The 55,846-nt window shown below is 70.7% G+C and carries 56 protein-coding genes (1 of these 56 cut by a window edge); 33 read left to right on the top strand and 23 right to left on the bottom strand.

Annotated elements, in window-relative coordinates:
• From FXO23_RS22700 to FXO23_RS22665, 8 genes are all read left to right on the top strand, one after another.
• Positions 1–289: the final stretch of a helix-turn-helix domain-containing protein gene (locus FXO23_RS22700; RefSeq protein ID WP_281356574.1), read on the top strand. Its footprint begins 563 nt before the window's first position; 289 of the gene's 852 nt are visible here — the last part of the coding sequence; its start codon lies off the left edge, out of view; it ends in the stop codon at positions 287–289.
• 11 nt (positions 290–300) lie between these two features.
• A complete protein-coding gene (locus FXO23_RS22695) occupies positions 301–501 on the top strand; it encodes a DUF397 domain-containing protein (RefSeq protein WP_158887414.1) in 201 nt (66 codons plus the stop codon).
• Positions 501–695: a DUF397 domain-containing protein gene (locus FXO23_RS22690; protein ID WP_158887524.1), complete on the top strand. Its 195-nt coding sequence runs from the start codon at positions 501–503 to the stop codon at positions 693–695. The genes FXO23_RS22695 and FXO23_RS22690 overlap by 1 nt, the downstream gene beginning before the upstream one ends.
• A gap of 78 nt (positions 696–773) precedes the next feature.
• Complete coding sequence (locus FXO23_RS22685) at positions 774–1,187, top strand: VOC family protein (RefSeq protein ID WP_158887413.1); 414 nt, start codon at positions 774–776, stop codon at positions 1,185–1,187.
• Between the two features lie 11 nt (positions 1,188–1,198).
• Complete coding sequence (locus FXO23_RS22680) at positions 1,199–2,236, top strand: phosphotransferase enzyme family protein (RefSeq protein WP_158887412.1); 1,038 nt, start codon at positions 1,199–1,201, stop codon at positions 2,234–2,236.
• 10 nt (positions 2,237–2,246) lie between these two features.
• On the top strand, positions 2,247–2,615 hold the full coding sequence (locus FXO23_RS22675) for a YciI family protein (RefSeq protein ID WP_158887411.1): 369 nt from the start codon (positions 2,247–2,249) through the stop codon (positions 2,613–2,615).
• Entirely contained in the window at positions 2,612–3,853 is a 1,242-nt protein-coding gene (locus FXO23_RS22670) for an RNA polymerase sigma factor (RefSeq protein WP_158887410.1), read from the top strand. Before FXO23_RS22675 ends, FXO23_RS22670 begins: the two co-directional genes overlap by 4 nt.
• A gap of 98 nt (positions 3,854–3,951) precedes the next feature.
• The gene (locus FXO23_RS22665) at positions 3,952–4,464 is read left to right on the top strand and encodes a hemerythrin domain-containing protein (RefSeq protein ID WP_246257677.1); all 513 of its coding nucleotides are present in this window, start codon (positions 3,952–3,954) and stop codon (positions 4,462–4,464) included.
• Here FXO23_RS22665 and FXO23_RS22660 read toward each other — a convergent pair whose 3' ends face one another.
• The gene (locus FXO23_RS22660) at positions 4,465–5,274 is read right to left on the bottom strand and encodes a pentapeptide repeat-containing protein (RefSeq protein WP_158887409.1); all 810 of its coding nucleotides are present in this window, start codon (positions 5,272–5,274) and stop codon (positions 4,465–4,467) included.
• 28 nt (positions 5,275–5,302) lie between these two features.
• Entirely contained in the window at positions 5,303–6,544 is a 1,242-nt protein-coding gene (locus tag FXO23_RS22655; RefSeq protein WP_158887408.1) for an RNA polymerase sigma factor, read from the bottom strand.
• Positions 6,545–6,648: 104 nt separating this feature from the next.
• On the opposite strand from FXO23_RS22655, the gene FXO23_RS22650 reads away from it, so the two are divergent.
• Positions 6,649–7,110 carry a YybH family protein gene (locus tag FXO23_RS22650; protein WP_246257676.1) on the top strand — a complete coding sequence of 154 codons (462 nt, stop codon included), beginning with the start codon at positions 6,649–6,651 and terminating at the stop codon, positions 7,108–7,110.
• Between the two features lie 100 nt (positions 7,111–7,210).
• Complete coding sequence (locus FXO23_RS22645; protein ID WP_158887407.1) at positions 7,211–8,095, top strand: SMP-30/gluconolactonase/LRE family protein; 885 nt, start codon at positions 7,211–7,213, stop codon at positions 8,093–8,095.
• On the opposite strand, the gene FXO23_RS22640 is transcribed toward FXO23_RS22645, so the two are convergent.
• Together FXO23_RS22640 and FXO23_RS22635 are read right to left on the bottom strand one after the other, a co-directional pair.
• Positions 8,056–8,757: an alpha/beta fold hydrolase gene (locus FXO23_RS22640; protein ID WP_158887406.1), complete on the bottom strand. Its 702-nt coding sequence runs from the start codon at positions 8,755–8,757 to the stop codon at positions 8,056–8,058. The genes FXO23_RS22645 and FXO23_RS22640 overlap by 40 nt on opposite strands.
• A gap of 11 nt (positions 8,758–8,768) precedes the next feature.
• A complete protein-coding gene (locus tag FXO23_RS22635) occupies positions 8,769–10,142 on the bottom strand; it encodes an FAD-binding oxidoreductase (protein WP_158887405.1) in 1,374 nt (457 codons plus the stop codon).
• A gap of 75 nt (positions 10,143–10,217) precedes the next feature.
• Between FXO23_RS22635 and FXO23_RS22630 the strand changes: the two genes are divergently transcribed.
• Positions 10,218–11,201, top strand: a complete 984-nt coding sequence (locus FXO23_RS22630) for a helix-turn-helix transcriptional regulator (RefSeq protein ID WP_425484892.1) — start codon at positions 10,218–10,220, stop codon at positions 11,199–11,201.
• Between the two features lie 105 nt (positions 11,202–11,306).
• Here FXO23_RS22630 and FXO23_RS22625 read toward each other — a convergent pair whose 3' ends face one another.
• Positions 11,307–11,747 carry a winged helix-turn-helix transcriptional regulator gene (locus FXO23_RS22625; protein WP_158887403.1) on the bottom strand — a complete coding sequence of 147 codons (441 nt, stop codon included), beginning with the start codon at positions 11,745–11,747 and terminating at the stop codon, positions 11,307–11,309.
• 93 nt (positions 11,748–11,840) lie between these two features.
• Here FXO23_RS22625 and FXO23_RS22620 point away from each other — a divergent pair, with 93 nt between their 5' ends.
• The gene (locus tag FXO23_RS22620) at positions 11,841–13,010 is read left to right on the top strand and encodes a thiolase family protein (RefSeq protein ID WP_158887402.1); all 1,170 of its coding nucleotides are present in this window, start codon (positions 11,841–11,843) and stop codon (positions 13,008–13,010) included.
• Positions 13,011–13,143: 133 nt separating this feature from the next.
• Here FXO23_RS22620 and FXO23_RS22615 read toward each other — a convergent pair whose 3' ends face one another.
• Positions 13,144–14,145: an imine reductase family protein gene (locus FXO23_RS22615; RefSeq protein ID WP_158887401.1), complete on the bottom strand. Its 1,002-nt coding sequence runs from the start codon at positions 14,143–14,145 to the stop codon at positions 13,144–13,146.
• A 251-nt stretch (positions 14,146–14,396) separates the two neighbouring features.
• Here FXO23_RS22615 and FXO23_RS22610 point away from each other — a divergent pair, with 251 nt between their 5' ends.
• Positions 14,397–18,119: an nSTAND1 domain-containing NTPase gene (locus FXO23_RS22610; RefSeq protein WP_158887400.1), complete on the top strand. Its 3,723-nt coding sequence runs from the start codon at positions 14,397–14,399 to the stop codon at positions 18,117–18,119.
• A 2-nt stretch (positions 18,120–18,121) separates the two neighbouring features.
• On the opposite strand, the gene FXO23_RS22605 is transcribed toward FXO23_RS22610, so the two are convergent.
• Positions 18,122–18,736, bottom strand: a complete 615-nt coding sequence (locus FXO23_RS22605; protein WP_158887399.1) for a hypothetical protein — start codon at positions 18,734–18,736, stop codon at positions 18,122–18,124.
• Positions 18,726–19,307 carry a TetR/AcrR family transcriptional regulator gene (locus FXO23_RS22600; protein ID WP_218952128.1) on the bottom strand — a complete coding sequence of 194 codons (582 nt, stop codon included), beginning with the start codon at positions 19,305–19,307 and terminating at the stop codon, positions 18,726–18,728. Before FXO23_RS22600 ends, FXO23_RS22605 begins: the two co-directional genes overlap by 11 nt.
• Positions 19,308–19,436: 129 nt before the next feature.
• Between FXO23_RS22600 and FXO23_RS22595 the strand changes: the two genes are divergently transcribed.
• Positions 19,437–20,786: a lipase family protein gene (locus tag FXO23_RS22595; protein WP_158887397.1), complete on the top strand. Its 1,350-nt coding sequence runs from the start codon at positions 19,437–19,439 to the stop codon at positions 20,784–20,786.
• Positions 20,787–20,805: 19 nt separating this feature from the next.
• Here FXO23_RS22595 and FXO23_RS22590 read toward each other — a convergent pair whose 3' ends face one another.
• Complete coding sequence (locus FXO23_RS22590; protein ID WP_158887396.1) at positions 20,806–21,924, bottom strand: Gfo/Idh/MocA family protein; 1,119 nt, start codon at positions 21,922–21,924, stop codon at positions 20,806–20,808.
• 91 nt (positions 21,925–22,015) lie between these two features.
• Here FXO23_RS22590 and FXO23_RS22585 point away from each other — a divergent pair, with 91 nt between their 5' ends.
• Positions 22,016–22,615 (top strand): TetR/AcrR family transcriptional regulator, encoded by a 600-nt coding sequence (locus FXO23_RS22585; RefSeq protein ID WP_158887395.1) that lies wholly within the window; start codon positions 22,016–22,018, stop codon positions 22,613–22,615.
• 10 nt (positions 22,616–22,625) lie between these two features.
• On the opposite strand, the gene FXO23_RS22580 is transcribed toward FXO23_RS22585, so the two are convergent.
• Positions 22,626–23,450 (bottom strand): thioesterase family protein, encoded by an 825-nt coding sequence (locus FXO23_RS22580; RefSeq protein ID WP_158887394.1) that lies wholly within the window; start codon positions 23,448–23,450, stop codon positions 22,626–22,628.
• A 61-nt stretch (positions 23,451–23,511) separates the two neighbouring features.
• Between FXO23_RS22580 and FXO23_RS22575 the strand changes: the two genes are divergently transcribed.
• The gene (locus FXO23_RS22575) at positions 23,512–24,204 is read left to right on the top strand and encodes a TetR/AcrR family transcriptional regulator (protein ID WP_158887393.1); all 693 of its coding nucleotides are present in this window, start codon (positions 23,512–23,514) and stop codon (positions 24,202–24,204) included.
• Positions 24,205–24,613: 409 nt separating this feature from the next.
• Entirely contained in the window at positions 24,614–25,585 is a 972-nt protein-coding gene (locus tag FXO23_RS22570; RefSeq protein ID WP_158887392.1) for a chitinase, read from the top strand.
• Between the two features lie 88 nt (positions 25,586–25,673).
• Here the strand turns inward: FXO23_RS22570 and FXO23_RS22565 are convergent, their stop codons facing one another.
• The 5 genes from FXO23_RS22565 to FXO23_RS22545 all read right to left on the bottom strand — a co-directional run bounded on the left by FXO23_RS22565 (position 25,674) and on the right by FXO23_RS22545 (position 30,348).
• Positions 25,674–26,435, bottom strand: coding sequence for an HAD family acid phosphatase (locus FXO23_RS22565; RefSeq protein WP_158887391.1), 762 nt, complete (start codon positions 26,433–26,435; stop codon positions 25,674–25,676).
• 100 nt (positions 26,436–26,535) lie between these two features.
• On the bottom strand, positions 26,536–27,714 hold the full coding sequence (locus FXO23_RS22560) for a class I SAM-dependent methyltransferase (protein ID WP_158887390.1): 1,179 nt from the start codon (positions 27,712–27,714) through the stop codon (positions 26,536–26,538).
• Entirely contained in the window at positions 27,715–28,689 is a 975-nt protein-coding gene (locus FXO23_RS22555) for a class I SAM-dependent methyltransferase (RefSeq protein ID WP_158887389.1), read from the bottom strand.
• 7 nt (positions 28,690–28,696) lie between these two features.
• Positions 28,697–29,476, bottom strand: a complete 780-nt coding sequence (locus tag FXO23_RS22550) for an enoyl-CoA hydratase/isomerase family protein (RefSeq protein WP_158887388.1) — start codon at positions 29,474–29,476, stop codon at positions 28,697–28,699.
• 59 nt (positions 29,477–29,535) lie between these two features.
• Entirely contained in the window at positions 29,536–30,348 is an 813-nt protein-coding gene (locus FXO23_RS22545) for an ABC transporter ATP-binding protein (protein WP_158887387.1), read from the bottom strand.
• 361 nt (positions 30,349–30,709) lie between these two features.
• Between FXO23_RS22545 and FXO23_RS22540 the strand changes: the two genes are divergently transcribed.
• The gene (locus FXO23_RS22540) at positions 30,710–31,255 is read left to right on the top strand and encodes a cysteine dioxygenase (RefSeq protein WP_158887386.1); all 546 of its coding nucleotides are present in this window, start codon (positions 30,710–30,712) and stop codon (positions 31,253–31,255) included.
• Positions 31,252–31,644, top strand: coding sequence for a rhodanese-like domain-containing protein (locus FXO23_RS22535; protein WP_158887385.1), 393 nt, complete (start codon positions 31,252–31,254; stop codon positions 31,642–31,644). Before FXO23_RS22540 ends, FXO23_RS22535 begins: the two co-directional genes overlap by 4 nt.
• A 1-nt stretch (position 31,645) precedes the next feature.
• Here FXO23_RS22535 and glgP read toward each other — a convergent pair whose 3' ends face one another.
• A complete protein-coding gene (gene glgP / locus FXO23_RS22530) occupies positions 31,646–34,216 on the bottom strand; it encodes an alpha-glucan family phosphorylase (protein WP_158887384.1) in 2,571 nt (856 codons plus the stop codon).
• A 101-nt stretch (positions 34,217–34,317) separates the two neighbouring features.
• On the opposite strand from glgP, the gene FXO23_RS22525 reads away from it, so the two are divergent.
• Positions 34,318–35,712: a neutral zinc metallopeptidase gene (locus FXO23_RS22525; protein ID WP_158887383.1), complete on the top strand. Its 1,395-nt coding sequence runs from the start codon at positions 34,318–34,320 to the stop codon at positions 35,710–35,712.
• Positions 35,713–35,812: 100 nt separating this feature from the next.
• Positions 35,813–37,264 (top strand): neutral zinc metallopeptidase, encoded by a 1,452-nt coding sequence (locus tag FXO23_RS22520; RefSeq protein ID WP_158887382.1) that lies wholly within the window; start codon positions 35,813–35,815, stop codon positions 37,262–37,264.
• Positions 37,265–37,341: 77 nt separating this feature from the next.
• On the opposite strand, the gene FXO23_RS22515 is transcribed toward FXO23_RS22520, so the two are convergent.
• The 3 genes from FXO23_RS22515 to FXO23_RS22505 all read right to left on the bottom strand — a co-directional run bounded on the left by FXO23_RS22515 (position 37,342) and on the right by FXO23_RS22505 (position 39,893).
• On the bottom strand, positions 37,342–38,274 hold the full coding sequence (locus FXO23_RS22515; protein ID WP_246257674.1) for a tetratricopeptide repeat protein: 933 nt from the start codon (positions 38,272–38,274) through the stop codon (positions 37,342–37,344).
• Positions 38,275–38,344: 70 nt separating this feature from the next.
• Complete coding sequence (locus tag FXO23_RS22510; protein ID WP_158887380.1) at positions 38,345–39,328, bottom strand: helix-turn-helix domain-containing protein; 984 nt, start codon at positions 39,326–39,328, stop codon at positions 38,345–38,347.
• A 259-nt stretch (positions 39,329–39,587) separates the two neighbouring features.
• Positions 39,588–39,893, bottom strand: a complete 306-nt coding sequence (locus tag FXO23_RS22505) for a thiamine-binding protein (RefSeq protein ID WP_158887379.1) — start codon at positions 39,891–39,893, stop codon at positions 39,588–39,590.
• 75 nt (positions 39,894–39,968) lie between these two features.
• Between FXO23_RS22505 and FXO23_RS22500 the strand changes: the two genes are divergently transcribed.
• Positions 39,969–40,469: a MarR family winged helix-turn-helix transcriptional regulator gene (locus tag FXO23_RS22500; RefSeq protein ID WP_158887378.1), complete on the top strand. Its 501-nt coding sequence runs from the start codon at positions 39,969–39,971 to the stop codon at positions 40,467–40,469.
• A 49-nt stretch (positions 40,470–40,518) separates the two neighbouring features.
• On the opposite strand, the gene FXO23_RS22495 is transcribed toward FXO23_RS22500, so the two are convergent.
• Complete coding sequence (locus tag FXO23_RS22495; protein ID WP_158887377.1) at positions 40,519–40,887, bottom strand: DUF3817 domain-containing protein; 369 nt, start codon at positions 40,885–40,887, stop codon at positions 40,519–40,521.
• Positions 40,888–41,098: 211 nt separating this feature from the next.
• Between FXO23_RS22495 and FXO23_RS22490 the strand changes: the two genes are divergently transcribed.
• Positions 41,099–41,815 carry a hypothetical protein gene (locus FXO23_RS22490; RefSeq protein ID WP_158887376.1) on the top strand — a complete coding sequence of 239 codons (717 nt, stop codon included), beginning with the start codon at positions 41,099–41,101 and terminating at the stop codon, positions 41,813–41,815.
• A gap of 257 nt (positions 41,816–42,072) precedes the next feature.
• Here the strand turns inward: FXO23_RS22490 and FXO23_RS22485 are convergent, their stop codons facing one another.
• Entirely contained in the window at positions 42,073–44,487 is a 2,415-nt protein-coding gene (locus tag FXO23_RS22485) for a GH92 family glycosyl hydrolase (protein ID WP_158887375.1), read from the bottom strand.
• Positions 44,488–44,835: 348 nt separating this feature from the next.
• Between FXO23_RS22485 and FXO23_RS22480 the strand changes: the two genes are divergently transcribed.
• From FXO23_RS22480 to FXO23_RS22460, 5 genes are read left to right on the top strand one after another with little or no spacing between them, the layout of a single operon-like run.
• Entirely contained in the window at positions 44,836–45,822 is a 987-nt protein-coding gene (locus FXO23_RS22480; protein ID WP_158887521.1) for a LacI family DNA-binding transcriptional regulator, read from the top strand.
• Positions 45,819–46,856 (top strand): class I mannose-6-phosphate isomerase, encoded by a 1,038-nt coding sequence (locus FXO23_RS22475; protein ID WP_425484890.1) that lies wholly within the window; start codon positions 45,819–45,821, stop codon positions 46,854–46,856. The genes FXO23_RS22480 and FXO23_RS22475 overlap by 4 nt, the downstream gene beginning before the upstream one ends.
• Positions 46,853–47,620: an ATP-binding cassette domain-containing protein gene (locus FXO23_RS22470; RefSeq protein WP_158887374.1), complete on the top strand. Its 768-nt coding sequence runs from the start codon at positions 46,853–46,855 to the stop codon at positions 47,618–47,620. The genes FXO23_RS22475 and FXO23_RS22470 overlap by 4 nt, the downstream gene beginning before the upstream one ends.
• Before the next feature lie 2 nt (positions 47,621–47,622).
• Positions 47,623–48,678: an ABC transporter permease gene (locus FXO23_RS22465; protein WP_158887519.1), complete on the top strand. Its 1,056-nt coding sequence runs from the start codon at positions 47,623–47,625 to the stop codon at positions 48,676–48,678.
• A 27-nt stretch (positions 48,679–48,705) separates the two neighbouring features.
• On the top strand, positions 48,706–49,701 hold the full coding sequence (locus tag FXO23_RS22460) for an ABC transporter substrate-binding protein (protein ID WP_158887373.1): 996 nt from the start codon (positions 48,706–48,708) through the stop codon (positions 49,699–49,701).
• Between the two features lie 63 nt (positions 49,702–49,764).
• On the opposite strand, the gene FXO23_RS22455 is transcribed toward FXO23_RS22460, so the two are convergent.
• Positions 49,765–50,415 carry a DUF4360 domain-containing protein gene (locus FXO23_RS22455; RefSeq protein WP_158887372.1) on the bottom strand — a complete coding sequence of 217 codons (651 nt, stop codon included), beginning with the start codon at positions 50,413–50,415 and terminating at the stop codon, positions 49,765–49,767.
• A 247-nt stretch (positions 50,416–50,662) separates the two neighbouring features.
• Entirely contained in the window at positions 50,663–51,295 is a 633-nt protein-coding gene (locus FXO23_RS22450) for a DUF4360 domain-containing protein (RefSeq protein WP_158887371.1), read from the bottom strand.
• Between the two features lie 343 nt (positions 51,296–51,638).
• Here FXO23_RS22450 and FXO23_RS22445 point away from each other — a divergent pair, with 343 nt between their 5' ends.
• From FXO23_RS22445 to FXO23_RS22425, 5 genes are all read left to right on the top strand, one after another.
• Positions 51,639–52,724 carry a sensor histidine kinase gene (locus FXO23_RS22445; RefSeq protein WP_158887370.1) on the top strand — a complete coding sequence of 362 codons (1,086 nt, stop codon included), beginning with the start codon at positions 51,639–51,641 and terminating at the stop codon, positions 52,722–52,724.
• Complete coding sequence (locus FXO23_RS22440; RefSeq protein ID WP_158887369.1) at positions 52,721–53,491, top strand: LytR/AlgR family response regulator transcription factor; 771 nt, start codon at positions 52,721–52,723, stop codon at positions 53,489–53,491. The genes FXO23_RS22445 and FXO23_RS22440 overlap by 4 nt, the downstream gene beginning before the upstream one ends.
• On the top strand, positions 53,488–53,835 hold the full coding sequence (locus FXO23_RS22435) for a hypothetical protein (RefSeq protein WP_158887518.1): 348 nt from the start codon (positions 53,488–53,490) through the stop codon (positions 53,833–53,835). The genes FXO23_RS22440 and FXO23_RS22435 overlap by 4 nt, the downstream gene beginning before the upstream one ends.
• A complete protein-coding gene (locus FXO23_RS22430; protein WP_158887368.1) occupies positions 53,835–55,589 on the top strand; it encodes a sodium/solute symporter in 1,755 nt (584 codons plus the stop codon). Before FXO23_RS22435 ends, FXO23_RS22430 begins: the two co-directional genes overlap by 1 nt.
• Before the next feature lie 72 nt (positions 55,590–55,661).
• Positions 55,662–55,846: DUF485 domain-containing protein (locus tag FXO23_RS22425; protein ID WP_158887367.1), on the top strand; the 185-nt coding region annotated here is incomplete at its 3' end.

The raw sequence follows: 55,846 nt of genomic DNA, 5'->3' as shown, positions 1-55,846 counted from the left end.
GCATCTGATCGAGATGGCCAACCTGCCGACCGTGACGCTCCAGATACTTCCGGCCCGCGTCGGGGCGCATGCCTCGATGGATGGCGCCTTCACCGTGCTGAGCTTCCCCGAACCCGACGAGCCCGATGTGCAGTACGTGGACCATCAGGGCGGCACAGTGCGCATCGACAAACCCGATCGGGTGAAAAAGACTAAGGTGGTCTTCGAACGCCTGAGCGCGATGGCCTTGCCACCAGCCGAGTCGATCCGGCCGGTCGAGGAGGTGATCGCCGAACTCTACGGCCCGTGAAGGGAGCGGCGATGCCAGCAGCCGCCGATCTGACCACCGCGGTGTGGCGCAAGAGCAGCCGATCCAGTCCCACTAACGATCAGAGTGCCTGTGTCGAGGTGGCCTTCGTCGAACCCGCCGTCGCCGTGCGAGATTCCAAACGACCCGAGGGCGGCGCGCTCGTCCTCCCGGCCACCGCATGGCGGCACTTCCTGCACACCGTGCGGCCGTGATGCTCGCCGAGCTGACCACCGCGGTATGGCACAAGAGCAGCCGATCCAGCACCACCTCCGATCAGAGCGCCTGCGTCGAGGTGGCCTTCGTCGAACCCGCCGTCGCCGTGCGGGACTCCAAGCAGCCCGAAGGCGGCGCGCTCGTCCTCCCGGCCACCGCATGGCGGCACTTCCTGCACACCGTGCGGCCGTAAGGCTTGGGCCGGTCGGGCGTTTTGTCGGGTCCGCGCTGACCTGCGAGGATGACCTCCCCCACGATCAAGGAGGATCTCATGGCATCTCGGCTCAACCCGTATCTCCGCTTCGCCGACAACGCACGGCAGGCCATGGAGTTCTACCGGGAAGTCTTCGGCGGCGACCTGTCCCTGAACACCTTCGGCGACGCCGGTATGGCCGACTCCCCGGACGCCGCCAAGATCATGCACGCCATGCTGGAGACCCCCAGCGGATACACCCTCATGGCCTCCGACACGCCGCAGGGGATGGAGCACCAGCCGGGCAACAACATCACGGTGAGCCTGAGCGGCGACGATTCCGGCGAACTGCGCGGCTACTGGGAGAAGCTGTCCGAGGGCGGCGCCGTCTCGGTGCCCCTGGAGAAGCAGATGTGGGGTGACGAGTTCGGGATGTGCGTGGACCGCTTCGGCATCCCGTGGATGGTCAACATCACCCAGCCGCAGGGCTGACGCGCGGCGGCATGGGCGAAGACCGCTTGCGCGCGTGGATCCGCGAGGACTTCGGCGTCGAACTCACCGCGCTCGACCGGGTGGACCACGGTTTGGACACGGCCGCGGCGGTCTGGTGCGGAACCGGGTCCGGTGGTGATCGGTACGCGGTCAAGTGGAGCGGCGGCGGGAGCACGGCCGGGCTGCTCGTCCCGGCGCGGCTCGCCGCGCTCGGCGTGCCGGGGATCGCGGCGCCCTTGACCGCTCGTTCGGGGAAACCCTGGAGCGAACGGGAAGGCCGCCGGTTGTCCCTGGTGCCGTGGGTGTCGGACGAGGGCGCGCTCGGCCGGATGACCGAGCGGCACTGGCAGTCCTTCGGCGCGTTGCTGGCGCGGGTGCACGCCGCCCCGGCCGGGATGGCGGACCTCCTGCCCCGGGAGCGGCGCGACCACGAGCGGTGGGCGGCCGAGGTGCGGTCCCTCGACGAGCGGCTGCGCGCGCCCTCCGGGGATCACCTGGTCCGCGCCCTGGCGGCGGACTGGCGCACCGCGTCCGGCCGCATCGGGGACCTCCTCGAGCAGGCCGGAGACCTGGCGGGGCGGCTGCCCGACCGGCCGGGGGTCGTCTGCCACGGCGACCCGCACCTGGGCAACGTGCTGGTCCGGGGCGACGAGCGGGTGTGGCTGATCGACTGGGACGACGCCGTGCTCGCCCCACCGGAACTCGACCTGATGTTCGTGCTCGGCGGGGTGCTCTACTTCGCGCCGGTCGGCCCGCGCGAGCAGGCGTGGTTCTTCGACGGGTACGGGCCGGTGGACCTCGACCCCGCGCTCGTGGCCTACTACCGGTCCATGCGTGCGCTCGAGGACCTCACCGAACTGGCCGCGCAGGTCGGCGACGTCACCGGCTACCCGGAGAGCGAGCGCGCCGAGGCGCTGGCCCACTTCCGCGGGGTGCTCTCGCCGACCGGTCTCGCGGATCTCGCACTTTCTTCGCCAGCGATGTCGAGAAACCCCGAGCGCCTCCGACTGCCTGATGAGAGGGTCCACTCCGGACACCCCGCCGGCTAGAGGAGTTCAGGTGAAGTACCTGCTGATCATGCAAGTCAACCCGGCCATCCTGGAAGCGCTGACCGAGGAGGAGCGCGAGGCGGTGATGAACGGCCACCAGGAATTCATGCGGACCATCGAGGAATCCGGCGAGATGATCAGCACGCACGGGCTCGCCGATCCGGCCAACAGCGCGGTCGTGCGGTCCCAGGGCGGCGTGCCCGCGGTGACCGACGGGCCGTTCCTGGAGGCCAAGGAGTTCATGGGCGGCTACTACCTGGTCGACGTGGAGAGCAAGGAACGCGCCATCGAACTGGCCCGGATGATCCCCGATACGAAGATCGACGGGCTGGCCGTCGAAGTTCGTCCGGTGATGTTCTCGGCCGGGACCGACATGTGAGCGAAGGCCGCTCGATCGAGGACCTGCTGCGCCCGCTGGCGCCGCAGGTCCTCGGCGTGCTCGTCCGGCGGCACGGCCGGTTCGACGCCTGCGAGGACGCGGTGCAGGAGGCCCTGCTGGCCGCGGCCCTGCAGTGGCCCGAGCAGGGCGTGCCCGGGGAGCCGGTGGCCTGGCTGATCACCGTCGCCGGGCGGCGGCTGGCCGATCTCGCGCGCAGCGAGGTGGCGCGGCGGCGGCGCGAGGACACCGTCGCCGCCCGAATCCCGCCGCACGCCCTGTTCGTCGCCGGGCCCGGCGAGGACGGCGGCGGGCAGCACACCGACGACACGCTGACCCTGCTCTTCCTGTGCTGCCACCCCGAACTCTCGCCGCCCTCCCAGCTCGCGCTGACCCTGCGCGCGGTCGGCGGGCTGACCACCGCCGAGATCGCGAGCGCGTTCCTGGTCCCGGAAACCACGATGGCCCAGCGCATCAGCCGCGCGAAACAGCGGATCAAGGCCACCGGCGCCACCTTCCGCATGCCCGGCGAGCCCGAGCGCGCCGAACGGCTGCGCGTGGTGCTGCACGTGCTGTACCTGATCTTCAACGAGGGCTACACCGCCACCTCCGGGCCCGACCTGCACCGGCCGTCCCTGACCGCCGAGGCGATCCGGCTGACCCGGCAGGTGCACCGGCTGCTGCCCGAGGACGGGGAGGTGACCGGGCTGCTGGCCCTGATGCTGCTCACCGAGTCCCGCCGCGACACCCGCACGACCCCGGACGGCGTGATGATCCCGCTCGACGACCAGGACCGCACCCGGTGGGACCGGGACCTGATCGCCGAGGGCACCGCCCTGATCAGCCACGGCCTCGCCCACCACTCGCTCGGCCCGTACCAGCTGCAGGCGGCCATCGCCGCCGTGCACGCCGAAAGCCCGAGCGCCGAGGACACCGACTGGGCCCAGATCCTGATCCTGTACGGGATCCTCGACCGCATCGCGCCGAACCCGGTGGTCACCCTCAACCGCGCGGTCGCCACCGCGATGGTGCGCGGGCCGCGGGCCGGGCTGGACCTGCTCGCCGAACTCGAAACCGATTCCCGGGTGCCGGGGCACCGCCTCGACGCGGTCCGGGCGCATCTGCACGAACGCGCCGGTGATCGCGAAACCGCCCGCGAGTACTACCGGAAGGCCGCCCGCGGCACGCTCAGCCTGCCCGCCCAGCGCTACCTCCAGGCGCAGGCGGCCAAACTCGCTTGACAGTCCCCGCGCCGGATGGTGAAGATCCGAGCCAGCGTCGCGGTGTACCCGGCAAGCAGATCGCCGAGGACATGGAGGCGCCGGATGCTGGGACGATCTTGGAAACACCCACCGAGCCGGACGGCCGCCTCGCGGCCTTCGGCCATCAGCTGATCGAAGTGCACCTCTGGCTCCGCGAGGAGCTGGACCGCCTGCGCGCGGATGTCGATTCCTTTTTGGACGGTCACGGGGAGCGGCCACGCGAACTGCGGGCGCACTGCCTGACCTTCTGCTCGGCGCTGACCCGGCACCACACCGGCGAGGACGCCGGGGCGTTCCCCGCGCTGGCCGAACGGTTCCCGGAACTGCGCCCGGTGCTGGACGAGTTGCGGCGCGATCACCACCTGGTGACCGAGGTCCTGCGCGAACTCGAAGCGCTGCTCGACGGCCTGGCCCCGGGCGCGGGCCCGGGCGAGGCCCGGCGCGTGCGCACCGAACTGGACACCCTGGCCGCCCTGCTGGAAACGCATTTCACCTACGAGGAGAAGCGGATCGTCTCGGCCCTCAACGCGCTGGACGTGCCGGGCTGGGCCGAGCGGGAACCGGATTTCCTGCGCACCGACCGGCGGTGATCACGTCCAGTGCGCGGGGCGGCGCAGCGACGGCGGCAGTTTCGTGCCGTCGTCGCCCTTCGCCGCGTTGACCTGGGCCTGGGTGAGGAAGATGCTCCCGGTGAGATCGGCGCCGCGCAGATCGGCGTCCCGGAAATCGGCGCCGATGAGATCGGTCGTGCGCAGATCCGCGCCCTTGAGGTTCGCCCCGATGAGGTAGGCCCCGCGCAGGGTGGCGCCGCGCAGGTCCGCGCCCTTGAGGTTCGCGCCGATCAGATCGGCTCCCCTGCGGTCCTTCTTCTTCCGCGGCCCGGCTCCGGCGCGCACGAGTTCGCTCGTGCGCAGCAGCAGGACGTTGACGCCTTCCCGGTGCGCCGCCACATCCAGGTCGCGCAGGGTTGCGGGATCGGCTCGCGTGAGGCGTTCGGTCTCCGCGAGCGCGCGGCCGAGTTCGGGGTGCAGCGAGCGAGCCTCGGACAAGGAAAGCGCCTCGGTCAGGTACCAGAGGAGTTCGTGGAGCTGCCGCATGATCGGGAAGACCTCGAACATCCGCTTCGCCGTGCCCGGCGACTCCCGCCAGCTCCGCCCGCCGAAGGTGACCTGGGAGACCTGCTGCCCCGCGCCGAAGCAGTCGTAGACGGTGCAGCCCGCGAACCCCTCCTGCCGGAGGCGGGCGTGGATGCCGCAGCGGTAGTCCTCCCGCAGGTTCCGGCACGGGTCCCCGGCGGGCTTGTCGATCGGGAAGTCCGCCGACGGCGAGAAGGCCAGTGCGACGCAGCACAGGCCGAAGCAGTTCGCGCAATCGGCGCGCAGGCGGGTTTGGTCGGACAACGTGCGAAAACTCCAGGTGTTCGGTGGTTCAGCCCGAGGTGGCGAGCTGCGCGGCCCGGGAGGCGAGGTAGCGCTGCTCGGGCACGCTCAGGGTACGGCTCGCGGCCAGTTCGTACTGCTCGCGGGCGGTGTCCCGGTCGCCGGCGAGGTCGAGCAGGTGGGCGCGGACGGCGTGCACCCGGTGGTGCCCGGCGAGCGCGGGGTCGGTCTCCGCCTCGGCGAGCTGCGCCAGCCCGGCCCGCGGCCCCTGGACCATGGCCAGGGCGACGATCCGGTTGAGCGTGACCATCGGGCCGGGCGCGAGGTGGCGCAGCAGTTCGTACAGCCCCAGGATCTGCGGCCAGTCGGTGTCCTGCGCGCTCTTGGCCTCGTCGTGCACCGCGGCGATCGCGGCCTGCAGCTGGTAGGGGCCGATCGGCGCGGTGGCCAGCGTCTCGGTGATCAGGGCGAGCCCCTCGGCGATCGCTTCGGCGTCCCACCGGCCGCGGTCCTGCTCGGCGAGCGGCACCAGGGCGCCGTCCGGCCGGGTCCGCGCCGGGCGGCGGGCGTCGGTGAGCAGCATGAGGGCCAGCAGCCCGGTCACCTCGCCGTCGGCGGGCAGGCGCTCGCGCAGCTGCCGGGTCAGGCGGATCGCCTCGGCGGTCAGCTCGACGCGGTGCAGCGCGGCACCGGAACTGGCGGTGTAGCCCTCGTTGAAGACCAGGTACAGCACGTGCAGCACCGCGGCGATCCGCTCGGCGAGTTCGTCCGGCGGGGGCATCCGGAATTCGGCGCCACCGGCCTTGATCCGCTGTTTCGCCCGGCTGATGCGCTGGGCCACGGTGGATTCCGGGACCAGGAACGCGCGGGCGATCTCCGGGGTGCTCAGCCCGCCGACGGCACGCAGGGTCAGCGCCACCTGGGAGGCCGTGGTGAGGGACGGGTGGCAGCACAGCAACAGCAGGGTCAGCGTGTCGTCGACGGCCGGGACCGGATCGGGGTCCGGCGGCGCCATCGCGGCGACGGTCTCCTCGCGGCAGCGGCGGGCCGACTCGTTGCGCCACAGCTCGATCCGGCGGCGGGACGCGGTCCGGATCAGCCACCCCTTCGGACTGCCCGGCACCCCTTCCTCCGGCCACTGGACCGCGGCCGCGAGCAGGGCCTCCTGCACCGCGTCCTCGCAGGAGTCGAAGTCGCCGTAGCGGCGCACGACCGCGCCGAGCACCTGCGGCGCCAGCTCGCGCAGCAGGGTTTCGATCTCGTCGCTGTTCTTCACCGGCGCCTCCAGCATTCGCCGGAATCTTCTCATCCGGGACGTCGAATCCTCCCCCGGTGGCTTCGACGTCCCGGACGAGAGGCGCCCGACGGGGGCGCCGGAGAGCCTGGGAGGGCATCGTGAACGCACCGGTCGACACCGCGGTGAGCCAGGACGAGGCGCGGATCCGCGAACTGCTGGCCGAACAGGAGTCCGCGATGCGGGCGAAGGACCCCGAGCGGCTCGTGGCCCAGTACGCACCGGAGATCGTCCGGTGCGACCTCGCCCCGCCCCTGCGGACCGCGGGCGCCGAGGTCCTCGACCCGCGTGGCATGCGGGAGTGGTTCGCCACCTTCGACGGGCCGCTCGAGTTCGACATCACCGACCTCTCGGTGGCCGCCGGCGCGGAGGTCGCCTACTGCCACGGCCTCTACCGCCTCTCGGCGAAACCGCAGGGCGAGCCGGAGAAGTTCGAGCTCTGGTTCCGCGGGACGGTGTGCCTGCGCAAGATCGACGGCGCCTGGAAGATCACCCACGAGCACACCTCGACGCCGTTCTACATGGACGGCTCCTTCCGCGCCGCGGTCGACCTCAAGCCGTAGCCCCTCGCCGAGTCACCGGGGTCGTGAGTGTTTGGGCCGGTTGGAACCGGTCGGAACACTCACGACCCCCGAACCCGGCAGGTTCCCGGTAGCGTGCGGTATGCGGATTTTCGTTGTGCTCGCGACGATCCTCGGCCTGACCACGATCCCGGCGCACACCGCCGCCGCGGCCGGGGCGACCGGCTCGTGCCCGGGGAACAAACCGGCCGTCACCACCTTCCACACCGCCACCGACTGGTACGAGAACCTCGAGTTCGACGGCCGCGGCCGGGTGTGGCTGGCGAATCTGACCGGTAACCGGCTGGAGGCCTACGGCCCGGCCGGTGACCTCCGCGCGACGGTTCCGCTGCCCGCGCCCGGCGCGATCCGGCGGGGACCGGGCGGCCAGCTGTACGCCAACTTCGGCAACAACCCGGCAAGCCATGCCGCGCCTTCGGGCGTGGTCCGGTTCGATCCCGATCGCCCGGCCCCCGAGCCCTACGTCACCGGTGACGTCCTGGGTTCGGCCAACGGCGCCGAATTCGACGCGGCGGGGAACCTGTACGTCTCCGATCCGTTCGCCGGGCTGGTCAAGTTCCGCCCCGGTGGCCACGTCGACCCGGACTGGCGGGTCCCGCTCTACGGCGCCAACGGGGTCACCACCCTGGGCGGGCAGGTGTTCACCACGCTGCTCCTGGATCCCCGTTCCCCGATCGTCCGGGTGCCGCGGGCCCGGCCCGGCGAACACGAGAGGCTGGCCGAACTGTCCCCGTCCGGGGAGGGCGAGCTGCTCGACGATCTCGCGGTCGGTCCCGACCACCGGCTCTACGCGACCACCTACGGCAGCGGCGAGCTCTACCGCGTCGATCTGCGCGGCCGGTCCTGCCTCCTGCTGTCCGGTTTGGACCGTCCGACCTCGATCCGGTTCGCCCGCGGCTTCGGGCGGCCCGGGGACGCCTACCTGACTCAGGCCTCCGGTTCGGTGCTGCGCTTGCGGTTCGACTGAGCCGCGGCCAGCAGGATCCGCAGCAGCTCGTCCGGCGCCTCGCCGATGATGTTGTGCCCGTACGGCAGGGAATGCACGTGCCAGGCGGGATCATTCCGGAGCCGCTCGAAGGTCCCGGCGAACGGGGTTTCCTCGAACGCGGCCAAATACACGAAGTCGCGGCGCCGGATCCGGGCCGCCGCCCCGGTGAGGCGAATGCGCTGGAGGGCGGCGGCCAGCGGATGCGGGGTCGTCCGGGGATCCAGGCCGGGGAACGGGTCGAACGTGTAACCGTTCACTCCGGTTCCGGCCAGGTACTGGCGCTGCCAGTACTCCCCGGCCAGGTCCCACATCGAATCCCCGTCCCCCGGCACGAAGGCGTCGACGTGGACGACCGCGTCGATCCGTTCGGGGACGCGGTCGGCGGCCCCGGCGATCACCATGCCGCCCGCGCTGTGCCCGCACAGCACGGCGTCGGTGATGTCCTCGGTCTCCAGCAGGCCCACCACGTCTTGGATGTGCGTGTCCAGGTTCACCGAGGCGCTGATCAGGTGAGCGCGGTCGCCGATCCCGGTCAGGGTCAGCGGATGGGCCGTGTGCCCGAGCTTCCGCAGCTCGCGCACGAGTGGTTCGTACCACCAGCCGCCGTGGAAGGCGCCGGGCACCAGAACGAACGTGGTCATGTGTCTCCCCCTCAGGCCGGGCGGATGTTGTGGTTGCTGCGGAAGGTGTTCGCCGGGTCGTAGACGGCCTTGAGCTCGGCGAGACGCCGGAGGTCGGCGGGCGCGTAGATCTCGGCCGCCTGCTCGGTCGCGGTGCTCTCCCCGAAGACGAAGTTCAGCGACCGGCCGACGGTCTGTTCCCGCGCCGCGTCGAAGAATCGCTTGTGGACGGACCGGATCACGTCCACGTCGAAACCGTCGGTCGGGGACAGCACGCGCAGGATGTACCGGGCTTCCCGGCGCCCGACGGCGTTGGGGACGGCCGGTTCGCGTGAGACCGCGCCGCCGAGGTGCCGCACCTCGACGATGCACGGGACCGGTGCGCTGGGCCCGGAGATGTCCACGATCCGTTGCGGCACCGCGGGATCCAGTTCGGTGAGCAGGGCGCTGTTCCCGAGATAGCCGTGCGGCGTGGTCGGATCGTGGTAGATCGAGGCGGATTCGGTGAACGGCAGTTCCCGCACCGAGTCGACCAGGGCCGGGGCGATCGCGCGCAGCGGCGCCACCAGCCGCTCGCCCTCCGCCGGGTCGCCGGTGTAGACCACCCGGACGGCGACGGCGTACTTGCCGCGCAACGGTTCCGGGGCCCAAGGGGCGTCCGGGAACGGGAGCAGGGACACCGACGTGGTCATCTCGTCGGGCAGCGTGGTGGTCCATTCCCGGTACGCGTTCAGGATCTCCGCGGCATCGGTGGCGCCGTCGAAGGCCACCTCCCCGCCGTAGAGCCGGGTCACCGGGACCAGGCCGACCTCCAGCCCGGTCACCACGCCGAAGTTGTCCCGGCCGCCGCGCAGCGCCCAGAACAGGTCCGGCTCCGCTTCGGCGGTGACCTGCCGGAGTTCGCCGTCCGCGGTCACCACGTCGAGGGCGCGCACGTGGTCGGCGGCGTAGCCGTACTGGCGGGCCATCAGGCCCAGGCCGCCGCTGAGCGTGTAGGACACCACGCCGACGTGCGGGGAGGATCCGCTCAGCGGGGCCAATCCGTGCTTCGCGGCGGCGTCGATCAGCCGTTCCGCGCGCACCCCCGCCTCGACCCACGCGGTCCCCCTGTCCGCGTCGATCCGGACCCCGGTCATCCGGCGCGTGCTGATCAGCACGCCGCCTTCGTTGGCCACGGAGAGCCCGTGCCCGGTCAACTGCACGGCCACCGGCAGGCCGCGCGATCCGGCGTACCGGACCGCGGCCTGGACGTCCGCCGCGTCGAGGGCGCCGACGATCACCGCCGGGCGGTGGCCGAAGGCGGTCTGGAAACCGGCCCGCTCCTCGTCGAAACCGTCGTCACCGGGACGGAAGACGGGACCGCGCACGGCGGTGAGGTCGAAAGTCTGGGATTCGGTGTTGGTCATGGCACCGACCCTAAGGACGCTTTAGGACACCGGGTGTCCTCAATCCGTGGCAAGCTGATTTTTGTGACGACGAACATGCCCGCCCGGATGCTGCGCCTGCTGACGTTGTTGCAGAGCCGTCGCGAATGGACCGGCGCCGAACTCGCCGAGCGGCTCGAGGTCACCGGCCGGACCGTGCGCCGGGACATCGAACGGCTGCGGGAACTGGGGTATCCGGTCGAGGGCACCACCGGGACCTCGGGCGGGTACCGGCTCGCGTCCGGCCGGAACCTGCCGCCGCTGGTGCTGGACGACGACGAGGCCGTCGCGGTGGCCGCCGGGCTGCTCACCGCGGCCGGGGGCAGCGTGTCCGGGATCGAGGAGACTTCGGTGCGCGCGCTGGCCAAACTGGAACAGGTGCTGCCCGCGCGGCTGCGGCAGCAGGTCGCCGCGGTCGCGGGGGCGACCGTGCCGGTGTTCCTCCGCGGCGGGCCGCGGGCCGAACCGGCGACGCTCGCCGTGCTCGCCACCGCGTGCCGCGATCACGAGCTGCTGTCGTTCGAGTACACCGGGCGCGACGGGACCCCGAGCTCGCGGCGGGTCGAACCGCATCACCTGGTCACCGTGTACGGCCGGTGGTACCTGATCGCCTACGACCCCGACCGGGACGGCTGGCGGACCTTCCGCGCGGACCGGCTCGCCCATCCGTCGCCGACCCACCGGCGGTTCACCCCGCGCGAACTGCCCGCCCCGGACGCGGCCACCTACCTGGCCCGCACCCTGACCTCGGCGCCGTACCGGTACACCGCGGAACTCACCGTGCACGCGGCGGCGCCGGTGGTCTCGGGGCGGCTGGGCAAGCTCGTGGCGCAGATCCCCGGGCGGGTGGACGCCGCCGACTCCGGAACCTGCACGGTCCGCCTGGGCGGCGACGACCTCGACCTGGTCGCGCAGCACCTGATGGCCGTGACCGCCCTGGGCCACCCCTTCACCCTCGACCAGGCGACCCCCGAACTCCGCGACCACGTGCACACCCTCACCGGCCGCCTGCACACCGCCACCGCACCTCCGGGATCGTGACCGGGAGCAAGGGACCTTTACTACGGTTCAACCGGAGTAAATCTCCCTTGCTCCCGCGAGACCGGAGCAAAGGTCCCTTCCTGCCGGTTTCTCCGGGAGCAGGGGTCAGCCGGGGAGGCGGGTGGTGCGGACCAGGGTCATATCGGCGAGGCGGACCGGTTCTCCGCAGCACTCGCACACGGTCCGCGGCGTGAAGACCTCGCCGCAGCTGTGCCGCCACACCGTGGGCGCCGGGCCCTCGGTGACGTAGCGGTCGCCCCAGTCCATCAACGCGATCAGCACCGGATGCAGCGCGCGCCCGGGTTCGGTGAGCACGTATTCGTACCGCGGTGGGTGCTGTTCGTACTGCCGCTTCTCCAGCACCCCGGCTTCGACCAGCTTGCGCAGCCGCGCGGTGAGGATGTCCCGGCTCGCGCCGGTGTTCCGCGCGATCTGGTCGAACCGCCGCACCCCGAGGAAGACCTCGCGCAGCGCGAGCAGGCTCCACCGCTCGCCGACGATCGCCAGCGCGTTCGCGATCGAGCACGCCCGGGGCCGGTCTGTCATGTCGCCATCGTCTCAGAGGTCCGTCTTGATTTCCAACTCAGGAGGTGAAACCGTGAGTTGGAGTTTCCAACTCACTAACTTCAGGAGGGCATCATGCGAGACGCGGTCATCGTGGAAGCGGTCCGGACGCCGATCGGCAAGGGGAAGCCCGGCGGCTCGCTGCACCACGTGCATCCGGTGACGCTGCTGGCCGAGACGCTGCGCGCGCTGGTCGAGCGGACCGGGATCGACCCGGAACTGATCGACGACGTGATCGGCGGGACCGTCGACCAGGTCGGCGAGCAGGCGCAGAACACCACCCGCTGGGCGGCCCTCGCGGCCGGGCTGCCGGAAAGCGTCCCCGCCACCACCGTCGACCGGCAGTGCGGCAGCAGCCAGCAGGCCGTGCACTTCGCGGCGCAGGGCGTCCTGGCCGGGGCCTACGACGTGGTGATCGCGTGCGGGGTCGAGTCGATGAGCCGGGTGCCGATGTGGTCGAACGTGCCGCCCGGCACCGACCCGTTCGGCCCGAGCCTGGCCGCCCGGTACCCGGAAGGCCTTGTGCCGCAAGGAATCAGCGCCGAGCTGATCGCGGCGAAGTGGGCGATCAGCCGGGAGGCCATGGATTCCTTCGCGCTCACCTCGCACCAGAAGGCGGCGAAGGCGCACGCCGACGGCCTCTTCGACAGCCAGCTCGTGCCGATCGGCGACGTGGTCACCGACGAATCGGTCCGTCCGGGCACCTCGCTCGAGGCGCTCGCCGGGCTCCCGCCGTCCTTCGTCGATCCCGCGATGGCGCGACGGTTCCCGCAGATCGACTGGTCGGTCACCGCGGGCAACACCAGCCCGATCAACGACGGCGCCTCGGCGGTGCTGATCACCTCCAGCGAGGTCGCCGCGCGGCTCGGCCTGCGCCCGCTGGCGCGCCTGCACAGTTTCGCGGTGACCGGTTCGGACCCGCTGCTCATGCTCACCGGCATCGTCCCGGCCACCGAGAAGGTGCTGCGGCGCGCGGGTCTGCGGCTGTCCGACATCGACCTGTTCGAGGTCAACGAGGCCTTCGCCAGCGTGGTCCTGGCCTGGCAGCAGGAAACCGGCGCCGACCTGGCCAAGGTCAACGTCAACGGCGGCGCGCTCGCGATCGGCCACCCGCTCGGCGCGAGCGGCACCCGGCTGATGGGCACCCTGGTCAATGCGATGCGCCAGCGCGGCGCCCGGTACGGCCTGCAGACCATGTGCGAGGGCGGCGGCCAGGCGAACGCCACCATCCTGGAAGCACTGTGAACCGAGTTGCGCGCCCGGGACCGCCATCGGCCCGCCGCGGCAGGAAGGGACCTTCACTCCGGTAGAACGGGAGCGAGGGACCTTTACTCCGGCCTAACCGGAGTAAAGGTCCCTTGCTCCCGGTGTAGGCGGTTCAGGCCGGGTGGCGGATTCCTTCGTAGATCCGGGTGCTACCGGATTCCCCGTGACCCTCGGCCACCTGCTGGTCGAGCAGCTTCTGGACCACCCCGGGCACGTCGACCGCGATCCCCTGGTCCCGGCTGACCCGCACGATGCTGTCGATCGCCGATTTGGTGAAGTTGACGTTCTGGACCTCGCTCGCGTAGTCGCCGCTGTCGATGACCTTCGCGAACTCGGGCAGGATGGGCGCGAGCGCGGTGAGCCAGCCGACCACCGTCGGCGCGAACTCCGTCGCCTGCACCCCTTCGGTGCCGACCAGCGCGGTGGCGTGCAGGAACCCCGCGAACATCGAGTACATCGCCGAGAGCAGCGCCAGATCGTGCAGCGAGGCCAGCCCGGCGTCCTCGCCGTGGAACCGGCTCTCGCCGAGCAGGTCCAGCAGCGCGCGGTGCTCGTCGAACGCGGTCCGCGAACCGCTGTACAGCAGCAGCGAGCCCGGCTGGGCGATCATGTCCGGGGTGGCCATGATCCCGCCGTCGAGATACGTGATGCCGTGCCGGGCGGCCCATTCGGCGGTTTCGCGGGCCTGCGCCGGGGTGCCGGTGGTGAGGTTCACCACCACGCGGCCGGAAAGGGTTTCCGCGAGCGGGTCGAGCAGTTCGTGCACGGTGGGGTAGTCCAGGACGCAGACGACCACCACCGGGCTGGCCGCGACCGCTTCGCCGACCGTCGCCGCGCGCACGGCTCCCCGCGCGACCAGTTCGTCGGCCTTGGCCGCCGTGCGGTTCCACACGGTCGTGGTGCGGCCGTCGGCGAGGAACGCGCGCGCCAGGGCCCGGCCCATCTCGCCGAGGCCGAGGACGGTCGCGGATGCGGCCGAATTGGTGTCGTTCACTGTGGTTTTCTCCGGTTTCGATTGCTTCTCCGACGTGGCGCGCCGGTGCAATCGTTTCCCGCCACGGTCATGTCGACAAGTACCGACAAATAAGTAGGTGGTTACCCGGAGGTAAGTCATCGGGCTGCTCGGTCCGGGCACCGGGGTACCCGGAACGGAGCAATTCGGTGGGCGGCGAAAAGCTGGAGCGGTTCGGCGCTCCCACCCGTCGAACCGCCCCAGCCTCCCCCTTCTCCCCCAGATCGCGGTGGCACCCCCGGTCTTGACCACCGCTGTGGCCGTGTTTATCGCCTTTCATTTGTTCGGTGTCGGTATCTGGACGCCGAACAACGACTCCCGAACAATGTGTCGCCGGAAAAGGGAGTGATGGGGTGGCTCGTCGAGAGCGTCCACTGGAGGTGGGCGACGGTGTGCTGCTACGGTTCGCCGCGGACCTGCGGAATCTCCGTGAACAGGCCGGTAGCCCGACCTACCGGGAGCTCGGGCAGCGGGCACACTACTCGGCCGGGACGTTGTCCGATGCGGCCGGCGGGCGGAAACTGCCCTCGCTGGGCGTGACGCTGGCCTATGTCCGGGCCTGCGGCGGCGATCCCGTCGAATGGGAACGGCGCTGGCGGACGGTCGCCGCCGAGTTGCAGGCGGAGGAGACCGGGAACGGACCGTCCGAGGACGACGAACGCTCGCCGTATGTCGGGCTGGCCGCCTTCGGCACCGAGGACGCCGACCGGTTCCTCGGCCGCGAGCGGCTGATCGACGAGGTGCTCGCCCGGCTGGCCCGGTACCGGCTGGTGCCGGTGTTCGGCGTGTCCGGCGCCGGCAAGTCCTCACTGCTGCGCGCCGGGGTCCTGCCCCGCCTGCGGGGCGGCGACTCCGACGGGCTCGCGGTCGTGTTCACCCCCGGCGCGCGGCCGCTGGAGGAATGCGCGATCCACCTCGCCCGGCTCACCGGTTCGACCGCCGGCCTGCTGCGCACCGAACTCGCCGCCGATCCGGAGAACCTGCACCGCGCGGTGCGCCAGGCGGTCGTCGACCGGTCACCGTCGGCCGAGCTGGTGCTGGTGGTCGACCAGTTCGAGGAGGTGTTCACGCTCTGCCGGGACGACGAGGAGCGGAGCCGGTTCCTCGACGCGCTGCTGCGGGCGACCGGCGCGGAGAACAGCCGCTGCCGCGTGGTGCTCGGCGTGCGGGCCGACTTCTACGCGCACTGCGCCGCACGTCCCGAGCTCGCGCGGGCGCTCACCGAGACGCACGTGACCGTCGGCCCGATGACCACCGACGAGCTCCGCCGGGCCATCACCGGCCCCGCCGTGCAGGCCGGCTGCGCGGTGGAGGGCGCGCTGCTGGCCCGGATCGTCGCCGACGCGACCGAGCAGGCGGGGGTGCTGCCGCTGATGTCGCACGCCCTGCTGGAAACCTGGCGGAGGCGTCGCGGCAACACCCTCACCCTGGCCGGTTACGAAGCCGCGGGCGGCATCCACGGCGCGGTCACCAAGACCGCCGAAAACGCCTACACCGCGCTGGAACCCGAGCAGCAGCGGCGGGCGCGGCAGATCCTGCTGCGCCTGGTCGCCCTGGGCGAAGGCACCCAGGACACCAAGCGCCGGGTGGCCCGGTCCGAACTGGACGAGGACGCCAACACGGCCGTCGTGCTGGACACCCTCGCCGACGCGCGGCTGGTCACCCTCGGCCAGGACAGCATCGAGATCGCCCACGAGGCCCTCGTCCGGCACTGGCCGCGGCTGCGCGGCTGGCTGGCCGAGGACCGGGACGGCCTGCGCATCCACCGCCAGGTCACCGAGGCCGCGGCGGATTGGGAGGCCGTCGAACGCGATCCCGGGGCGCTCTACCGCGGCGTCCGGCTCAGCCTCGCGCGCGCCTGGGCGGACGAGCACTGCGACAGCCTCACCGACCGGGAGTCGGCTTTCCTGCGCGCGAGCATCACCGCCGACGCGCGGGAACAGGCCGCGACCCAGCACCGGACCCGGCAGCTGCGCGTGCTCGCCGCGACGCTGGCGATCCTGCTGGTGGCCGCGGTCGCGATCTCGGTCGTGGCGATGCGGGCCCGCGACGACGCGGTCGTCCAGGGCAACATCGCGACCTCGCGCCAGCTCGCCGCGGAGGCGCAGACCGCGGCGGGCCGGGACGTCGCCCAGGCGATCCGCGCGGCGCTCGAGGCGTACCAGCGCTACCCCACCCCCGAGGCGCGCAGCGCGGTGCTCAGCCTCGCGTCCCGGCACGACTACGACGCCCAGCTCCCGGCGCCCTACGGGGTGAACGCCGAGGTGGCGTTCAGCTCGACCGGCGGCTGGTTCGCCACCCCCGGGAAGCCGGGGACCATCGAGCTCTGGGACCTCGGCAGCCACACCCGGATCCGGGAACTGAACGGGCAGTTCGGGCAGGTGGTGACGCTGACGTTCAGCGTCGACTCGGAAGGCCGCGAACACCTGGCGGCCGGCACCTCGGACGGGCAGATCGTCCTCTGGGACGTGGGCAGCGGAACCGAACTCAACCCCCGGATCACGGTGGGCGGTGGCGTGCGGCGGATCCGGCTGAGCCCGGACGGACGGACGCTGGCGACCGTCAACACGAGCAACGTCGTCAAGCTCTGGAACGCCACGCACGGCACACCCCTGGCGACGGTGACCGCGCCGGCCGGGCAGTCCGTGGCCGCGGACATCGCGATCCGGCCGGACGGCCGGGAACTGGCCTTCACCGACGCCGACGGGCGGATCGGCCTGTGGGACCTGACCGGTTCCGCGCCGGTCGCCACCCTGCCGGTGGCGCGGTACCCGTGGCACACGCTGGCCTACAGCCCGGACGGGCGGATGCTCGCCGTCGCCGGGCCGGGCACCGAAATCACCTTGTGGGACACCGGAACCCGGCAGCACATCGCGGATCTCCCCGGGCACCAGACCGCGGTCCTGAGCCTGGCCTTCGATCCGACCGGCGGGCGGCTCGTTTCGGTCGACGCGCATTCGAACCTGTTCGCGTGGGACGTGGCGCGCCGCGCGAAGATCGGGCAACTGGTCAAGAGCCGCAACAATTCCATCACCAGCGCCACGTTCAGCCCGGACGGCCGGTTCATCGCGGGCACCGGCAGCGGCGGGAGCACGCTGCTGTGGAGCCGTTCCCAGTTGCCGTTCCTCGGCCACACCGACACCGTCGCCGGAATCGCCTACAGCCCGGACGGGTTCAGCATGGTGAGCCGCAGCATCGACGGGAACCTGATCTTCTGGGACAACCAGCGCCACCTGCGCCGGGTGCTGGCGCCCGGCGGCACTCCGGTGAACCTGCGCAACCTCGGCCCGCCCGCGTACAGCCGCGACGGCCGGCTGCTGGTGACCAGCGAGCCGACCGGCGCGGTGCTCCGCGACACGAACACGTTCGACGTGGTGGACACCGTGTCCGGCCCGGTCACCAAAGCGATCTTCAGCCCGGATTCGCGCACGCTCGCGATCCTCGGCGCGGGCGTGCCGATCCGGCTGTGGGACATCACCGCGCGGCGCGCGGTCGACCGGGTCCTCGACGGCGACGTCCCCGTCGACCTGGCCTACGCCCCGGACGGGCGGCTGCTCGCGGTCGCGACCAGGGGCGGCGTCGTGCAACTGTGGGACACCACCACCTACACCCCGCGGGCGACGCTGAAGGTCACCGACGGACCGGCGCTCGCGGTCACCTTCAGCCCGGACGGCAAACGGCTCGCGGTGACCGGTCCGCGCGGCCCGGAGGGGAAGGTGTCCATCTGGGACACCGAGACCTTCGCCCGGATCGCCGAGCTGACCAGCCAGACCGACCAGATCTCGTCCACCACGTTCAGCCCGGACCAGCGTTTCCTGGCCACCATGGGGACGGACAACACGGTGACCCTGTGGGACGGCGCCACCTACACCGCGTGGGCCACGCTCACCGGGCACACCGCCCCGGTCAGCGCGATCGCGTGGAGCCCGGACGGCACCCTGGCCAGCGGCAGCCGCGACCAGACCATCATCCCGTGGACCACCGACACCCACGACGCGATCCGCCGCCTGTGCACCAGCCTTTCCCACGACTTCCCCAGCCCCGCCGATCCACCGGCGCTCTGCGACGGCCCCTGAGTTCAGGCGTCGGGCGCGCGCCGGGACATCGGCGCCTCCGGAACCAGATGGCACACCAGCAGTTTGAGGTAGAAGAAGGGCACGAACCAGCCGAGCGCGCCCGGCAGCGGGGCCAGGATCTCGTTGAGCGCCACGGCCGCGAGCAGGGTGGCCATCGCGACCGGCCGCTTGACCTCCAGCGGGACGAACTCGACGAGCAGCGCCGAGCCCGCGAGCACCACCGCGTTGAGCAGGAACCACGGCCACGCCCCGGTTCGCAGCACGAAGGCCACCGCGGCGAGGTGCAGCACGTGCACGCCGACGAACAGCAGCCGTTCGCGGGTCATCCCGGGCGCCTGCCGGTGGTACCAGCGCTTCGCCGCGTTGGTCGCGTTGGTGAGCACGCCGCCCACGACGTCGAACGCGATGAGCAGCGCGACCACGATCTGCCCGGCCGACCAGTCCCGGAAACCCCGCGCGGTCCACCACACCAGCAGGGCCAGGCACAGCACGCCGCCGACCGCCTGCACCAGGTATTCGCCGCGTTTCGCGCCCGGCCCGAAAAACCGTTGCAGCGCACCGGTCACACCGCGTGCGAGGGGTGGGATCGTCCAGTCGATCCGCACATCAGTCCGCATCGGTCGCGCTCCACAACCCGGCCAGCAGTCCCCACGCCTGCCGCAACGCGTCCGCCGGGGCGTCCGGCCGGGCCAGCATCCAGTTGTCCAGCACCCGGAACACCGCCGCGGTCGCGGCGAGCAGCAGTTCCCGGTCCACGTCCGCGCGGATCACCCCGAGGGCGCGGCCGTTGTCGATCAGCGCGCCGAGGTAGGCGTCGAACCGGTGGTCCGGCACCCGCGCCAGGGCCACGTCGACGAGCGCGAGGTCGTCCGGCCGCTCGGCGAGATGGCCGTGCAGCCGGGCGAAACCGTCGCGCAGTCCCCGCCAGAACTCAGCGGGCGAGGCAGCCTCCCGCCACGGGCCGAGGCTGCCGTGCAGCCGGGCGAGCAGATCGTCCAGCACGGCCGAAAGCAGGTCCTCGCGACCGTCGAAGTAGTGGTACGCCGCGGTTTTGGAGATCCCGGCCGCGGCGATGATCTTGTTGTAGGAGGCGGTGTCCGGACCGTGCTCGGCGAACATCTCCCGGGCGGTCCGGAGGATCTCCGCGCGCCGATCGCCCGGCAGCCGGGTGAAGCGGGGCAAGGGCATGTACCACAAGTACACCCCGCTGGTGCACACCTCAAGGTTCGAAGCTCGCGCGTAACCCGGATCACGGCCGCTCGTTTTGTGATCAGATGTCTTTTCAGAATTGCCCGACTGTCAGAGAGGACAGTGGAAATGCTCCGAGGTAGGTGGAAACGCCCCGCCGCCGCACTGTTCGGCGCGCTCGTCCTGGCCGGAATGGTCGCCGGGACACCGGCCGCCGCCGCGCCGCTTCCCCCGCAGAGCGATCCCTTCTACCAGCCGCCCGCCGGATTCGAATCGGCCGCGCCCGGCACGATCCTGCGTTCGCGCGAGACCTCGGTCTCCGCCTTCGCGCTGCTGCCGCAGAAGGCTCGGGCCTGGCAGTTGCTGTACCGGACGACCGATACGAAGCACCAGCCGCAGGCCACGGTCACCACCGTCCTGCTGCCGTGGGACGCCAAACCGGACCGGACCCGGCCGCTGGTGTCGTACCAGGTCGCCGAGGACAGCGCCGCCCCGCAGTGCGCCATCTCGTACCAGCTCCGGCAGGGCGCGGGCAACGAGAACATCGTCGCGCAGGCCGAGATCCTGCTCATCGACGCCGCGCTCCAGCAGGGCTGGGCGGTGACCGTGCCGGACTACGAAGGCCCCAAGAGTGCTTATGTGGCGGGAAAACAGGCCGGGCACGCGGTGCTCGACGGCATCCGCGCGACCGAGAACTTCGCCCCGGCGGGCCTGAACGGCGCCCGGACCAGCGTCGGCGTGTGGGGTTACTCCGGCGGTGCGCTGGCCGCGGGCTGGGCGTCCGAACTGCAGCCGTCCTACGCGCCCGAACTGAACATCAAGGGCGTCGCCGAGGGCGGCCTGCCGGTCAACCCGACCAATGTCCTGCGGGGCGCGAACGGCGGCGTGTTCGCCGGAATCGCGATGAGCGGGATCGCCGGGATGAGCGAGGCCTATCCGGAACTGGCCGCGTTCCTCGACACGTACCTGACCGACGAGGGGAAGGCCGCGCTCGCCAGGGCCAAGACCCAGTGCAACTCGTCGAACGTCCAGACCTTCATGTTCAAGGATCTGTACGAGTACTTCACCATTCCCGATCCGCTGAGCCAGCCGGTGCCCCGGCAGGTGCTCGCCGACGTCACCATGGGCCAGCACACCCCGAAGGCGCCGATCTTCGTCTACCACTCGGTGAACGACGAACTCGTGCCGATCGAGGACACCGATGCCGTGGTGCGGAAGTTCTGCGCGGACGGGGCGCGGATCCAGTACCAGCGCGACATCCTCAGCGAGCACATCGCACTGGTCGCCACCGGCGCGCCGGACGCGCTGAACTGGCTGAAGGACCGGCTTTCCGGCAAGCCCGCGGAATCGGGATGCGGCACCAAGACCGTCGCCTCGTCGCTGCTCTCCCCGGGCGCGCTGCCGACGCTCGGCAGCGTCCTGTTCAACGATCTGCTGGCCCTGCTCGGGCGCCCGATCGGGCCCACGGACATGGCGTGAGGGGCGGAAAACCCCGCACTCAACCGGCAAAGCGTTGCCGGGTCCCGGTTTCCGCCGATTCGCGGACCGCGTCGAGCAGCCGGTGCAACCGTGCACCCTCTGCGAAGTCCGGGACGTGCCGCGTCCCGGTGCGGATGTCCTCGGCCAGCCGGGTGTAGAGCCGGGACACGTTACCGGCCGCGACCACCGGAACCCGGGGATCCGGCTGGAAGCGATCCGGCAGCGGAACCTCGCGCCAGGAACCGCCACGCGCCTCCCGCAGCCGGAGTTCGCCGATGGGGAGCTGGACGTCCTCGGGTTTTTCCGCTCCCGTCGAGTAGAGGGCCAGCGTGCCCGCGGTGCCCGCGATCTCGATCCGGGTCCGCGGGTCCCCGGCCTCCGCCTCGTGCAGGTGCGCCGAGACCACCGCACCGCGCCGCAGCGAGGCGGTCAGCAGCACGTGGTCGGGGCTGGTCACCGCTACGGCACGCCCGGTCTCGGCAACCGTGTAGCGCGGATGCTGAACGGACAGGCCCGCCGAGATCTCGGCGATGTCCCCGAGCAGGAACTCCAGCGCGTCGAGGGTGTGCCCGCCGATCACCTCCAGCAGGCCGGCGCCGTTCGCCCGGTCGAAGGTGTAGGCCGCCCAAGCCGGGATCTCGGCCCCGGATCCCTTGCCGCGAGCGGTGAACACGGTGGCCGACGTGATCCGGCCGAGGTGCCCGTCCGCGACCAGTTCCCGGGCATGCGCGATGGCCGGGGCGAACCTCGTCTGCAGGCCGATCGCGTGGTGCACCCCGGCTTCCCGCGCCGCCTTCGCGAGGAGTTCGGCCTCCCCGGTGGTCCTGGCGAGCGGCCACTCGCAGTACACGTGCTTACCGGCGTCGAGCGCGGCGCGCACCAGTTCGGCGTGCGCGGGCACTTTGACGGTGATGGTCACCAAGTCGACTTCGGGATGCTCGGCGAGCTCGCGCGCGTCGGTGAAGGCATGGGCCGCGCCGAACCTGCGCGCCGCCTCGGCCGCGCTCTCCGCCCGGCTGGTGCCCACCGCGGTGAGTTCGTAGTCCGGCAACGCCCGCAAGGCGGGAACGTGCGCCCGGGCCGCCCACCCCCGATCCGGACTGGCCCCCACGATCCCGACCCTGATCTTCTCCGCCACAACCGCCTCCCGAATAAACGGACCTAGTGCGTCCGTTTACACGGTAGCAGCAACCGGACTTACCGAGTCCGCTTGCTGCTACCGTGATCACATGCCCATCACCGCCGTCGAACGCCTGCTCACCGGGGACGCGCGCCCCCGAGCGGACGCCCGGCGCAATGTCGAACGCCTGGTCGCCGCCGCGCGCACCGCTGTCGCCGAGGTCGGCGTGGAGGTGACCGCGCACGAGATCGCCCGGCGAGCCGGGGTCGGCATCGGGACGTTCTACCGGCGCCTGCCCTCGCGCGAGGCCCTCCTCGAAGCGGTTTTGCTGGACACCGTCGACGAGATCATCGCGCTCGCGCACCGGGCCCTGGACGATCCCGATCCCTGGCACGGATTCCGCGAATTTACGTATGCGTACGTCCAGTTGCGCACGGCGAGCTGCGGCATCAACGAGGCACTCGGCGGGGACGGCGGACCGGGCCTGGAACCGGCCCTGGCGAAACTCCGCGACGCGATCCGCCGACTGGTCGAACGCGCGCGGGAAACCGGCGCGCTCCGCGCGGACGTGGCGTGGCAGGACGTTCCGTTCCTGCTCGCCACGGTCATCCCGGGTGCGCGCACAATCGGCCTGCGCGCCGGCGCCGACCAGTGGCGCCGCAACCTCGACGTCATCCTCACCGGGCTGCGGGCATCCCGGGAACGGTGAACTCGGTGGGCTACCGGCGCTCCGGGACGCGGACGGCGGCGAGCTGGGTGGCCTGGGCGACCAGCCGGTCCTTGCTGTCCCAGGCGTAGGCGACCTCGTCCATCCGGTCGCCGCCCACGTCGTTCGCGCGCATCTGGACCCGCACGGGACCGGGGGCGGGCAGGCGGCGGAGGTAGGCCGACAGCTGCACGGTCGGCGCCCAGCCCTGGATGCCGAGGTCGTAGGACACCGGCGGCACCGGGTCGAGGGCCACGAGCAGGCTCAGCGGATCCCAGTCGTCGCCGTTCGCGAGGCGCTGCCACCCGGCGATCTCACCCTTCCCTGCCGGTTTGCCGACCGCGAACCCGAGGTGGCCGGGATCCAGCCGCGTCTCGACGACGTCCATCAGCGGCACCCGGAATCCCGCGCCCGGCGCTTCGGCGGGCGAGCGGAAACATTCCTGCTCGTCCGGGAGCTGGACCGGCTCGAGCCCGGACCACCAGGCGTCGTCGTGGTTCAGCAGGCCCTGGGTGAGCAACGCTTCGGCGCACGACCGGTTCCCCTGAGCCAGCCGTGCGCGCAGCTGCGTCGAACCGCGACCGGCCCGCAGCACCTCCACCGCGATCACGGCGGGCCCGGGTTCCGGTGCCTGCACGAAGGAACCGCTCACCGCGGTGAGGTGCGGATGCCCGGCCCCGGTCACCTGGGCCGCGGCCCGCCCGAGCACCGCCAGCAGGTAGCCGCCGTGCAGTTTCGTCCCGACCGCCCACTGCTCGTCCAACGTGGCGTCGAACTCGTGCAGCCCGGCCGCGCCCCCGCGGGGCACCACCGCGGTGGCCTCCTGGAAAGTCCCCATGCTCGCTCCCTTCGGCAAGGTCAGCTTGACACCGTCAACCTGACGCCGTCAATCTGATCCCATGAGCACCCGACGCGTGCGGGCCCGGCCCGGTGAAGGCAATCGTCTGCGCGAGGAGATCCTGCGCGCGGCGGAGCAACTGCTGATCGAGGCCGGTACCGAGGACGCGCTGACCCTGCGCGCCGTCGCCCGGCAGGCCGGGGTCACCACCCCGTCGGTGTACCTGCACTTCGCCGACAAGGAGGCCCTGGTCGAAGCCGTGTGCCTGCGCGCGTGGGATGAGCTGGGCAACCGCATGCGCGCGGCCGCCGAGGGGGTGGCCGATCCGTTTGCCGCACTGGGCAGGCGGGGCCACGCCTATGTCCGGTTCGCCCTCGATCACCCGGTGCAGTACCGAATACTGATGATGCGGCAAAACGGCTGTGAATCCACTTCACAGGCATCTTCCGCGTGTTTCCAGTACATAGTCGATGCGGTGGCGACCTGTGTTCACGCCGGTGTCCTGCGGGGAACTCCCGAAACACTCGCCCTGGGACTGTGGTCCGCGGTGCACGGCTGCGCTTCGCTGCTCATCGCCCAGCCCGCGTTCCCCTGGCCGGAAGACCTCGACGCGTGGATCTACGACGTCATCGCGATGGCCGGGTACGGCGCCGCCCTGTCTTCACGGGTACCGCGCAAGACCCGGCCTTCGAGTCGTGAACTCACCACAGAGCTGGACAGGTTGAAAACTCGGTTCACAGCCGACCGCGCGTGAACTCGGTCAACCAAGAAGTGGGTGAATCGGCGATTCACCAAGAAGACCGTGGGACCACGGTTCACAGGGAAGATCGCGGATACTCGGTTCACTGCGAAGATCGTGGAATCGCAGTTCACCGGGAGCTGGGGTGTAACGGCGGTTCACAAGGAAGACGCCTGTGAAACCAGGTGATCGGTTCCTCCCACGGCCGCCCGTTCGCCCACCACCAGCCCCGGCTCGGCACGCGGAGCGAACGGGTCGATCTCGCGACATGCCCGGATTTCCCGGCCGCCTGGGGCAACCCCGCTGGTCCCCGGTAGCACGGTGTACCCCGAATGGGCGCTGGTGGTATAGACCAATTGTGGTCTATACCACTGGGAGGGCCGCGTACTCCCTGCCCGCGGCCTTCGCACCCATGGAGGTTCCCATGGCTTTCTCCGCTTTCCGGCGCGTCTTGGCCCTGACCGCCGCAACCCTGGCCGCCGCGACCGGCGCCGCCGCACCCGCCACCGCCGAGGTGGCCACGATCCCTTTAGCACCATATGTCGATATGGGGGCGTGGCCGACCCCGAGCCTGTCCGGCATGGCGAGGTCGGGCAACCTGAAGTCGTTCACCCTCGGCTTCGTCACCTCGTACGGCTGTAAGGCGAGCTGGTTCGCCGCCTACGATCCGCGAACCGGCTGGCAGTCCGACGAAATCGCCAAGATCCGCGCGGGCGGCGGCGATGTGAAGGTCTCCTTCGGCGGCGCCTCGGGCATCGAACTCGCCCAGGCCTGCGGCAGCGCCGCCGCGACCGCCGCCGAATACGAGGCCGTGATCAAGACCTACCAACTGAAGTACATCGACCTCGACATCGAAGGCGCGGCGGTCGCCGATCCGGCCTCGGTCGAACGCCGGTCGCAGGCGCTGGCCATCGTGCAGAAGAACAATCCCGGCGTGAAGATCTCGCTCACCTTGCCGGTGCTCCCGAGCGGCCTCACCGCGGACGGGCTGAACGTCGTGCGCTCGGCCAAGAACGCGGGCGTCGACGTCGACCTGGTCAACGTGATGGCGATGGACTACTACCAGGGCCCGGCCGATCAGGGCGCCAAAGCGATCGAGGCGGCGAAGTCGACCCACGCGCAGATCAAACCGATCTTCGGCCTGTCCGACGCGGCCACCTGGCAGAAGGTCGGCGTGACCCCGATGATCGGCGTGAACGACTCCCGCAACGAGATCTTCTACCAGAAGGACGCCTCGGCCCTGGTCGCCTTCGCCAAGTCCGTGCACCTGGGCATGCTGTCGTACTGGGAAGTCGGCCGCGACGCCAACGCCTGCAACGGCCCGCTGTACCGCTGCACCAACATCTCCCAGAGCCCCTACGAATTCGCCAAGATCTTCGCGGCCTACACCGGCTAGCCCGGCGCACTTTGTCGGCTAAGTGCGATACCACGACGACCGAGGTGGCCCATGCACCGCACTTAGCCGACAAAGTGCGGGCCTTCGGCTAGGGGAGGTAGTACATCGGGTTGGGCAGTTTCACCGGCCGCTCGGCGTAGCCGCCTTCGAGGTCGCTGAACTGGTCCCCGAGGTTGAGGACGATGGCGCTGCCCTGCGCCGCGATGTGCGCCCGCGTTCCGGACTTGTACTGGATCGTGTCGCAGGTCAGCCCGCACGGCAGGTACTCGGGCGCCTTGGTCTCCGGCTTGAAGAACGCTTCGGCCGGGGCCGGGTAGCCCTCGTTCGCCAGGTTCTTCAGCGACGCCGGGCCCTGGTGCTCCTTGCGTCCGGTCAGGAAGTAGACCCGGACCCCCCGCCGCGCCGCCCAGTTCGCCAGTTCCAGGGTCGGCTTGATCGGCTGGAACGTCCCGGCGTTGATCGCCTGCTCCTGCTTGACCGGGTCGAAACCGAAGTCGTTGTCCGCCTCCCACCCGTAGGTGATCTCCGAGGTGTCGTCGATGTCCAGCACGATCGCCGGGTTCTTGACCCCGTCGGCGAGCCGCCGCGCCAGGTACGCCTTCGCACCGGTCACCTGCTTGGCCGTTTCCTTCGCCCACTGGCTCGTCTCGGAGTGGTGGTGCTTACCGGCCGCGTCGAGGTAGTCCCCGTAGTACGCCCGCACGTCGTTCTTGACCTGACCGAGGTTCGCCGGTTCCCGGTGCGCGCGGGCGGCGTCGTCCTGGGTGGCCAGCGCCGTGGCGCCACCGGCGATCGTCGCGCCGACGGCCGCCGCCGCGGCGAGTTTGAGCAGACCGGGAACGCGGAACATGGAATCTCCCCTCAGTGCGTAAACATACCGCGCAGAACCTAGACGGCGACCCCGGCGGACTCCACCCGATCGGTCCGATTTGGACGGTTCGCCCGGAATTCTAGCGGCTGATCACCTCGGCGCGGCAGACATAGGCGGCCGCGCCCCGCCCGACCCGGGCCAGCACCACGGTCGCCTCGCCGTCGCCCTTCGGCTTCAGCCGTTTCCGCAGTGCGTCCGGATCGACGCTCAGGCCCCGCACCAGGATCTCCAGGCGGCCGATCCCCCGCCGCTTCAGCACCGCGCGCAGCGACTTCTCGTGGAAACTCCCGTGCTCCAGCACGCGAAAGGCGCGGATTCCCACCGGCGGCCGGTCCCCGGTCAGGTATGCGATCCGCTCGTCCAGCTGCCACAACCCGTACCGCGCCGCGTAGTGCCGGACCAGCCCGGCCCGCACCACCGCACCGTCCGGATCCACGATCCACTCGCCGACCGGGCCGACGCCCGCGTCATCGGGCTCCGCGTCGGTGATCGTCCACATGCGACTCCCCGTGCGCAGCACGGTCGCCCGCCGCGTCACGGTGGCCAGCCCGCGGCTCCACAGGCACGCCTCGCGCACCTGCCCGTCCCACGACACCAGCTCGATCTCGCCCGCCCACGGCGCCACGGCCGGATCGATCCCCGGCGCGCATTTCACCACCAGGTCCCCGCGCGCGTACACCGCCGCCAGTTCGTCCAGCGACGGCACGAAATCTCCCGGCCGCCACACCCGTTTGCCCGAGGCGTCCCGGCGCGCCGGATCGGCCACCGCCACGGTGTCCACGCTCGTCGGGCGCAGCGCGTCGGCCCGCAGCACCGCGGGTTCCACCCCCGCCCGCGCGCAGTTGTGCCGCGCCATCGCCACCCGCACCGCGTCCACATCGGACCCCACGCACCGCCGGGCGGCCCGCGCCAGCTCGACCAGATCCGCGCCGACCGAGCAGGTCACGTCGTGCACGTCCCGCCCGGCCAGCCGGTCCGCGCGGTGCCGCGCCACCGGGGAGGCACTCGCCTGCTGCAGCGCGTCCCCGGTGAACAGCCAGTCGTCCGCGGCGTCCAGCTTCGCGCGGGCGCGGCGGCGCAGCACCACGGTCTCGATCACCGCGGCCGCGTACCGCTCGCCCACCACCCGCCGCGCGGTCGCGACGTCCCGGACCCGCGTCGACTCGGTGAGGCCCAGCGTGTAGCACTCGTCCAGCGCCCGCCTGCCTTCCGCCGAGCGCAGGAAGGCGACGTCGTCCAGCGAGAACGCGTACGGCAACTACAACTCAACCCTCGCCGGTGGCTTCACGCCGGTGATCATCACGTTGTAGAACAGCTCGCGCGGCAACACCTTCGCCAGCAGCTTCTTGTCCAAAGCGGACAGTCGCAGCCACGCCTTGTAGGCGAACAGCCGCCACGCCACGGTGAGCTTCTCCTGCGGCACCGCGGCCTCGAACGTCCGGATCGGCCAGCCCAGCAGCGCCGCGGAGAACTCCTCGGTGACCGCGCGCACGTCCACCGCGCCCGCGCCCAGCGCCTTGCGCTCCAGATCCGAGGGGTCGAACGTGTGGATGTCGACGACCGCCTCGAGCGCCGCCGCGCGCGAGGACTCGTCGAGCTCCTCCTGCGGGCGGCGCCAGCCCCGCAAGGCGGGCAGTTTGGTGAGGTTCGTGGTCAGCCACCAGGTCAGCTGCCCGAGCCGCCGCGCGTAGAAGTCGCCGATCTTCGTAGGCTCGCCCGCGAAGACGAATCGCCCGCCGGGCTTGAGCACCCGCAGCACCTCGCGGAACGCCGCCGGGACGTCCGGGATGTGGTGCAGCACGGCATGCCCGACGACCAGGTCGAAAGTGTTGTCGTCGTAGGGAATCCGCTCGGCGTCCGCGACGCGGCCGTCCACGTCCAGGCCGAGCTTCTCGGCGTTGCGCAGGGCGACCTCGACCATGCCCGGCGAGAGGTCGGTGACCGAACCCTTCTTGATCACCCCGCCCTGCATCAGGTTCAGCAGGAAGAACCCGGTGCCGCTGCCCAGTTCCATCGCGGTCGGGTAGGGCTGCCCGTCCTCGCCCGCGACCGCGTTGAACACGTCCGTGGCATACGAGATGCAGCGCTCGTCGTAGGAGATCGACCACTTCTCGTCGTAGGTGCCGGCCTCCCAGTCGTGGTAGAGCACGTTGGCCAGCTTCGGGTCGCGGTAGGCGGCCTCCACCTCCTCGGCGGTGGCGTGCGGGTGCGGAGCCGGATTCACCTCGGTCATCGCGCCCTCACTTCCCTTCGAAGGTGGCCTTGCCCGGCCCGTTGTCGATGAACGACTGCATGCCGTTCGCCTGGTCCTCGGTCGCCCAGAGCGCGGTGAACAGCTGGGTCTCCAGCTTCAGCCCGTTGGCCAGGTCCACGTCGAGGCCGCCGTCGATCGCCGCCTTCGCGGCCGCGAGCGCGACCGCCGGGCCCTCCGCGAACTGCGCGGCCCACTTGTGCGCGGCGGAGTACACGTCGTCCGGCGCCACCACCTGGTCGACGATGCCGAGGGCGAGCGCCTCCTCGGCCTTCACGAACCGGCCGGTGTAGACCAGGTCCTTGGCCTTGCTCGGCCCGATCAGCCGGGCCAGCCGCTGCGTGCCGCCGGCGCCCGGGATGATGCCGAGCTGGATCTCCGGCTGGCCGACCTTGACGTTGTCCCCGGCCACCCGGTAGTCGGCGGTGAGCGCGAGCTCGAGCCCGCCGCCGAGCGCGTACCCGGTGATCGCGGCGACGGTCGGCTTGGGGATCGCGGCCAACCGGCTCAGCGAAGCCGACAGCGCCGCGCCGAAGGTGCGCATCTCGACGTAGGACCGCGCGGCCATCTCCTTGATGTCGGCGCCGCCCGCGAACGTCTTCTCGCCGCCATAGAGGATCACCGCGCGCACGTCGGCGCGCTCGGTCGCCTCCTTCGCGGCCTCGGCGAGTTCGGCCTGCACCTGGTTGTTCAGGGCGTTGACCGGCGGGCGGTCCAGCCGGATCGTGCCGACCCCGGCCTCGACCTCAAGGGTTACGAACTCTCCCACGCTCAGTCCTCCTTTGACCGCGCCGATGCTCATCGAAGGTTACCGCTCGGTAGAACACGTTACCGGCGGCGGGCGAAGTAACGATCACCCGAACGCTCGAGCAGGAGGTCCTGGTCGAACGTCTTGGACAGGTTCTCGCTGGTCAGCACGTCGTCGACGAGTCCGGCGACGACCACCTGCCCCTCGCGCAGCAACAGCGCGTGGGTGAACCCCGGCGGGATCTCCTCGACGTGGTGGGTCACCAGCACCATGGCCGGGGCGTCGGGATCCAGCGCCAAGGCGGACAGGCGCGCGACGAGGTCCTCGCGGCCGCCGAGGTCCAACCCGGCGGCGGGCTCGTCGAGCAGCAGCATCTCCGGATCGGTCATCAGCGAGCGGGCGATCAGCGTGCGCTTGCGCTCCCCCTCGGACAGGGTGCCGAAGGTCCGCTCGGCCAGGTGCTGGACGCCGAGCGCGCCGAGCAGCTCCTCCGCCCGGTCGAGGTCGACGTGGTCGTAGGACTCGCGCCACCGGCCGAGCACCGCGTACCCGGCGCTGACCACGACATCGCGGACGAGCTCCTCACCGGGGACACGACCGGCCAGGGCCGCCGAGGTGAAGCCGATCCGCGGACGCAGCTCGAAGATGTCCACCCGGCCCAGCTGCTCGCCGAGCAGGTGCACGGTGCCGGTGGTCGGATGCAGCTCGGCGGCGGCCAGCCGGAGCAGGGTGGTCTTGCCGGCGCCGTTCGGGCCCAGCACCACCCACCGCTCGTCCAGCTCCACCGCCCAGTCGAGTCCGGCGAGGAGGTGGTTGTTCCCCCGGCGGACTCCGACACCGGCCATCCGCACCACGAGATCGTCAAGGTCGTTTGGCTGCGTCAGCTCGCTCACGGCCCCATTGTGTCGAGTGGCTCCGGCCCTGTCGCGACGGCACCCCGTCCAGCGGGGATCGGGGCTGGTCGCACGGGCGTACCAGTGCGTGGGATCACGCCCGCGCGGGCGCGCGGTTGTGGCAGTATCCGAAGCGTGACCAGGTCAGCGAGCACCGCTCAGCCCGCGTCGGCGGGCCGGTTCTGGCGTGACCGCACCATCGATCTGCTCCTGGTCGCGTCGTGCGGGTGTATCCCGACGCGACACGGCAGTTGAGCACGTCCGCTCGTTCACCCGCGTAGCCGCACCGGCGCTGGAGGGTGTTCGTCGTGTCGCGTCGCGTAGCCGGATCTTCCGTTCGCGTCGCGTGTCAGGAGCACTCATGACCCAGTCGATCACCCGCCCGGACTTCGAAATCCACCCGCAGCTCGCCGATCCCCTGCTGCCCGACCTGCTGCACCCCGAGCGTCTACTGTGGACGCCCCGGGAGCTGGCCTCGCTGACCGGCACGGTGGCCGCCGAGCTCACCGGGGCCCTGCGCGAGCTGCTCCACTTCGACGAGGAGCAGCGCTGGTGGGCCCGGCTCGCGCTGACCGACGGCGTCGAGCTGTGGCTGCTGTCCTGGCTCCCCGGCCAGCACACGAAGCCGCACGACCACGGCGGCGCGGCCGGCTCGTTCACGGTGCTGCAGGGCGAGCTGACCGAGGAGTACCGGTACCCGGGCGGGCCGATCCGGCGGCGGCAGCACTTCGCGGGCGACGGGATCGGGTTCGGCGCGGGCCGAGCGCACCAGGTGATCGGCGCCGCCGGGACGCGTTCGGCGAGCGTGCACGCGTACTCGCCGCCGCTCGTGCCGACCCGCGAGTACACGACCCTGCACGACGTTCCCGCCGAGATCCCGCCGCTCCCCGCCCTGGCCCACCAGTGAGCATCGAGGACGTCCTCGCCGCCGCTCGGTCCACTTTGGACCGAGCGGATCCGGCGCGGGCGCGGGAACTCCAGGCCGCGGGCGGGCTGATCGTGGACATCCGCCCGCACGCGAACCGGGCGGCCGAGGGCGAGATCCCGGGCGCGGTGCCGGTGGAGCGCATCCACCTGGAGTGGCGGCTCGACCCGGCGAGCGAGCACCGGTTGCCCGAGGTGCGGGCGGACCTGGCGGTCGTCGTGGTGTGCAACGAGGGCTACGCCTCCAGCCTCGCCGCCGCCAACCTGAAACGCCTCGGCCTGGCCCGGGCGACCGACCTGATCGGCGGCTACCGCGCCTGGCGCGCCGCCGGGCTCCCCACCCGACCCGGCGGCACCCCGGCGGTTCCCTGACCTAGCTTCCGGCGAGGATGACCTTGCCCAACTCGGCGGGGGTGGCGAGGAGGGGGTGCTTGGGCAGCACCCGGACCGTGTAGCCGAGCGACCCCGCGTGCGGCAGCTTCAGGGAAGCGCTGAACTCGCCGATCCCGGTCCGCACCATCGGCACGGTCACCGGCTCGTGCAGGTCATCGGTGTCCCCGACCCGGCCCACCACGGCCTGAACGTCCACATCGGACGGTTCCAGTCCGGCCAGGTCGACCCGGGCCCGCACCCGCACCTCGTTGCCGACGACCAGCGACTCCGGCGCCTCCACGGTCAACTCGGTGTCGAAGATCCGCAGCCGGTTCCACGCGATGTCGACCCGCCGCCGGTACTCCGAAAGCGACCGCGCACCCGCGTAACCATCGCCGGTCGCGGCCGCCACCAGGGTGGCCGCGGGCCCGTAGTGCGACTCCACGTACTCCCGCACCATCCGCGACGCCTGCACGCGCGGGCCGAGCGTGTTCAGCGTGTGCCAGACCATGGACATCCAGCCCTCGGGCACATCGGAGCCGTTGCGGTCGTAGAACAGCGGCGCCACCTGCTGGCCGAGCAGGTCGTACAGCGCGGCGGCCTCCAGATCGTCCCGGCGCAGCGGATCGGTGATGCCGTCCGCGGTCGGGATGGCCCAGCCGTTGCTGCCGTCGTAGTACTCGTCCCACCAGCCGTCGCGGATCGACAGGTTCAGCCCGCCGTTCAGCGCGGACTTCATTCCGGAAGTTCCACAGGCCTCAAGTGGTCTTGTGGGATTGTTCAACCAGACGTCGCAGCCCCGGTACAGGTACCGCGCCATCGACATGTCGTAGTCGGGCAGGAAGACGATCCGGTGCCGGACCTCCGGATCGTCGACGAACCGGACGATCTGCTGGATCAGCGCCTTGCCGCCCTCGTCGGCCGGATGCGATTTGCCCGCGACCACGACCTGGATCGGCCGCTTGGGGTCCAGCAGCAGCGCGCGCAGCCGCTCGGGATCCCGCAGCATCAGGGTGAGCCGCTTGTACGTGGGCACCCGCCGCGCGAAGCCGACGGTCAGCACGTCCGGATCGAACACCGAGTCGGTCCAGCCGAGCTCGAGCGCGGACGCGCCCCGCTGCAGCCAGGCCGCGCGGACCCGCCGCCGCACCTCGCTCACCAGTTTCTGCCGCAGATCCCGGCGCAGCGCCCACAACTGCTCGTCGCTCACCTGCGCGCGGACGCGGCCCAGCCCGTCACCGTCGTCGTCGCCCCATTCGGCCTCGGCGCCGCCGAGCAGCGCCCGCATCTCGCGCGCCACCCAGGTCGGCCCGTGCACCCCGTTGGTGACCGCGGAAACCGGCACCTCGTCGTGGTCGAAACCGGGCCACAGCCGCGCGAACATCCGCCGCGAGACCCGGCCGTGCAGCGCGGACACGCCGTTCGCCCGCTGCGCGAGCCGCAGCCCCATGTGCGCCATGTTGAACATGCCGGGGTTGTCCTCGGCGCCCAGCGCGAGCACCCGGCGCACGTCGATGTCCGGCAGCAGCCGACCGTCGCCGAAGTACCGCTGGACCAGATCGACGGGGAACCGGTCGATCCCGGCGGGGACCGGGGTGTGCGTGGTGAACACCGTGCCCGCGCGCACCGCGGACAGCACCTCGTCGAAGCCCAGCCCGTTCGCCTGGATGATCTCGCGGGCGCGCTCCAGCCCGAGGAAACCGGCGTGGCCCTCGTTGGTGTGGAACACCTCCGGCTGCGGATGCCCGGTCAGCTCGCAGTACCGCCGGACCGCGCGCATCCCGCCGATCCCGGCCAGGATCTCCTGCCGGATCCGGTGGTCCGCGTCGCCGCCGTAGAGCCGGTCGGTGACCCCGCGCAGGTCCTCGTCGTTGTCGTCGATGTCGGTGTCCAGCAGCAGCAACGGAATCCGGCCGACCCGGGCCTGCCACACCTGCGCGCGCAGTTCCCGGCCGCCGGGCATCGCGACCCGCACGAGCACCGGTTCGCCGCCCGGTTCGGTCAGCGGTTCCAGCGGCAGCCCGCTCGGATCGATCACCGGGTAGTGCTCGACCTGCCAGCCGTCGAGCGAGAGCGACTGCCGGAAGTACCCGGCCCGGTACAGCGGCCCGACGCCGATCATCGGCGCGCCGAGGTCGGAGGCGGCCTTGAGGTGGTCCCCGGCGAGCACGCCGAGCCCGCCCGAGTAGTTCGGCAGCGCCTCGTGGACCCCGAACTCCATGCAGAAGTAGGCGATCGCCGACGGCAGGCGGCTGTCGTGGCCCTCGAGTTCGGCGGCGCGCCGCTGGTACCACCGCGGCTCGGTCAGGTAGCGGTCCAGATCGTCGGTGACCGCCCGGGCCCGGGCCAGGAAGTCCTCGTCCGCGGCGAGCCGTTCCAGCCGCGCCGCGGGCACCGCGGTCAGCATGCGCAGCGGGTCGCGGATGCTCCGGAACAGCTCGTCGTCCATCGACGCGAACAGGTCACGGGTCGGCGGATGCCACGTCCAGCGCAGGTTGGTCGCCAGGGCGGTGAGCCCCTTGAGCGGCTCCGGCAGGCTCGGACGCACGGTGAACCGGCGGATTGCTCTCATTCAAGCGACCATAGCGTCCTGATCCACTCAGCGCGTTCTCCCTGCCTGCGTGACGCGACGAACACCCACCGGCCGTGGCGCAAACCCGGCACAATGGCCCGGTGTGCAGACGGCCCCCGGTTCCCCTGCTCGTGTTGCTGGCACTCGCGCTGACCGCGTGCGGCGCGCCGGTGCCCGGCCGCGCGGGGCCCAGTTCGACGATCGTGGGCGACGCCATCCGGCTGAGCACCTCGTCCCTGGTGGATTCCGGGTTCGTGCACGGCGGCGACGGCGGCGAGATCGACAAACTGGCCGCCACCGCGATCACCGACATCCAGGCCTACTGGACGCAGGCGTTCCCGCGGACCTTCGGCGCGCCGTGGCAGGAGCTGCGCGGCGGGTTCTTCTCCGCCGACACCGCGGACGCGGGCGGCCAGCCGCCGCCGTGCAGCAAATCGACGGCCGCGATCGCGGGCAACGCCTACTACTGCCCGAGCGGCGATCTGATCGTCTGGGACCGCGCGGCGCTGATCCCGGTGCTCACCGAACGGTTCGGCGCGGGGGCCGTGATGCTCGTGCTGGCACACGAAACCGGGCACGCCGTGCAGCAGCGCACCGGGGTGACCGGGGGCGGCGAGCGGCGGCGGCCGGACCTCTACCCCGGGGTGGTCATCGAATCGATGGCCGACTGCTACGCGGGCTCGTTCATCCGCTGGGTCGTGGACGGCCACGCCGAGCACCTGAAACTCCAGCGTGGCGAACTCGATTCGGCGCTGCGCGCGCTCATCACGTTCCGGGATCCGGTGGGCACCCCGAACACCGACAACCGCGCCCACGGTGACGCGTTCGACCGGGTCTCCGCCTTCCAGGACGGCTATGACCAGGGCCCCGAACTGTGCTCCAAGATCACCGCGGAGAACCGCGAGTTCACCCAGCGCGCGTTCGGCGACGCCGAGGACGAGGCCCGGGGCGGGAACCTGCCGCTGCCCGATCTGATCTCCGCGATGTCCGGGGACCTCGCGGAGCACTTCACGCTCGAGCTCAGCAATCTGGGCAAGCAGTGGACGCCGCCGCGGATCGAGGCCGCCGTGCCCGATCCGCTGTGCACGTCCGGAAAGCAGGGCGCGGCGAGTTACTGCCCGGTGGCCAACGCCGTGCAGACGACCGGCCCCGTGCTCCCCGAACTGCACGCGAGCATCGGCGACTTCGGCAGCGGGACCGAACTGGCCACCCGGTACGCGCTCGGTGTGCTGCACGCGCTGGAACGTCCGCTCGCCGGGGAGGAGACCCGGCGCCAGATCCTGTGCCTGGCCGGGGCGTACACCGGATCGCTGCTGAAGCCGCAACGCGAGTTCGCGCTGTCCCCGGGCGACCTGGACGAGGCGGTCCAGGCGCTGCTCGCCTACGACGATCCGGCCCGGGACACCGAGGGCGGGTCGATCCCGTCGGGATTCGACCGGGTTTCCGCGTTCCGCACCGGTGTGACCGGCGCCGATCCCGCCTGCGGGCTGAGTTAGGCCAAGTGGCGGGTGCGCCCGCGCCGCACTCTGTAGGGTGCCCTCCGTCAAGTATTTGTGAAGGGCCGCGAAGTGCCCTGGACCGGCGAAGCGAGTGAACATGTTCCCAGGGGGAGTGCGACGACGCCACGGCTGGACGGCGATCCTGGCCGTGGCGGTCCTCGGCCTCGGCACGGCGGCGTGCGGCGGCGGCAAGGGCGAGGCCAAATCGCCCGGCAACGTGGCCGGGTTGCCGGTCACCCACTTCGAAAGCGGGTTCAAGCCGAACGCGCCGAAGCCCGACCTCCAGGTGGACGATCTCACCAACGAGGAATCGGACCAGATCGCGGCCGCCTCCATCGCGGACGTGATGTCCTACTGGGACGAGCAGCTGCCCAAGAACTTCGACGGGCAGAAGTTCGAGCCGGTCAAATCGTTGCTGTCGTACGACTCGAGCGGCGAGAACCGCGAAACCGCGTGCGGTGACACGAAGGAACTGGTCAACGCGTTCTACTGCGGGCGGGACGATTCGGTCGCCTGGGACCGGGGCGTGCTCCTGCCGATGCTGCTCAAGCGGTTCGGGAAGATGTCGGTGGTCACCGTGCTGGCGCACGAGTTCGGCCACGCGGTGCAGTACCGGCTGCTGGACAAGGCCGGGATCAGCGCGAACACGCCGTCGATCGTGAAGGAGCAGCAGGCCGACTGCTTCGCGGGCGGGTACTTCCGCTACCTCGCCGAGGACAAGAGCAAGTACTTCAAGCTGTCCACCTCCGAGGGCCTGAACGAGGTCATGGCCTCGCTGTTCTTCATCCGCGACCAGGCCGGCGACTCCGCGGTCGAGAAGGGCGCGCACGGCAGCGCGTTCGACCGGTCGTACGCGTTCCAGATCGGCTTCGAGAAGACGCCCAAGGACTGCGCCACGATCAACCTGGAGGAGATCCAGTCGCGGATCACCGAGGTTCCCTTCGCCAAGGGCAAGGACCAGCAGCAACAGGGCGACAGCAAGATCGACGAGAAGAACATCGGATTCGTCAAGGAGAGCCTGGACCAGGCGTTCTCCGGCGCGGGCGCGCAGCCGCCGCAGTTCGCCGCGGACGGCGCGGCCTGCCCGAGCGGGCCGAACACCCCGCCCGCGTCGTACTGCCCGGACAACAACACGGTCACCTACGACCTGGCGGCCCTGCGGCAGCTCGGGCAGCCCGCCGACCGCCAGGCCGAGCAGCAGGGCGAGGATCCGGGCGGCCTGGGCGACTTCGCGGTGTTCGCGGAACTGGCCTCGCGGTACGCGCAGGGCATCCAGAAGCACGTGGGCGCTTCGCTGGACAACGTCAACGCGGGGCTGCGCACGGCGTGCCTGGTGGGCGCGTGGGCCGCGGTGACCAACAAGCCCGGCAACAAGCTGCGCCTGTCCCCCGGCGACCTGGACGAGGCGATCGCCGACCTCCTGCTGCCGAACAGCCTGGTGTCCGCGGACGTCAACGGAAAGCGGGTGGAAAGCGGGTTCGCCCGGGTCGCCGCCCTGCGCAAGGGTTACGTCGAAGGCTCCAAGACCTGCACCGACCAGTACGGCTAGGTCCCGGGAAGTTTCATGAGGGGACCCCTCCAGACAGAATTCGTCCGGAGGGGTCCCCTCATGACATCGGGCTCGGCTCAGAAGAGCGCGCTGGCCAGGTCGCGGCGGGCTTTGGTGACGCGGTCGTCGCCCGCGTCGAAGAGGTCGAACAGGCCGACCAGGTGTTCGCGCACCCGGTTGCGCTCCTCGCCCGCGGTGCGGCGCACGGTGGCGATCAGTCGCGCGAAACCGTCCTCCACGCGCTGCTGGGCGACTTCGTAGTCGGCCGCGGCGAGCTGCGCGTCCACGTCGTCGGGCGAGGCCTCGGCGCGGGAGACCACGGACTCGTCGACCTGGCTGGCCCGGGCCGAGAACCGCACCTGCACCAGGGCCGCCTTCGCCTGCTCGTTGGCCGGTTCGGCGTCCAGGATCCGCTGGTACGCGGCCTCCGCCTCGGCGAAGTCACCCCGGTCGAAGGCCGCCTCGGCCTCGGTGAACCGCGGGTCCTCCGGCTCCTCGACGGGCTCGCCGCCCGCTTCGGCCTCCCGGATCCCGGGCAGTTTGTCCCGCAAGGCGTCCAGCAGCGAACCGATCCACTTCTTGATCTCCGGTTCCGGCAAGGCCCCGGAGAACGCGTCCACCGGCTGGCCGCCGGCGATCGCGACCACGGTCGGAATGGACTGCACGCCGAACAGCTGCGCGATCCGCGGGTTGGCGTCGACGTCGACCTTGGCGAGCACCCACGCCCCGCCCGATTGCGCGGCGAGCCGCTCCAGCACCGGGCTGAGCTGCTTGCACGGCCCGCACCACTCGGCCCACAGGTCGACGACCACGAGCTGCTTCAGGGACCGCTCGACCACCTCGGCCTGGAAGGTCGCCTCGGTGACGTCGAGCACCGCCGCGCCCGGTTTCGCCCCGTCGCCCTTGGGCGCGCCCGGCGCGGCGGCCGGAGGCGCCTGCTGCTGCCGTGCCGCGTCCGCGCGCGCCTTCAGCGCGGACAGATCGACCGCGCCGGACAGCGCGGCGGACATTGCTGCTGACTTCGCTGCTGCTCCGCGTGGGTGTGTCACGGTTCCATCCTGGCACGGCGCCGGGAGCACTTCACCGCACACCCAGGTGATGACCGGCGGGCGCCGGTCGCTGCGCGAACGTGCGGCGGTAGTCGTTGGGCGCGACCCCGACCACGCGGTGGAAATGGTGGCGGAGCAGGGCGGCGGTGCCGAAACCGCAGCGGTGGGCGATCTCCTCGATCCCGAGCTGGGTGTCCTCCAGCAGGTGCCGCGCGAGCAGCACGCGCTGCAGGGACAGCCAGCGGTTCGGGGTGGTTCCGGTCTCGGCGACGAACCGCCGGGCGAAGGTCCGTTCGGACATGCTCGCGCGGCGCGCCAGTTCGGGCACCGAGTGCTCCTCGGCGAGGTTGTTCACCAGCCAGTCGAGCACCGGCTGCAGGCTGTCCCCTGTGCACTCGGGGATCGGCAGCGCGACGAACTGCCGCTGGCCGCCTTCGCGTTGCGGCGGAACGACCATCCGCCGCGCGATCGTGGTGGCCGCCGCGGACGAGACCTCCCGGCGGACCAGGTGCAGGCACGCGTCGATCCCGGCGGCCGTTCCGGCGCCGGTCACGACGTCGCCGTCGTCGACGAAGAGGACGTCCGGGTCCAGTTTGGCGTCCGGGAACCGGCGGGTGAACTCGGCGGCGTAGCGCCAGTGCGTGGTGCACCGCCGCCCGTCGAGCAGCCCGGCGGCGCCGAGGACGAAGGCGCCGCTGCACAGCGAAAGCAGGGTGGCGCCGCGCGCCGAGGCCGCCCGCAGCGCTTCGAGCACCGCGGGCGGGTACTCCGCCCGGACCGTGCACGCGGGCACCGCGACCAGATCGGCGCCCTCGAGTGCGTCGAGCCCGAACTCGGGGGACATGGTCACGCCGACGCTGAACCGCATCGGCTCCCCGGGCCGTTCGCCGCAGACCCGGAACTCGACCGGCGGCACCCCGTCGTCGACCCGGTCGACGCCGAAGACCTCGGAGATCACGCCGAATTCGAAGGGCATCAGCCCGTCGACGACCACGGCGGCGACGGTGTTCAGCATGCCGCGAGCGTACTTGGCAGGATTTTGTGGCACAAGGTCAGAACTGCCACTGTTGGCGGAATGTAGTGGAGCGCAAAATTCATGCCATGACGCCAGCACTCTTCGCACTGATCGTCCTGGGCCTGACCGTCTACGGCCTCCAGCGCAACCACGCGCGTCAGCGGCCCGGCCCGCTCGGCGGTCCGGACATCGAGGACCGGGACGCCGCCCGCGTGCGCGCCGACCTCCGGTCCGCCAGGCCAGCCGACCCGGCGCGGCGTTATTCGACTTCCAGGCGCTTCTCCAGGCGTTCGACCTTGGCTTCGAGCTGACCGCGGTCGTAACCGGGCCGGATATCGGCCTTGAGCACCAGGCCGACCCGGGCCGAGTCCTCCCCGGCCGCGAACACGGCCCGCTTCACGACGTCCATCACCTCGTCCCAGGAGCCCTCCACATTGGTGAACATCGCGTTGGTCGAGTTCGGCAGGCCCGACTCGCGCACCACCCGGACGGCCCGGGCGACCGCCTCGCTCACCCCGCCGTCCGGGTCACCACCGGACGGGCTGACGCTGAAGGCGACGATCATCGACACTCCTTGTTTCCGCACTATTTGGCACTACCCTGACCAGCTTCCGGGTACCCGCTGGTAACTTCGAGCGCCATGAGCCGTCCCCTGCCGTTCGACCCGATCGCACGCGCGGCGCAGCTGTGGGAGGAGCGCATCGGGCCCTCCGGAACCATGGCCGCGGTCACCGGCGTGATGCGTGTGCAGCAGATCATCCAGTCCGCGGTGGACGGTGCGCTGAAGCCGCACGGGCTCACCTTCGCCCGCTACGAAGCGCTGGTGCTGCTGACCTTCTCGCGACGCTCGAGCCTGCCGATGCGGGTGATGGGCGAGCGCCTGCAGCTGCATCCGACCAGCGTGACGAACATCGTGGACCGCCTGGAGAAGGACGGCCTGGTGAAACGGGTGCCGCATCCGACCGACCGGCGCACCACCCTGGTGGAAATCACCGACGAGGGCCGGGCGCGCCGGGAGGAGGCGACCGAGGCGGTCACCGGGATCGACTTCGGGCTCACCGGGCTGACCGAGCGGCAGACCGAACAGCTCACCGAATTGCTGACCAAGGTCCGCAAGGCGACCGGCGACTTCACCGAATGAGCGCGCTGAAGGGGCACCGAGCGCGCTCGGTGCCCCTTCAGCGGGATTCTCAGGCGGCGACGGTTTCCCGCGGGGCGCTCGCGAACAGGCCGGTGCCGCCGTGGCGCAGCCGCTCCGGGCCGTCCAGCTTGCCGGTGCGCAGCGCCCACTTCTCGAAGATCCAGGTGAACAGCGGAGGAATGCTGGACAGCAGCGCCAGCACGAGGGTCTTCGGGCGCCAGCCGAGCGGCTTGAACACCACGAGGGACACCAGCACGTAAGCCACGAAGATGATCCCGTGCACCATCCCGAGCACCGGCACGCCACCCTCGCCGGCCTCGACGACGTACTTGAAGAACATCCCGATCAGCAAACCCGCCCAGGAAAACGCCTCGGCGACGGCGGCCACGCGGAACAAGACAGCGGCCTTGCTGGACACGACTCCTCCTAGAGGTCCACGCACAAAAATCGTCCGACGACGGGGTTCAACGGGGGCTCCCGCTTACGTCAACCACGCTGTCGGACGTTGCGATACCAGTGTGAGCCGTGATGGCGGTCACCGGAACACCGGGGCCCTGGTGATCATGCTCACCGAGCACGGCTTCGGTGCGCCGGTGTAACCCGGAACACAGTTCGCGCGACCCTCCATCATGGAGCGTTCATCGAAGACCACCCGCCTGCTGCTGGGTCTCCCGGCCGCCGCCCTGGTGCTCGCGCTCGGTGCCGTCCCCGCCACCGCGGATCCGGGGAACGGGCACGGCGGTGAGCACGGCGCCCCGGCGAAACCGACGAAGAAGTCCGGCCCGGACACCGGCAGCCCGCAACCACCGTCCACTGCGGACTTCTCCGGCCACGGTGCCAACACGCACGGCCCGTACGACTCGACTCGCGACGGCTCCCCGTCGGCCAACGGCAACGGCGGCGGCAAGGCCGCGGGCAAACCGTGCGCCGGATGCGTCGGCAAGGCCGACAACAAGAGCCCGTCCGGCCAGTTGCCCGGCGGCTCGGACCCCGACGCGGGCTACGAATGCGACCGGAACCACGGCGTCGGCCGCGGCAATCCCGCGCACACCGCCTGCGAACCGGGCACCGCGACCCCGCCGCCCGTCGAAAACCCACCGGGCGCCACCGAACCCGGCCAAGTTCCCCCCGGACAACCGCCGACCGCACCACACCCCATGGCACCGCCCCCGGCGATCCAGCCAGCCGCCCTGGCCGCCACCACCATCCCGGCTCTCGGCCCGCCGGCCACCGAATCCCTCGCCCACACCGGCTTCGACGCCGAACTCCCCACGCTGGCCGCCCTCGCCCTCCTCAGCGCGGGCACCGTCCTCTACACCGCCTCCCGCCGCCGTGCGGCTCGCTAGCCCGAGTTGCACGCTCCGGCAAGCGAGTTGCACGTTCGGGCACGCGAACTACCCATCCAGGTAAGCGAGTCGCACGTTCGGGCCAAGGGCTGAAGTCAAGCCCGCGCACGAAACGCCGAACTCAATGACCCGAGTGTTCAACTCGCGTGCCCGAGTGTTCAACTCGCTTACCTGAATGTGCAACTCGCGTGCGCGAACGTGGAACTCGGGCGTCCGGATTCCCGGGGCGAGGGCGGGCGCCCCGGGAATCCGGACGGTCAGGGGGTCGCGCAGGGGGAAGGCGGGGCGCCGTTCGGGCCGGTGGCCCAGGTGGTTTGCGCGGCGTCCTCGGTCAGGCCGTAGCGCAGGGTGGCGCCGCGGGTGAGTTGTTCGAGGCCGACATACGCGCGGTCGCTGGAAATCCCGTTCACCCGCAGATCCCGCACGTACTGGATCTTCGTGCCCTGCGCGCCGGAAGCTTCGAGCACCACGTCCCGGTGGTTTTCCAGGTGCAGCACGGCCTTGGTGAACCGCGGCGCGTTCAGCACGAACTGGCCGGTTCCCGGGACCGCCGGGTACATGCCCAGCGCGCTGAACACGTACCACGCCGACATGGTGCCGAGGTCGTCGTTCCCGGTCACCCCGTCCGGGGCGTTGGTGAACAGGTGGTGCGCGGCGCGGACCACGGCCGAGGTCTTGGCCGGCTGGCCGGTGAGCGCGTACATCCACGGCGCGTGCAGGTCCGGCTCGTTGTTCGGGTTGTACCGGAACTGGTTGTAGTAGTCGTACGGACCGATGACCCACTTCTCCCGCACGGTTTTCACCGGATCAACCAGAAGATCCGGATACGCGAAGAAGTCGTCCAGCCGCTTACCGGTCTGGGCCGGGCCGCCCATCCGCCGCACCAGGCCCGGCACGTCCTGCTGCGCCAGCCACTGGTACTGCCACGCGGTGCCCTCGTGGAAACCGTCCTGCCCCTGCGGGGTGTACGGCTTGTTCGGCGGGCTGAACCATTCGCCACCGGGCACCTTCGGGCGCGGGAAACCGGTGAACCCGCGGTCGGAAACGCTTGCGTCCCAGAGCTTCTGGTAGTTCCGCCCGCGCTCGGCAAGGGCCCGCGCGTCCCCGGAGCGACCCAGCGCGGCGGCCAGCACCGAAAGCGAGCAGTCGCCGAGCGCGTATTCCAGGGTCGCCGAGGCGCCGTGGTGCGGGTCGACGTCCTGGCCCTTCTTCGGGAAGTTCGGGTCGTACTGCACCCAGCCGTTGGCCTGGTAACTCGGATTCCCCGATCGGCCCTCGAACGGTGAACTCGCGGGCGGCACCAGATCGGCGTTCTGCTTCAACGCCCGGTAGGCCTGGTCCTCCAGCCCGCGCAGCGCGCCGAACCGCCACAGGTCGACCAGGAACGGGGTGACCGGGTCCCCGGTCATCGTATTGGTCTCCTGGTTGGCATAGGCCCAGCGCGGCAGCCAGCCGCCCTGCTCGTGGATCGCCAGCACCGACTTCGCGACGTCCCGCGCCCGCCCCGGCCGCAGCAGCGCGAGCAGCTGGTTCTGCGTGCGGTAGGTGTCCCACAGCGAGAAGAACTCGTAGTACGTCCACCCCACCGCCCGGTGCACCTGGTTGTCGAAACCGCGGTAACGGCCGTCGGCGTCGTTGCCGGTCAGCGGTTGCAGCAGCGCGTGGTAGAGCGAGGTGTAGAACACCGTGCGGTCGTCCGTGCTCCCGCCGGCGATGTCCACAGTGGACAACTCCTGGCGCCAGGTGCGCTGGACGGCGGCGCGGGCCTGGTCGAACGAGCGCAGGCCGCCCCAGCCTTCGAAGAGCAGGTTGCGGCGGGCGCCCTCGGCGTCCACGTGGGAGATCGCGGTCGTCGCGGTGACCTGGCGCGCGGCGCCCGGATCGAAGGTCAGCCACGCACCGCGCAGCCCGGCGCCGCCCGCGGATTCCCGGCTGCCGGGGGCGCCGCCGGTCGGCGACCAGGTGCCGAACGAGCTGAACGGCCGGTCGAACTTCGTCACGAAATGCGTGGTGTAGGGCTTTCCGCCGCAGAACGCCTGCGATTCGACGGTGCCCTCCACGGTCCGGTCGTCCACCACCCGGACGCTGCTCGCGGTGACCGGTTCCTTGTCGTTGGCCTGTCCGGTGTTCACGAACACGTTGACCGGACCGGGTTTGGTGAACGTGTAGCGCTCGACGCCGGTCCGGGTGGACGCCGTGGTCTCCGCGTCGATGCCGCCGTACCCGGTCAGGCGGACCTTGTAGTAGCCGGGTTTGCCGACCTCGCCGTCGTGCGTGTACGCCGAGCCGTAGCGCTTGTGGTCGAAGGTCGCGGGTTTCGTGGTGTCGAAGTCGCCGCCGGTCGCGACCGAACCGGTCGTCGGCAGGGTGGACACCAGCCCGCCCTGTTCCCAGCATCCCGCGCCGGACAGGAAGAAGTGCCCGAAACCGCGGATCGCCGGGTCGTCGTACCGGTAACCGGCGTAGTGCGAGCCGATCGGACTGACCTGGGTCATCCCGAACGGCGCGGACGCGCCGGGGAACGTGTTGCCGTCCTTCTTGGTGCCGATGAACGTGTTGACCGAATCGAGAACGTCACCGGGCCGGGGCGCGGCGGAGGCCGCCGCGGGCACCAGAACCGAAGTCGCCGCCGCCGTCGCGGCCAGCGTGGCGATCCATTGTCGAGCGCGCACCCTCTCGCCTTTCGCTACCGATCCACGCGCGCACCGGCCGCCGGGGAGAGAATCACTGACAACCTTGTCGCGCACACCCTTGCCGGGTCACCTTGCGCACCCGCGACAGGGGACGTCAAGGGAAGGCGACCAGCCTGTCCGAAAGCGGACAACCGAGTAGCAACGCCCACCTACCGACGGGGGTCGTGAGTGTTCGGACCGGTTAGAACCGGCCGCGTCACTCACGACCCCTTGACAGCGGTCGGCCCGTGGTGTGCAATCTGCGCCACTATGACAACGTTGTCGCCAGACGGCCCGGGAGGTGCTCCCAAGGCCGCCAGTACCAGGACGATGAGCCGCCGCGCCACGATGAGCGACGTGGCCCGGCTCGCGGGCGTGAGCATCAAAACGGTCTCGCGGGTGGTGAACGACGAACCCGCGGTGCACCCGGACACCGCCGAGCGCGTGATGGCGGCGATCGAGCAACTCGGCTTCCGGCGCAACCTCGGCGCGCGCAACCTCAGACGCGGCTCCACGACCGGCACGATCGGCCTGATCGTCGAGGACGTGGGCAACCCGTTCTACTCCGAGCTCACCCGGGCCGTGGAGAAGATCGCCACCTCGTTCGGCCGCCAGGTGCTCACCGGTTCCTCGGACGAGGACTCCGGACGGGAACGCGAACTGGCCCTGGAGTTCTGCTCCCGCCGGGTCGACGGGATCCTGGTGGTGCCCGCCGGGATGCAGCACGGCTACCTGGTGCCGGAGATGCGCGCGGGCACGCCGGTGGTGTTCATCGACCGCCCGGCCGGCGACATCGTGGCCGACACCGTGCTGGTGGACAACATCGGCGGGACCGTCGAGGCGGTCACCCACCTCGCGGCGCACGGCCACCGGCGGATCGCGTTCCTCGCCGACAGCCCGGACATCTACACCGCGTCCGAGCGCCTGCGCGGGTTCCGCGAGGGCTGCGCGCGGGCCGGGATCCGCTACGACGAGCGCCTGGTCATCATGCGCACGCCCACCGAGGAGAGCGTGGCCGATTCCGTGCGGCGGCTGCTCGACGGCCCGGAGGCCGCCACCGCAGTCATCGCCGGGAACAACCGGGTCACCGTGCACCTGCTGCGCGCCCTGGCCGGAACCGGGCGCGGCCGCCCGGCCCTGGTCAGCTTCGACGACTTCGAACTCGCCGACATCCTCGACCCGCCGGTCACCGTGATCGCCCACAACGTGAGCGCGCTCGGTGAAGCGGCCGCCGAGTTGCTGTTCGCCCGTCTCCAGGGCGACCAATCCGCCCCGAGAAAGGTAGTTCTTCCTGTGCATCTTGTAGCGCGTGGTTCCGGCGAGGTGCGCCCGTGAACCTGTTCCGCGGCCCGATCAAGCTGCCGGCGAACCAGCCGCCGCAGTTCTACCGCGGTGGCGACGCGATCGCCGCGCTGCGCGGAGCTTCCGGCGCCGACACCAGGTTCGGGCCGGAGGACTGGGTCGGTTCCACCACCACGATGTTCGGCCAGGCGGAGAACGGCCTGACCCGGCTGCCCGACGGCCGCTGGCTGCGAGACGCGGTGCGCGCCGATCCGAAGGGATGGCTGGGCGACGACCACGTGTCCGCCTTCGCCGATTCGACCGCGCTGCTGGTGAAGTTGCTCGACGCGGGGCAACGGCTCCCGGTGCACTTCCACCCGGACGACGCGTTCGCCCGGCGCCACTTCGACTCGCATTTCGGCAAGACCGAGGCGTGGATCGTGGTCGGCACCTACGGCGACGATCCGCGCGTCTACCCGGGTTTCCGGGAGTCGCACAGCGCGGAGACCATCAACGAATGGGCGCGCGAGCAGGACGCGCCGACGATGCTGTCCGCGCTGAACAGCATCCCGGTCAGCCCCGGTGACACGGTCTACATCCCGGCGGGCCTGCCGCACGCGATCGGCGAAGGCGTCTTCGTCGTCGAACTGCAGCAGCCGACCGACTTCTCGCTCACCCTGGAGTGGCGGGACTTCCTGGCCGCCCCGGAGAAGGCGCACCTCGGCCTCGGGTTCGAGACCGCGATCGAGGCGCTCGACCGCACCGGCTGGGACGAAGACCGGCTGAACACCATCGTCAAGCGCACCGCGAACCTGACTGGGTCCACTGTGGACCTTCTGGTGGACGACGCGGCGGCGTTCTTCCGGGCCGAGCAGGTGCGCCCCTCGCCCGCGCTGTCGCTGGACCCGTCCTTCGCGGTGCTGGTCGTGCTGGGCGGTTCCGGCACGCTGCGCACCGAGCACGGCGGCGACCACGCGCTGGTCAAGGGCGACACGTTCGTCGTCCCGCACGCCGCCGGGGAATCCACTGTGGAGGGTGAGCTGACGCTCATCCGCTGCCGCCCGCCCGCGCCGAAGGGGGACCGATGACCGACGAGATCCTGCTGGACGCCCAGAACCTGGTGAAGCACTACGGCTCGGTGGAGGCGCTGCGCGGCGCCTCGTTCACCGCGCGCGCCGGGGAGGTCACCGCGCTGATCGGCGACAACGGCGCCGGGAAGTCGACGCTGATCAAATGCCTGTCCGGCGCGGAACAGCCCGATTCGGGGCGGATCCTGCTCGACGGCAAGGAGATCACCCTGGACTCGCCGACCACCGCCCGCCGCCTGGGCATCGAGACCGTGTACCAGGACCTCGCGGTGGCCCCGGAACTCGATCCGGCGGCGAACCTGTTCCTCGGCCGGGAGATCCACCGCAAGGGGATCCTCGGCAAGCTCGGCATGCTGGACAAGGCCGAGATGCGGCGCCAGGCCGTGCGGGAGTTCCAGCGCCTCGGCGTCACGCTGCAGAGCACCGACGTGCCGATCGGCTCGCTGTCCGGCGGGCAGCGGCAGAGCGTCGCGGTGGCCCGCTCGGTGGTGTGGGCCAGCAAGGTCGTGTTCATGGACGAGCCGACCGCGGCGCTCGGCGTGGTCCAGCGCGAACGCGTGCTCGACGTGATCAAGAAGGTCCGCGACCAGGGGATCGCGGTCGTGCTGATCAGCCACAACATGCCCGAGGTGCTCTCGGTGTCGGACCGGGTCGAGGTACTGCGCCTCGGCAAGCGGGTCGCCCGGTTCGACGCGGAAGGCACCCAGCTCGAAGACCTCGTCGCCGCGATGACCGGCGCGCTCACTCAGGAGGAGGCGGCGTGACGATGTCCACCAAACCGGCGCCCTCGTCGGTACAGTCCGAAGTGGACGGTACCGGCGGATTCGTCAAGCGCTCGCTGGGCGCGCGGCTCGTCTCGGCGAACACGTTCTGGATCGCGCTGGTGCTGCTGGCGCTGATCGTGGTGTTCACCGCGATGCGCCCCGCGCAGTTCGCGACCGTGTTCACCTTCCAGACCCTGCTGATCGAGACCTCGGTGCTGCTGGTGCTCTCGGTCGGCATGACCTTCGTGATCATCACCTCCGGGATCGACCTCTCGGTCGGCTCGGTGCTGATCTTCGCGGGCATGGTCGCCGGGAAGACCATGGAGGCGCTCTCCGGCGGCAACGCCAGCGCCGCGGGGTGGGGCGTGATCACCGTCGGGCTGATCGCCGCGGTGGTCGCGGGCACGCTGTGGGGCCTGCTCAACGGGTTCCTGATCGCGGTGGCCAAAATCCCGCCGCTGATCGTCACGCTCGGCACGATGGGCGCCGCCCTGGGCGCGGCGTACCTGCTGAACAACGGCTCCGACGTGCGCAGCGTGCCGACCACCCTGAACAACACCCTCGGCTACGGCACCTCGTTCGGCGGAATCCCGAACCTGGTGCTGGTCGCCGTGGTGATCACCCTGATCGGCGCGTGGCTGCTGCACACCACCAAGTTCGGCCGCTACACCTACGCGGTCGGTTCCAACGCCGAGGCCGCGCGCCGGGTGGGCATCGGGGTGACCGCGCACCTGCTCAAGGTGTACCTGCTCACTGGTTTCCTCGCCGGGATCGCGGGGTTCATGTCGCTGGCGTACTACGCGTCGACCACGATCTCGGCGCACACCACCGACAACCTCAACGCGATCGCGGCGACGGTGATGGGCGGCACCAGCCTGTTCGGCGGCGTCGGCTCGGTGCTCGGCACGGTGATCGGCGTGTTCATCCCGGCGGTGCTGAAGAAGGGCTTCAACATCACCGGCGTCCAGGACTTCTGGCAGATGATCGCGGTCGGCGCGGTGCTCATCGCGGCGGTCTGGTTCGACCAGCGCCGTCGCCGCCTGCGGAACTCCCGGTAATCCCCACAACGAAGTGCGGAGGCACAGATGAAAGCAACCCCTAGGACGGTCCTGTCGGCGGCCTCGGCGCTGGCCGTCGCGGCGCTGGTGGCGGCCTGCGGTTCCGGGCAGGTGGGCCAGTCCGGCGACCCCGGCCAGCCCGCGCAGAACAACAAGAAGCTGACCCTGATCCAGGGCGTGCAGGCCGAGCCGTTCTACATCTCGATGCAGTGCGGCGCCCAGGCCGAGGCCCAGAAGCTGGGCTACTCCCTGGACACCCAGGCGCCGCAGAAGTTCGACGCGGCGATGCAGACCGAGAAGGTCAACGCCCTCGGCTCGAACCTGCCCGCGGCGCTGCTCATCGCGCCGACCGACGCCCAGGCGATGCTGGCGCCGATCCAGCAGGTCAAGAACCGCGGGGCGAAGATCGTCGAGGTGGACACCGCGCTGGACGACAAGAGCGTGGCGGTGTCGTCGATCTCGTCGAACAACGCCGAGGGCGGCAAGCTGGCCGCGCAGACCCTGGCCAAGCTGGTGGGCGGCAAGGCGGGTTCGGTGCTGGTGCTGGACACCATCGCCGGGACCTCGACCACCAACGCGCGGGCCAAGGGCTTCTCCGACGAACTGAAGAACCACCCGAACCTGAAGTCGGTCGGCATCCAGTTCACCCAGAACGAGCCGGATCAGGCGGCGGGGAAGGTGACCGCGGCGATCGCGTCCACTCCGGACCTGGTGGGCATCTTCGCCACCAACCTGAACACCGGTGAGGGCGCGGCGACCGGTCTGCGCAACGCGGGCAAGATCGGCCAGATCAACCTGGTCGGCTTCGACGCGAGCCCGTCCGAAGTGGAGGGGCTGCGCAAGGGCGAGTACCAGGCCCTGATCGCCCAGGACCCGGCCGAGATCGGGACGAAGGGCGTGCAGCAGGCGGTCGCGGCGCTGGAGGGCAAGCCGACCGAGCGGAACATCACCGCGGGCCTGCATTCCATCACCAAGGACGACATGGACGCCAACCAGAAGTACTTCTACAAGCAGCAGTGCTGAGGTAACTGACGCGGACGCGGGTGTTCCGGGCGGCGCGGGCCGCCCGGAACACCCGCGTTTCGCTTACGGCTTGGGCGGGCATTCCTTCCAGGCGAAGTGGTAGATGGTCTTGTAGCTGGTGTCGGTCGAGTCCATGGTGATGAAGCTGGTGGTCTTGGTCGGATCCGAGGTTCCGGCGCTCACCCGCAGCTCGGTGTTGATGTTGAAGTTGCGCTCCTCACCGCAGGGCTTGTAGACGAGCTGGTCGACGGGGACCTTGTCGGTGGTCTGCCAGTCGTCGCTGAGGAAGCCCTTGAACTCGTGGCTGATCGGCGTGGTCTGCGACGAGCCCTGGAAGTAGTAGTTCGCCTTCTCCACGGCGGTCGCGCCCTTCTCCAGGTGCGCGAAGCCGCGGTAGTCGGTCTGGGCGATCGCGTAGGTGAAGCCCTGCGGCACGTGCACGATGAGGTTGAGCTGGCAGTTCTTCCGCCAGTCGGTCGGTTTCGCGCCCACGCCCACCTGGGCCGTGTACTGGCTGTAGGTCACGGTGAAGGCCTTGTTGTCCTCCGACACCGCGACCGCGGCGCTCCCGGCCGGGCAGCCCGACCCGTTCACGGTGACGATATCGATGACGATCTCCCCGGCGGGCGGGTCCGGGAAATGCCCCTGCGCCTGCGCCGCCGGAGCGATTAACAACGACGAGGCCAAGGTGGCCGCCGCGATCATACCGAGCATGGTTCCTCCCAATTTGTTTCAGTAAAGGGCGCACCACGAAGTACGTGGACTCGAGCGCCCGCGCAGGGTGTCCCCCAGTTTTTGGCAGAATCTGCCGAATTATCGGAAACGAATACGTCCAGGCACACACGAAACGAGAGACGCCGCTGGACGGGAAAAGCGGTGGAGAGCACGGCGGCCGCCACTGGATCGCAGGGCGGTCGCCGCGCGTGGGTTCTTCTTCAGTTGGCGCCGGCCGCGAAGGGCCTCAGGCGTCGCAGCGCTTCCACGCGAAGTGGTACGTCGTCTTGACGCTGCCGTCGGTCGAGTCCATCGAGATGAAGCTGGTGGTGTCGGGCCTGGCGGAGCCCGCGTTCACCCGCAGTTCGGTGTTGACGTTGAGGTTGCGGTACTCCCCGCACGGAGCCCACACCAGGCTCGCCCAGTCGGTCTGGTCGGTGGTCTGCCAGTCGTCGCTGAACGGGCCGTTGAACGTGTGGCTCACCCGTTCCGTGGCCGACTGGCCCTGGAAGTAGTAGTTGGCCCGCTCGAGCGCGCTCGCGCCCTTCTCCAGGTGCGCGAAGCCGCGGTAGTCGGCCTTGGCGATCGCGTACGTGAAGCCCTGCGGGTAGTGCACCTGCAGGTTGAGCTGGCAGTTCTTCCGGAAGTCGGTCGGCGACGCACCGGCGCCGGCCTGGGCGAGGTAGTCGCTGTAGGTCACGGTGAAGGCGGTGTTGTCGGACGACACGGCGATGGCGGCGGTCCCGGGCGGGCAGCCCGAGCCGTTGACCGTCACGATGTCGACGGTGATCCGATCGGGCGGGGGGCCACTGGGTTGCGCGGAAGCCGGGGCGGTGAGCAAGGACATGGCCACGCCGGCAGCCGCGATCATACTAAGCATGCAGGTTTCCTCCTGACACTTCAGGATATGATCGAAATTAGCGTCCCGTTCAGCATAAGCGGAAGCATGGTTATTTACCGCCACTGAACGGAGCAATATTCCACCACATCAACGGCCTACCAGCCAGAACCCGAACCGCACTGACGCAATTACGTCAGAACAAGAAGACGCAGAATCCAAACAAATCCGGTGATTTATTTCCCGGGGCACAAAAATACAATCTTCAAATTTCGTTTCCTTATGCGGCCGAACGGTCGCAGCGGGATCGTCCCGTCACGACCGGGCGTCGGCCCGGCACCGGTTCGGCGACGATCACGCCGCACCCGTCTATGCTTGACCGCCCATGCCCTCGCCCGCCGCCGACGCCTCCGGCCGGGGACCGTACCGTCCCTGGCGAGTCCGGTCGCGCACCGAGTCCGATCCCATCCCGGCGCTGCGGTCCGCCCGCGAGATCGCCGAGGAACTGCGGGACGGGCTGTCCGGCGCCGGGGCGCGGCGCGCGGCGAACGAACTGCGCCGGCTGGTCGGCGCGCACGGGCTCGGCCTGGCCGATCTGTCCGGTTCGCTGCTCTGGTCCGGACGTCCCGCGGACGACTCCGCCGTGGCCGGGCTGCTGGACGAGGTGCTGCACACCGAATCGCTCAGCGGCCGCGTTCCGCTGGTCGCCGTCCCGCTGCACCCGCACGACGAACTCGCCGGTGTGCTGGTGCTTTCCGGGCCGGTGCGGCGATCCGCGATCCGGGAAGCGGCCGCGCTGATCGTGCACGCCCTCGAACGGGGCCGGTTGGAGGCGTCGGCGGACAAGGCCGCCCAGGCCGAACTGCGGGCGCTGCGCGCCGAGATCTCCCCGCATTTCGTCTACAACGCGCTGACCGTGATCGCGTCGCTGGTGCGTTCGGAGCCGGACCGGGCCCGCGATCTGATGCTGGACTTCGCCGACTACACCCGATACAGCTTGGCCCGGCACGGCGAATACACCACGGTCGCCGAGGAGTTCCATGCGATAGAGACGTACCTGGCCCTGCAGCGGGCGGTGCTGGGCGAGCGCCTGCGGGTCCAGGTGCGGGTGGCCCCGGAGGTGCTCGCGGTCGCCGTGCCGTACCTGGTGCTGGAACCGCTGGTGGAGAACGCGATCCGGCACGGCATCGAGCCGCGCTCGGAACCGGGACTGGTCCAGGTGCAGGGCGAGGCCGAGGGCAACGACTGCGTGATCAGTGTGGAAGACGACGGAGTGGGGATGGATCCCGAGAAGGCCAAGGAGATCCTCGCCGGGCGAGGGCACGCCGGCAGTGTCGGGCTGGCCAATGTGGATCGCAGGCTGCGCCACGTGTACGGGCCGTGGTTCGGGCTCGTCGTGGAAACCGCCGAGGGCGCGGGGACCCGGGTGGTCGTCCGGGTGCCGCGGTTCCAGCCGGGGGTGATGCCATGACGCCCGGACTACGGGTACTGGCGGTTGACGACGTTCCGCCCGCGCTGGACGAACTGTGCCAGCTGCTGCGGGACGCGCCCGAGGTCGCCGAGGTGGCGGCCGCCGGGGATCCACTCAGCGCGTTGAAGATCATCCAGGCCGAGCGGTTCGACGCGGTGTTCCTGGACATCGCGATGCCCGGCCTGGACGGGCTGGAACTGGCTTCCCTGCTGGCGAAGCTCAGCGAGCCGCCGGTGATCGTGTTCGTCACCGCCTACGACGGGCACGCGGTGACCGCCTACGGCATCGGCGCGGTGGACTACCTCCTCAAACCGGTCCGCGCGGAACGGCTGTCCGCCGCGCTGGCCAAGGTGGTCCGGATGGCGCCCGGCAACGAAGCTCCCGCCGAGCCACCGGACGCGCTGGCCGCGCTCCCGGTGGAAAGCGGCGGGCGGACCCGGTACGTGCGGCGCGACGAGGTGCGGTTCGTGGAGGCGCACGGCGACTACGTCCGGCTGCACACCCCGGCCGGGGTGCATCTGGTCCGGATGCCGATCTCCCGCCTCGAGGAGTACTGGGAGGGCAGCGGTTTCCTCCGCGTGCACCGGGGTTTCCTGGTCTCCCTGGGCGCGGTGCGGGAACTGCGCAGCGACTCCGCGGGCGGGCTGCTGGCGCACACCGCCGTCGGGGACGTGCCGGTGAGCCGCCGCCACGCGCGCGAACTCCGCGAGCGCCTGCTGCGCGCCGCCCAGCGCGGTGAACTGTCCTCGCCGGAGCGCGGAAGCTGATGAAAACCAAGCGGGTGGCGGTGACCAGTCCGCAGACCCGGCTCGCCCGTTCGCGGCGCCGGGTCCGCGGTCGCTGGCGGGTGCCCCGGCTCGATCCGGCGGACACCGAACGCGCGCGGGGCCTGTACCGGGCGCAGCGCGGCCCGGCGCTGATCAGCGTGGTGCTGATGTTCGTCCTGGTGCTGGGCCTGCCCGTGGTGTTCGCGGTGTGGCCGGGGCTGGATCGGTTGCGGCTGCTGGGAATCCCGGCGTCCTGGCTGGTGCTCGGGGTCCTGCCGTACCCGGCGATGGTGCTGCTCGGCCGCTGGCAGCTGCGCCGGGCCGAACGCGCCGAGGACCGCTGATGCTCGCCGTCCTGGCCATCACCCCGGTCGTCCTGGTGACACTGCTGATCGGATTGCGCGGGGTGGCCGCGATGCGGACCACTTCGGACTTCCTGGTGGCCTCGCGGCGCATCTCACCGCTGCTGAACTCCGCCGCGGTGTCCGGGGAATACCTTTCCGCGGCCTCCTTCCTCGGTGTTTCCGGGCTGATGGTGAAGAACGGGATCGGCGCGCTGTGGTACCCGGTGGGGTTCACCGCGGGATACATCGCGATGCTCGCCCTCGTCGCCGCCCCGATGCGGCGCTCCGGCGCGCTCACCGTGCCGGACTTCGCCGAGGCACGGCTGAACTCGCCCGCCCTGCGCCGCCTGGCCGCGCTCGTCGTGCTGGTGATCGGGCTGCTCTACCTGGTGCCGCAGTTCCGCACCGCGGGCCTGGTGCTGGGCGCGGTGAGCAACACCCCGTACTGGGTGGGCGTGGTGATCGCCGGGACCTCGGTCAGCGCGACGCTCGCGCTCGGCGGCATGCGGGCGGCCACGTATGTCCAGGCGTTCCAGTTCTTCCTCAAGCTGCTGCTGTTCATCGTGCCCGCGATCTGGCTGGTGTCGCAGATCGGCGCGGCGGACCGGCACGAGGCGCTGCACCCGGTGGAGTTCAGCCATTTCGAACGCGAAACCACGGTGCGGTTCCAGACCGAGGTGACCCTGGAGATCCGCGAACCCACCCCGGTCCGCTCCGAAGCGGGCGAACCCGCCGTGCTGCCGCCGGGCTCGCGCACCATGGCCAAGGACGAGGTCCTGGTGTTCGCCCGCGGCACCCCGGTGCCCGGGGTGCACGGCCTCGCCGCGCTCGGCGGGCCGGACTGGCAGCGGCCGCTGCTCGATCTGAACAACGCCGACTACCCGTTGCTGGGGACCTGGGCCGTGCTCATCGCGACCATGCTCGGCACCATGGGACTGCCGCACGTGCTGATGCGCTTCAACACCAGCCCGGACGGTCGCGCGGCGCGCCGGACCGCGGCGATCACCATCGTCCTGCTGAGCGTGTTCTACCTGTTTCCCGGGATTTACGGTGTCCTGGGCCGGGTTCTGGTGCCGGAGTTGTACCTCTCCGGCGCGACGGACACCGCGGTGGTCGCGATTCCGGCCCAGGTGGACACCGGATGGCCGGGGGCGTTGTTCACCGCGCTGCTCACCGCGGGCGCGTTCGCGGCCTTCCTGGCGACCTCGCTCGGGCTGCTGCTGGTGGTTTCCGGGGCGATCGCGCACGACCTGGTTCCGGGCGGGCTGCGGCGGCTGCGGGTGGCCGTGGTGCTCGCCGCCGCGGTCATGGTCGGATTCGCGCTGCAGTCCACCGCCCTGGACGCCGGGGTGCTGGTGACCTGGGGCTTCACCGTCGCGGCGTCGACGTTCTGCCCGTTGCTGGTACTGGGCATCTGGTGGCCCCGGCTGACCGCCGCGGGTGCGATCAGCGGCGTGCTGGCCGGGCTGCTGGCCTCGTCCGGTTCGATCCTCACGGCGTTGTTCGGCCCGCATTTCGGCGGCTGGCAGGCAATACTGGTGGCACAACCGGCGCCGTGGTCGGTTCCGCTGGCATTCGTGACCATGTTCGTGGTCTCGTGGTTCGGCCGCCCGCCGCCGTGGTCGACCACGGCGATGCTCCGGCTGCACCTGGACGAGGACCGCTCCCGGGTGCCCGGCGACCCGATCCGTTCGGCGCGCCGGATGCGCCGTTCGTCAACCGTTCGTCGCACAGCTCGTCGTTTGATCCGCTGACCCTGTCACCGAGCGACTACTGATCTCTACTGTGGCGCGGCACACATCTGCCAACGCGCTGAGGAGCATTCAGTGACCAGCACGGACAGCGACCAGACGGCAGCCGTCTGGAAGCAGGCCCATCAGAGTCCGGAGTTCAAGGAACTGCGGACCAGACTACGCAAATTCGTCTTCCCCATGACTGCGTTGTTCCTCGCCTGGTATCTGCTGTATGTGTTGCTGGCTGATTATGCGCATGGGTTTATGTCGGTGAAGTT

Source organism: Amycolatopsis anabasis, assembly GCF_009765355.1.
Lineage (GTDB): Bacteria > Actinomycetota > Actinomycetes > Mycobacteriales > Pseudonocardiaceae > Amycolatopsis > Amycolatopsis anabasis.
This window is presented reverse-complemented; position numbering and strand designations above follow the sequence as displayed.

Bases quoted from the DNA above. Each gene is read 5' to 3' on its own strand.
- FXO23_RS22595 (WP_158887397.1), top strand. From the start codon at position 19,437: ATGCTCCGAGGTAGGTGGAAACGCCCCGCCGCCGCACTGTTCGGCGCG.
- FXO23_RS22555 (WP_158887389.1), bottom strand. From the start codon at position 28,689: ATGACCGAGGTGAATCCGGCTCCGCACCCGCACGCCACCGCCGAGGAG.
- FXO23_RS22440 (WP_158887369.1), top strand. From the start codon at position 52,721: ATGACGCCCGGACTACGGGTACTGGCGGTTGACGACGTTCCGCCCGCG.
- FXO23_RS22570 (WP_158887392.1), top strand. From the start codon at position 24,614: ATGGCTTTCTCCGCTTTCCGGCGCGTCTTGGCCCTGACCGCCGCAACC.
- FXO23_RS22685 (WP_158887413.1), top strand. From the start codon at position 774: ATGGCATCTCGGCTCAACCCGTATCTCCGCTTCGCCGACAACGCACGG.
- FXO23_RS22500 (WP_158887378.1), top strand. From the start codon at position 39,969: ATGAGCCGTCCCCTGCCGTTCGACCCGATCGCACGCGCGGCGCAGCTG.
- FXO23_RS22470 (WP_158887374.1), top strand. From the start codon at position 46,853: ATGACCGACGAGATCCTGCTGGACGCCCAGAACCTGGTGAAGCACTAC.
- FXO23_RS22625 (WP_158887403.1), bottom strand. From the start codon at position 11,747: ATGACAGACCGGCCCCGGGCGTGCTCGATCGCGAACGCGCTGGCGATC.
- FXO23_RS22565 (WP_158887391.1), bottom strand. From the start codon at position 26,435: ATGTTCCGCGTTCCCGGTCTGCTCAAACTCGCCGCGGCGGCGGCCGTC.
- FXO23_RS22600 (WP_218952128.1), bottom strand. From the start codon at position 19,307: ATGCCCTTGCCCCGCTTCACCCGGCTGCCGGGCGATCGGCGCGCGGAG.
- FXO23_RS22445 (WP_158887370.1), top strand. From the start codon at position 51,639: ATGCCCTCGCCCGCCGCCGACGCCTCCGGCCGGGGACCGTACCGTCCC.
- FXO23_RS22580 (WP_158887394.1), bottom strand. From the start codon at position 23,450: ATGGGGACTTTCCAGGAGGCCACCGCGGTGGTGCCCCGCGGGGGCGCG.
- FXO23_RS22520 (WP_158887382.1), top strand. From the start codon at position 35,813: ATGTTCCCAGGGGGAGTGCGACGACGCCACGGCTGGACGGCGATCCTG.
- FXO23_RS22460 (WP_158887373.1), top strand. From the start codon at position 48,706: ATGAAAGCAACCCCTAGGACGGTCCTGTCGGCGGCCTCGGCGCTGGCC.
- glgP (WP_158887384.1), bottom strand. From the start codon at position 34,216: ATGAGAGCAATCCGCCGGTTCACCGTGCGTCCGAGCCTGCCGGAGCCG.
- FXO23_RS22640 (WP_158887406.1), bottom strand. From the start codon at position 8,757: ATGACCACGTTCGTTCTGGTGCCCGGCGCCTTCCACGGCGGCTGGTGG.
- FXO23_RS22585 (WP_158887395.1), top strand. From the start codon at position 22,016: ATGCCCATCACCGCCGTCGAACGCCTGCTCACCGGGGACGCGCGCCCC.
- FXO23_RS22655 (WP_158887408.1), bottom strand. From the start codon at position 6,544: ATGCTGGAGGCGCCGGTGAAGAACAGCGACGAGATCGAAACCCTGCTG.
- FXO23_RS22620 (WP_158887402.1), top strand. From the start codon at position 11,841: ATGCGAGACGCGGTCATCGTGGAAGCGGTCCGGACGCCGATCGGCAAG.
- FXO23_RS22695 (WP_158887414.1), top strand. From the start codon at position 301: ATGCCAGCAGCCGCCGATCTGACCACCGCGGTGTGGCGCAAGAGCAGC.
- FXO23_RS22515 (WP_246257674.1), bottom strand. From the start codon at position 38,274: ATGTCCGCCGCGCTGTCCGGCGCGGTCGATCTGTCCGCGCTGAAGGCG.
- FXO23_RS22680 (WP_158887412.1), top strand. From the start codon at position 1,199: ATGGGCGAAGACCGCTTGCGCGCGTGGATCCGCGAGGACTTCGGCGTC.
- FXO23_RS22505 (WP_158887379.1), bottom strand. From the start codon at position 39,893: ATGATCGTCGCCTTCAGCGTCAGCCCGTCCGGTGGTGACCCGGACGGC.
- FXO23_RS22465 (WP_158887519.1), top strand. From the start codon at position 47,623: ATGTCCACCAAACCGGCGCCCTCGTCGGTACAGTCCGAAGTGGACGGT.
- FXO23_RS22455 (WP_158887372.1), bottom strand. From the start codon at position 50,415: ATGCTCGGTATGATCGCGGCGGCCACCTTGGCCTCGTCGTTGTTAATC.
- FXO23_RS22645 (WP_158887407.1), top strand. From the start codon at position 7,211: ATGCGGATTTTCGTTGTGCTCGCGACGATCCTCGGCCTGACCACGATC.
- FXO23_RS22450 (WP_158887371.1), bottom strand. From the start codon at position 51,295: ATGCTTAGTATGATCGCGGCTGCCGGCGTGGCCATGTCCTTGCTCACC.
- FXO23_RS22635 (WP_158887405.1), bottom strand. From the start codon at position 10,142: ATGACCAACACCGAATCCCAGACTTTCGACCTCACCGCCGTGCGCGGT.
- FXO23_RS22490 (WP_158887376.1), top strand. From the start codon at position 41,099: ATGGAGCGTTCATCGAAGACCACCCGCCTGCTGCTGGGTCTCCCGGCC.
- FXO23_RS22690 (WP_158887524.1), top strand. From the start codon at position 501: ATGCTCGCCGAGCTGACCACCGCGGTATGGCACAAGAGCAGCCGATCC.
- FXO23_RS22615 (WP_158887401.1), bottom strand. From the start codon at position 14,145: ATGACTTACCTCCGGGTAACCACCTACTTATTTGTCGGTACTTGTCGA.
- FXO23_RS22540 (WP_158887386.1), top strand. From the start codon at position 30,710: ATGACCCAGTCGATCACCCGCCCGGACTTCGAAATCCACCCGCAGCTC.
- FXO23_RS22605 (WP_158887399.1), bottom strand. From the start codon at position 18,736: ATGCGGACTGATGTGCGGATCGACTGGACGATCCCACCCCTCGCACGC.
- FXO23_RS22575 (WP_158887393.1), top strand. From the start codon at position 23,512: ATGAGCACCCGACGCGTGCGGGCCCGGCCCGGTGAAGGCAATCGTCTG.
- FXO23_RS22430 (WP_158887368.1), top strand. From the start codon at position 53,835: ATGCTCGCCGTCCTGGCCATCACCCCGGTCGTCCTGGTGACACTGCTG.
- FXO23_RS22510 (WP_158887380.1), bottom strand. From the start codon at position 39,328: ATGCTGAACACCGTCGCCGCCGTGGTCGTCGACGGGCTGATGCCCTTC.
- FXO23_RS22630 (WP_425484892.1), top strand. From the start codon at position 10,218: ATGCCCGCCCGGATGCTGCGCCTGCTGACGTTGTTGCAGAGCCGTCGC.
- FXO23_RS22480 (WP_158887521.1), top strand. From the start codon at position 44,836: ATGAGCGACGTGGCCCGGCTCGCGGGCGTGAGCATCAAAACGGTCTCG.